56 protein-coding genes and 1 pseudogene (2 of these 57 only partly in view) are annotated in these 57,671 nt (G+C 37.1%); 6 read left to right on the top strand and 51 right to left on the bottom strand.

From position 1 onward, the window contains the following. From tsf to G9F74_RS01030, 32 genes are all read right to left on the bottom strand, one after another. Positions 1 to 362 carry the beginning of a translation elongation factor Ts gene (gene tsf, locus G9F74_RS00875; RefSeq protein ID WP_001018579.1) on the bottom strand. 526 nt of this gene lie to the left of the window's left edge, so the window shows 362 of its 888 coding nt (coding positions 1-362); its start codon is at positions 360 to 362; its stop codon lies off the left edge, out of view. 103 nt (positions 363 to 465) lie between these two features. Next, entirely contained in the window at positions 466 to 1,167 is a 702-nt protein-coding gene (rpsB, locus tag G9F74_RS00880) for a 30S ribosomal protein S2 (RefSeq protein ID WP_000111485.1), read from the bottom strand. Positions 1,168 to 1,515: 348 nt separating this feature from the next. Continuing rightward, positions 1,516 to 2,295 carry a GTP-sensing pleiotropic transcriptional regulator CodY gene (gene codY / locus G9F74_RS00885; protein ID WP_000421291.1) on the bottom strand — a complete coding sequence of 260 codons (780 nt, stop codon included), beginning with the start codon at positions 2,293 to 2,295 and terminating at the stop codon, positions 1,516 to 1,518. Positions 2,296 to 2,372: 77 nt separating this feature from the next. Further along, positions 2,373 to 3,764, bottom strand: a complete 1,392-nt coding sequence (gene hslU, locus G9F74_RS00890; protein WP_000550076.1) for an ATP-dependent protease ATPase subunit HslU — start codon at positions 3,762 to 3,764, stop codon at positions 2,373 to 2,375. Between the two features lie 22 nt (positions 3,765 to 3,786). After that, positions 3,787 to 4,329 carry an ATP-dependent protease proteolytic subunit HslV gene (gene hslV, locus G9F74_RS00895; RefSeq protein ID WP_000526274.1) on the bottom strand — a complete coding sequence of 181 codons (543 nt, stop codon included), beginning with the start codon at positions 4,327 to 4,329 and terminating at the stop codon, positions 3,787 to 3,789. Positions 4,330 to 4,371: 42 nt separating this feature from the next. Then, entirely contained in the window at positions 4,372 to 5,271 is a 900-nt protein-coding gene (gene xerC, locus G9F74_RS00900) for a tyrosine recombinase XerC (protein ID WP_001101240.1), read from the bottom strand. A 65-nt stretch (positions 5,272 to 5,336) separates the two neighbouring features. After that, positions 5,337 to 6,641 (bottom strand): FADH(2)-oxidizing methylenetetrahydrofolate--tRNA-(uracil(54)-C(5))-methyltransferase TrmFO, encoded by a 1,305-nt coding sequence (gene trmFO / locus G9F74_RS00905; RefSeq protein ID WP_000212000.1) that lies wholly within the window; start codon positions 6,639 to 6,641, stop codon positions 5,337 to 5,339. Between the two features lie 50 nt (positions 6,642 to 6,691). Further along, positions 6,692 to 8,770 (bottom strand): type I DNA topoisomerase, encoded by a 2,079-nt coding sequence (gene topA, locus G9F74_RS00910; RefSeq protein WP_001286961.1) that lies wholly within the window; start codon positions 8,768 to 8,770, stop codon positions 6,692 to 6,694. Between the two features lie 144 nt (positions 8,771 to 8,914). Then, entirely contained in the window at positions 8,915 to 9,784 is an 870-nt protein-coding gene (gene dprA / locus G9F74_RS00915; RefSeq protein WP_000818051.1) for a DNA-processing protein DprA, read from the bottom strand. 88 nt (positions 9,785 to 9,872) lie between these two features. Continuing rightward, positions 9,873 to 10,775 carry a succinate--CoA ligase subunit alpha gene (sucD, locus tag G9F74_RS00920; RefSeq protein ID WP_000115185.1) on the bottom strand — a complete coding sequence of 301 codons (903 nt, stop codon included), beginning with the start codon at positions 10,773 to 10,775 and terminating at the stop codon, positions 9,873 to 9,875. Between the two features lie 19 nt (positions 10,776 to 10,794). Next, complete coding sequence (gene sucC, locus G9F74_RS00925) at positions 10,795 to 11,955, bottom strand: ADP-forming succinate--CoA ligase subunit beta (RefSeq protein ID WP_001020779.1); 1,161 nt, start codon at positions 11,953 to 11,955, stop codon at positions 10,795 to 10,797. A 194-nt stretch (positions 11,956 to 12,149) separates the two neighbouring features. Continuing rightward, on the bottom strand, positions 12,150 to 12,923 hold the full coding sequence (locus G9F74_RS00930) for a ribonuclease HII (protein ID WP_016109021.1): 774 nt from the start codon (positions 12,921 to 12,923) through the stop codon (positions 12,150 to 12,152). Positions 12,924 to 12,979: 56 nt separating this feature from the next. After that, entirely contained in the window at positions 12,980 to 13,870 is an 891-nt protein-coding gene (ylqF, locus tag G9F74_RS00935) for a ribosome biogenesis GTPase YlqF (protein ID WP_000236689.1), read from the bottom strand. 20 nt (positions 13,871 to 13,890) lie between these two features. After that, complete coding sequence (gene lepB, locus G9F74_RS00940) at positions 13,891 to 14,442, bottom strand: signal peptidase I (RefSeq protein ID WP_000712442.1); 552 nt, start codon at positions 14,440 to 14,442, stop codon at positions 13,891 to 13,893. Positions 14,443 to 14,543: 101 nt separating this feature from the next. Further along, complete coding sequence (rplS, locus tag G9F74_RS00945; protein ID WP_001186517.1) at positions 14,544 to 14,888, bottom strand: 50S ribosomal protein L19; 345 nt, start codon at positions 14,886 to 14,888, stop codon at positions 14,544 to 14,546. A gap of 146 nt (positions 14,889 to 15,034) precedes the next feature. Beyond that, positions 15,035 to 15,769, bottom strand: coding sequence for a tRNA (guanosine(37)-N1)-methyltransferase TrmD (gene trmD, locus G9F74_RS00950; protein ID WP_000686907.1), 735 nt, complete (start codon positions 15,767 to 15,769; stop codon positions 15,035 to 15,037). Beyond that, positions 15,769 to 16,284, bottom strand: coding sequence for a ribosome maturation factor RimM (gene rimM / locus G9F74_RS00955; RefSeq protein ID WP_000170280.1), 516 nt, complete (start codon positions 16,282 to 16,284; stop codon positions 15,769 to 15,771). Before rimM ends, trmD begins: the two co-directional genes overlap by 1 nt. Before the next feature lie 121 nt (positions 16,285 to 16,405). After that, positions 16,406 to 16,633: a KH domain-containing protein gene (locus G9F74_RS00960; protein WP_000737399.1), complete on the bottom strand. Its 228-nt coding sequence runs from the start codon at positions 16,631 to 16,633 to the stop codon at positions 16,406 to 16,408. A gap of 14 nt (positions 16,634 to 16,647) precedes the next feature. Continuing rightward, entirely contained in the window at positions 16,648 to 16,920 is a 273-nt protein-coding gene (gene rpsP / locus G9F74_RS00965) for a 30S ribosomal protein S16 (protein ID WP_000268750.1), read from the bottom strand. Between the two features lie 101 nt (positions 16,921 to 17,021). Beyond that, positions 17,022 to 18,371: a signal recognition particle protein gene (gene ffh / locus G9F74_RS00970; protein WP_000863463.1), complete on the bottom strand. Its 1,350-nt coding sequence runs from the start codon at positions 18,369 to 18,371 to the stop codon at positions 17,022 to 17,024. Positions 18,372 to 18,383: 12 nt separating this feature from the next. After that, the gene (locus tag G9F74_RS00975; RefSeq protein WP_000891061.1) at positions 18,384 to 18,716 is read right to left on the bottom strand and encodes a putative DNA-binding protein; all 333 of its coding nucleotides are present in this window, start codon (positions 18,714 to 18,716) and stop codon (positions 18,384 to 18,386) included. Between the two features lie 133 nt (positions 18,717 to 18,849). Then, entirely contained in the window at positions 18,850 to 19,839 is a 990-nt protein-coding gene (ftsY, locus tag G9F74_RS00980) for a signal recognition particle-docking protein FtsY (RefSeq protein ID WP_000007643.1), read from the bottom strand. 14 nt (positions 19,840 to 19,853) lie between these two features. Beyond that, positions 19,854 to 23,423: a chromosome segregation protein SMC gene (gene smc / locus G9F74_RS00985; RefSeq protein ID WP_016109022.1), complete on the bottom strand. Its 3,570-nt coding sequence runs from the start codon at positions 23,421 to 23,423 to the stop codon at positions 19,854 to 19,856. Positions 23,424 to 23,569: 146 nt separating this feature from the next. Then, positions 23,570 to 24,307 (bottom strand): ribonuclease III, encoded by a 738-nt coding sequence (gene rncS / locus G9F74_RS00990; RefSeq protein WP_001146877.1) that lies wholly within the window; start codon positions 24,305 to 24,307, stop codon positions 23,570 to 23,572. Positions 24,308 to 24,366: 59 nt separating this feature from the next. Next, positions 24,367 to 24,600: an acyl carrier protein gene (acpP, locus tag G9F74_RS00995; RefSeq protein WP_000786062.1), complete on the bottom strand. Its 234-nt coding sequence runs from the start codon at positions 24,598 to 24,600 to the stop codon at positions 24,367 to 24,369. A 69-nt stretch (positions 24,601 to 24,669) separates the two neighbouring features. After that, positions 24,670 to 25,410 carry a 3-oxoacyl-[acyl-carrier-protein] reductase gene (fabG, locus tag G9F74_RS01000; RefSeq protein ID WP_000911780.1) on the bottom strand — a complete coding sequence of 247 codons (741 nt, stop codon included), beginning with the start codon at positions 25,408 to 25,410 and terminating at the stop codon, positions 24,670 to 24,672. Next, positions 25,410 to 26,354 (bottom strand): ACP S-malonyltransferase, encoded by a 945-nt coding sequence (fabD, locus tag G9F74_RS01005; protein WP_000515915.1) that lies wholly within the window; start codon positions 26,352 to 26,354, stop codon positions 25,410 to 25,412. The genes fabG and fabD overlap by 1 nt, the downstream gene beginning before the upstream one ends. A 14-nt stretch (positions 26,355 to 26,368) precedes the next feature. Then, complete coding sequence (gene plsX / locus G9F74_RS01010) at positions 26,369 to 27,361, bottom strand: phosphate acyltransferase PlsX (RefSeq protein WP_000684090.1); 993 nt, start codon at positions 27,359 to 27,361, stop codon at positions 26,369 to 26,371. After that, complete coding sequence (gene fapR, locus G9F74_RS01015) at positions 27,358 to 27,951, bottom strand: transcription factor FapR (protein WP_000747351.1); 594 nt, start codon at positions 27,949 to 27,951, stop codon at positions 27,358 to 27,360. Before fapR ends, plsX begins: the two co-directional genes overlap by 4 nt. An 88-nt stretch (positions 27,952 to 28,039) precedes the next feature. Continuing rightward, complete coding sequence (gene recG / locus G9F74_RS01020) at positions 28,040 to 30,088, bottom strand: ATP-dependent DNA helicase RecG (RefSeq protein WP_016109023.1); 2,049 nt, start codon at positions 30,086 to 30,088, stop codon at positions 28,040 to 28,042. Positions 30,089 to 30,377: 289 nt separating this feature from the next. After that, positions 30,378 to 32,054: a DAK2 domain-containing protein gene (locus G9F74_RS01025; protein WP_000027119.1), complete on the bottom strand. Its 1,677-nt coding sequence runs from the start codon at positions 32,052 to 32,054 to the stop codon at positions 30,378 to 30,380. A 22-nt stretch (positions 32,055 to 32,076) separates the two neighbouring features. After that, positions 32,077 to 32,439: an Asp23/Gls24 family envelope stress response protein gene (locus tag G9F74_RS01030; protein WP_000021109.1), complete on the bottom strand. Its 363-nt coding sequence runs from the start codon at positions 32,437 to 32,439 to the stop codon at positions 32,077 to 32,079. Positions 32,440 to 32,815: 376 nt separating this feature from the next. On the opposite strand from G9F74_RS01030, the gene rpmB reads away from it, so the two are divergent. Continuing rightward, positions 32,816 to 33,004, top strand: coding sequence for a 50S ribosomal protein L28 (gene rpmB, locus G9F74_RS01035; protein ID WP_000124776.1), 189 nt, complete (start codon positions 32,816 to 32,818; stop codon positions 33,002 to 33,004). 73 nt (positions 33,005 to 33,077) lie between these two features. On the opposite strand, the gene spoVM is transcribed toward rpmB, so the two are convergent. From spoVM to G9F74_RS01120, 17 genes are all read right to left on the bottom strand, one after another. Continuing rightward, positions 33,078 to 33,158 carry a stage V sporulation protein SpoVM gene (gene spoVM / locus G9F74_RS01040; RefSeq protein WP_001213599.1) on the bottom strand — a complete coding sequence of 27 codons (81 nt, stop codon included), beginning with the start codon at positions 33,156 to 33,158 and terminating at the stop codon, positions 33,078 to 33,080. A 66-nt stretch (positions 33,159 to 33,224) separates the two neighbouring features. Further along, positions 33,225 to 33,905 (bottom strand): thiamine diphosphokinase, encoded by a 681-nt coding sequence (locus tag G9F74_RS01045; protein WP_016109024.1) that lies wholly within the window; start codon positions 33,903 to 33,905, stop codon positions 33,225 to 33,227. A 100-nt stretch (positions 33,906 to 34,005) separates the two neighbouring features. Beyond that, a complete protein-coding gene (rpe, locus tag G9F74_RS01050; RefSeq protein WP_000589965.1) occupies positions 34,006 to 34,650 on the bottom strand; it encodes a ribulose-phosphate 3-epimerase in 645 nt (214 codons plus the stop codon). 2 nt (positions 34,651 to 34,652) lie between these two features. Further along, the gene (gene rsgA / locus G9F74_RS01055) at positions 34,653 to 35,534 is read right to left on the bottom strand and encodes a ribosome small subunit-dependent GTPase A (RefSeq protein ID WP_001113944.1); all 882 of its coding nucleotides are present in this window, start codon (positions 35,532 to 35,534) and stop codon (positions 34,653 to 34,655) included. 269 nt (positions 35,535 to 35,803) lie between these two features. Further along, positions 35,804 to 37,777, bottom strand: coding sequence for a serine/threonine protein kinase PrkC (gene prkC, locus G9F74_RS01060; protein WP_000904738.1), 1,974 nt, complete (start codon positions 37,775 to 37,777; stop codon positions 35,804 to 35,806). Positions 37,778 to 37,785: 8 nt separating this feature from the next. After that, a complete protein-coding gene (locus tag G9F74_RS01065; RefSeq protein WP_000648690.1) occupies positions 37,786 to 38,538 on the bottom strand; it encodes a Stp1/IreP family PP2C-type Ser/Thr phosphatase in 753 nt (250 codons plus the stop codon). A 4-nt stretch (positions 38,539 to 38,542) separates the two neighbouring features. After that, complete coding sequence (gene rlmN, locus G9F74_RS01070; RefSeq protein ID WP_000450536.1) at positions 38,543 to 39,631, bottom strand: dual-specificity RNA methyltransferase RlmN; 1,089 nt, start codon at positions 39,629 to 39,631, stop codon at positions 38,543 to 38,545. A 4-nt stretch (positions 39,632 to 39,635) separates the two neighbouring features. Further along, entirely contained in the window at positions 39,636 to 40,970 is a 1,335-nt protein-coding gene (gene rsmB / locus G9F74_RS01075) for a 16S rRNA (cytosine(967)-C(5))-methyltransferase RsmB (RefSeq protein ID WP_001249657.1), read from the bottom strand. Further along, entirely contained in the window at positions 40,967 to 41,911 is a 945-nt protein-coding gene (fmt, locus tag G9F74_RS01080; RefSeq protein ID WP_000598798.1) for a methionyl-tRNA formyltransferase, read from the bottom strand. Before fmt ends, rsmB begins: the two co-directional genes overlap by 4 nt. 23 nt (positions 41,912 to 41,934) lie before the next feature. Then, positions 41,935 to 42,405, bottom strand: a complete 471-nt coding sequence (gene def, locus G9F74_RS01085; protein WP_000279472.1) for a peptide deformylase — start codon at positions 42,403 to 42,405, stop codon at positions 41,935 to 41,937. 11 nt (positions 42,406 to 42,416) lie between these two features. Beyond that, on the bottom strand, positions 42,417 to 44,822 hold the full coding sequence (priA, locus tag G9F74_RS01090; RefSeq protein ID WP_000666740.1) for a primosomal protein N': 2,406 nt from the start codon (positions 44,820 to 44,822) through the stop codon (positions 42,417 to 42,419). Then, positions 44,819 to 46,024: a bifunctional phosphopantothenoylcysteine decarboxylase/phosphopantothenate--cysteine ligase CoaBC gene (gene coaBC, locus G9F74_RS01095; protein ID WP_016109025.1), complete on the bottom strand. Its 1,206-nt coding sequence runs from the start codon at positions 46,022 to 46,024 to the stop codon at positions 44,819 to 44,821. Before coaBC ends, priA begins: the two co-directional genes overlap by 4 nt. 171 nt (positions 46,025 to 46,195) lie before the next feature. After that, a complete protein-coding gene (gene rpoZ, locus G9F74_RS01100) occupies positions 46,196 to 46,408 on the bottom strand; it encodes a DNA-directed RNA polymerase subunit omega (protein WP_000933967.1) in 213 nt (70 codons plus the stop codon). A 2-nt stretch (positions 46,409 to 46,410) separates the two neighbouring features. Next, positions 46,411 to 47,028: a guanylate kinase gene (gmk, locus tag G9F74_RS01105; RefSeq protein WP_001257739.1), complete on the bottom strand. Its 618-nt coding sequence runs from the start codon at positions 47,026 to 47,028 to the stop codon at positions 46,411 to 46,413. A gap of 13 nt (positions 47,029 to 47,041) precedes the next feature. Next, positions 47,042 to 47,305 (bottom strand): extracellular matrix/biofilm regulator RemA, encoded by a 264-nt coding sequence (gene remA / locus G9F74_RS01110; protein WP_001251456.1) that lies wholly within the window; start codon positions 47,303 to 47,305, stop codon positions 47,042 to 47,044. A gap of 67 nt (positions 47,306 to 47,372) precedes the next feature. Beyond that, a complete protein-coding gene (locus G9F74_RS01115; protein ID WP_000625871.1) occupies positions 47,373 to 48,248 on the bottom strand; it encodes a YicC/YloC family endoribonuclease in 876 nt (291 codons plus the stop codon). Between the two features lie 99 nt (positions 48,249 to 48,347). Beyond that, positions 48,348 to 51,071: a calcium-translocating P-type ATPase, SERCA-type gene (locus G9F74_RS01120; protein WP_016109026.1), complete on the bottom strand. Its 2,724-nt coding sequence runs from the start codon at positions 51,069 to 51,071 to the stop codon at positions 48,348 to 48,350. Between the two features lie 105 nt (positions 51,072 to 51,176). Here G9F74_RS01120 and G9F74_RS01125 point away from each other — a divergent pair, with 105 nt between their 5' ends. The 3 genes from G9F74_RS01125 (at position 51,177) to G9F74_RS01135 (ending at position 54,896) form a co-directional block, all read left to right on the top strand. Next, positions 51,177 to 52,886: an Rqc2 family fibronectin-binding protein gene (locus G9F74_RS01125; protein ID WP_000863274.1), complete on the top strand. Its 1,710-nt coding sequence runs from the start codon at positions 51,177 to 51,179 to the stop codon at positions 52,884 to 52,886. A gap of 330 nt (positions 52,887 to 53,216) precedes the next feature. Then, positions 53,217 to 54,287, top strand: coding sequence for a M24 family metallopeptidase (locus G9F74_RS01130; protein WP_016109027.1), 1,071 nt, complete (start codon positions 53,217 to 53,219; stop codon positions 54,285 to 54,287). A gap of 84 nt (positions 54,288 to 54,371) precedes the next feature. Next, on the top strand, positions 54,372 to 54,896 hold the full coding sequence (locus tag G9F74_RS01135; protein ID WP_001012024.1) for a DinB family protein: 525 nt from the start codon (positions 54,372 to 54,374) through the stop codon (positions 54,894 to 54,896). A 32-nt stretch (positions 54,897 to 54,928) separates the two neighbouring features. Here the strand turns inward: G9F74_RS01135 and G9F74_RS01140 are convergent, their stop codons facing one another. After that, a complete protein-coding gene (locus G9F74_RS01140) occupies positions 54,929 to 55,297 on the bottom strand; it encodes a YoqO family protein (RefSeq protein WP_001208472.1) in 369 nt (122 codons plus the stop codon). Positions 55,298 to 55,313: 16 nt separating this feature from the next. Beyond that, positions 55,314 to 55,688, bottom strand: a complete 375-nt coding sequence (locus G9F74_RS01145) for a YoqO family protein (protein ID WP_033660283.1) — start codon at positions 55,686 to 55,688, stop codon at positions 55,314 to 55,316. 297 nt (positions 55,689 to 55,985) lie between these two features. Between G9F74_RS01145 and G9F74_RS01150 the strand changes: the two are divergent. Both G9F74_RS01150 and G9F74_RS01155 read left to right on the top strand, forming a co-directional pair. Beyond that, positions 55,986 to 57,372 (top strand): annotated as a pseudogene (locus tag G9F74_RS01150) (hypothetical protein). 165 nt (positions 57,373 to 57,537) lie between these two features. Continuing rightward, positions 57,538 to 57,671, top strand: the 5' portion of a protein-coding gene (locus G9F74_RS01155) for a YbeF family protein (protein ID WP_016109029.1). 121 nt of this gene lie beyond the right edge of the window; the window shows 134 of its 255 coding nt (coding positions 1-134); it begins with the start codon at positions 57,538 to 57,540; its stop codon lies off the right edge, out of view.

The following is a 57,671-nucleotide window of genomic DNA, read 5'->3' on the forward strand; positions in this document are numbered from 1 at the left end:
ACTGTTTTACCGCCTTCAATTGTTTGAGCCATAGCTTCTTCAACGTTAGCTGGTTTGTTAGCTAATAAGTGAGCAGCTAATTCTTTAATTAAAGCTTGGAAACCTTCGTTTTTCGCAACAAAATCAGTTTCAGAGTTTAATTCTAAGATTAAACCGTCGTTACCGTTTGTTTCGATGAAAGTTAAACCTTCAGCAGCGATGCGGTCAGCTTTTTTAGCAGCTTTTGCAATACCTTTTTCACGTAAGAAGTCAATTGCTTTCTCCATGTCGCCGTTTGTTTCAGTTAAAGCCTTTTTGCAGTCCATCATACCTGCGCCTGTTTTTTCACGAAGTTCTTTTACCATTTGTGCAGTGATTGCCATGTTTTTCATCCTCCTAAAATATGTATTTATACCTTTTAAAAAGGTTTTTATACCTTAAAAAAGGTGATAAAAGGCCGAACCCCTTATCACCTTTCCAAATTTGTTACGCAGTAACAGTTTCTTCACCTTGTTTTGCTTCAAGGATCGCGTCTGCCATTTTAGATGTAAGAAGTTTTACAGCACGAATTGCATCATCGTTTGCTGGGATAACGTGATCGATTTCGTCTGGATCACAGTTTGTATCAACGATACCGATGATTGGAATGTGTAATTTGCGTGCTTCAGCAACTGCAATACGCTCTTTACGAGGGTCTACTACGAATAATGCACTTGGAAGACCTTTCATATCTTTAATACCGCCTAAGAATTTCTCAAGACGCTCTAACTCTTTTTTAAGTTGAACAACTTCTTTCTTAGGAAGTACTTCGAAAGTACCATCTTCTTGCATTCTTTCGATGTCTTTAAGGCGCTTGATACGCTTTTGGATTGTTTGGAAGTTTGTTAAAGTTCCACCTAACCAACGTTGGTTAACGAAGTACATACCAGCACGAGTTGCTTCTTCTTTAATAGCTTCTTGTGCTTGTTTTTTAGTACCTACGAATAAAATGTCTCCGCCTTCAGCAGCGATGTCGCGCATCGTTCTGTAAGCTTCCTCAACTTTTTTCACAGTTTTTTGTAAGTCGATGATGTAGATACCGTTACGCTCTGTGAAAATGTAACGCTTCATTTTTGGGTTCCAACGACGTGTTTGATGTCCGAAATGAACACCAGCTTCAAGCAATTGCTTCATAGAAATTACTGACATAATATAGTTCCTCCTAAATGGTTTTTGATATCCTCCGTTTACTTCATCTCTAAGCGAAACTACAACCGTAGCACCAACACTTAAATCAGTAAACGTGTGTACTTTGTACTGACACCACTGCTTACTATATCATACTGAAATATTACAATCAAGTCGAAAATGCGAACAATGTAAAACTTTCTTTATTCACACTCGAATTCTAGTATTACCAACCTGTATTTCTTTTAAGCGAAAAAATAAAATTCAATTCATAGTTTTCCAAAGAACACGATTATGGCGCTTTTCACAAACAACATCAATCTCTTATATACAAAAAAACTCTCCTCATTTGAGGAGAGTTTTTATAAATTAGTTTGTTTTTAATTTAGCAAGTTCATGTAAAAATTTGTCGTTTAATACTTTAATGTATGTTCCTTTCATACCTAAAGAACGAGACTCGATTACACCAGCACTTTCTAATTTACGTAGTGCATTTACAATCACAGAACGAGTGATTCCTACACGATCAGCAATTTTACTTGCAACAAGTAGACCTTCTGTTCCGTTTAACTCTTCGAAAATGTGCTCAATTGCTTCTAACTCACTGTAAGATAATGAGCTAATCGCCATTTGAACAACAGCTTTACTACGTGCTTCCTCTTCGATTTCTTCTGCTTTTTCACGTAAGATTTCCATACCTACTACAGTTGAACTGTATTCAGCAAGGATTAAATCATCATCTAAGAACTCTTGACCAAGACGAGCTAACACTAATGTACCTAGACGCTCACCGCCACCAACGATTGGTACGATTGTAGTTAAACCTTGACCGAATAATTCTCTATTTTCTACTGGGAATGCTGTGTAAGCACTGTTTACATCTAAGTTTGAAGATGTTTCCGTTACATTGAATAAGCTTTGCGTATATTCTTCTGGGAATTGACGCTCTGCAAGCATTTGTTTCATACGCTCGTTCTCGATTTGTTGGTGAATTGCATAACCTAGTAATTTACCACGACGACTTACTACGAATACGTTCGCTTCGATTACTTCACACATTGTGTCAGACATTTCTCTAAAGTTTACAGGCTTTCCTGCTGCGCTCTGTAATAACGCATTTAATTTTCTTGTTTTTGCTAATAATTCCATTTCAAAAGTTCCTCCTACATGTTACTCACATATTTTTTCATCACTTGGAAACTAGGGCGAGTCACCTGATGACACTATTACAAAATAAACTGGCTCACATCTTTATTTTTAGCAATTGTTGCTAATTTCTCCTCAACGTATTGAGGTGTTATCGTTATTTTCTCTAACGTAATTTCAGATGCTTCAAACGATAAATCTTCAAGGAGCTTCTCCATAATCGTATGGAGTCTTCTTGCTCCAATATTATCTGTATCCTGATTAACTTGATAAGCAATCTCAGCAATCTTACGAATAGCTTCGTCTGAAAATTCAATTTCTATACCTTCAGTCGCTAATAATGCCATATACTGTTTAATTAACGCATTGTCAGGCTCGATTAATATTTTAACAAAATCATCTGTCGATAATTTCGTTAATTCTACTCGAATCGGAAATCTCCCTTGCAATTCCGGAATTAAATCCGACGGTTTAGACATATGAAACGCTCCAGCTGCAACGAATAAAATATAATCCGTTTTTACTGATCCGTATTTTGTCGCAACATTCGATCCTTCTACAATTGGTAAAATGTCACGTTGCACACCTTCACGTGATACATCTACGCTATTCGACTGCTTACCAGCAATTTTGTCAATTTCATCGATAAAAATAATCCCGAGCTGTTCAGCACGATAAACAGCCTCTTGTGTAACTTCATCCATATCAATTAAGCGCTGTGCTTCCTCATTTGTCAAGAGTTTTCTTGCTTCTTTTACAGAAAGTTTACGTTTTTTCGTTTTTTTCGGCATAAAACTTCCTAATGCATCTTGGAAATTCATTCCCATTTGTTCCATACCAGTTCCTTGTAACATATCAAACATTGAAGACTGTTGCTCAGTCACTTCAATCGATACAATTTCATCTTCAAGAAGTCCTGCAGCAAGCTTTCTTTCCACGTCTTGACGTTTCTTTTCGATTTCAACATCTTCTTGCTCATCGGATGTTTGATTCGAATTTTGAGCACCACCAAAAAGCATTTCTAATGGATTTTTAAATCCAGATTGCTTCTCCGGACTTGGCACTAAAATTTCAACAAGACGTTGGTTCGCTTGCTCTTCTGCTTTATCTTGAACTTTAACTACCATTTCTTCTTTCACGATGCGTACTGACGTTTCTACAAGGTCACGTACCATCGACTCTACATCTCTCCCTACATATCCAACTTCTGTGAATTTAGTAGCTTCAACCTTAATAAAAGGTGCTCCAACGAGTTTCGCCATTCGTCGTGCTACCTCTGTTTTACCAACACCTGTCGGTCCAATCATTAAAATATTTTTAGGTGCAATTTCATCACGTAAATTTTCAGCTAGTTTACTGCGACGATATCGATTTCTCAAAGCTACAGCAACCGCTTTCTTTGCATCTTTTTGACCGATGATGTATTGATCTAATTTTTCCACAATTTGGCGCGGAGTAAAATGTAAATGCATATAAAATGCCTCCCTTACGATTCTACAATTCTTCAACAATTATGTTGTGGTTCGTATAAACACAAATATCGCCTGCAATTTCTAGACTCGCTTTCGCAATCTGCTTCGCAGTTAAATGTTCACTTGCATATTGTTTTAAAGCACGACCTGCAGAAAGTGCATAATTTCCACCAGATCCAATTGCTAAAATACCATCATCCGGTTCAATTACTTCTCCTGTGCCCGAAACAAGGAGCATAGTTGTTTTATCCATGACAATGAGCATCGCTTCTAACTGACGCAGCATTTTATCCCCACGCCATTGTTTCGCCATTTCAACTGCAGCACGCTGCAAGTTCCCGTTATACTCTTCTAATTTCCCTTCAAACATTTCAAAAAGAGTAAATGCGTCCGCAACTGAACCTGCAAAACCAGCTAAAACTTTCCCTTGGAAAAGTCTACGAACTTTACGAGCTGTATGTTTCATTACAACAGCATTCCCCATCGTTACCTGGCCATCTCCAGCCATTGCACATTCTCCATTATGATGAACTGCAAATATCGTTGTAGCGTGGAAATTTCCCATAGAAAAAACTCCTTTATATGTTTTTATAGCTTTAAAAGCAATTTATGCCCGCGGGTGATGCTTCATGTAAACAGAACGCAATCTTTCTTTAGAGACATGCGTATAAATTTGTGTCGTCGACAAATTTTCATGACCTAACAGCTCCTGTACAGTACGTAAATCTGCCCCTTCATCTAACATGTGTGTAGCAAATGTATGCCTTAACATATGGGGACTTATCCGCATTGTCAATGAAGCCTTCTTAATGAGTTCGTTTAATACATAGCGCACACCACGACTTGTTAGCGGCGTACCTTTCGCATTTAAAAATACCATATGAGATTGTTCTTCAGTCTTGTTAGCTAACTGTTTTCTCCCGTTCTCCATATAAGTAATTAAAGCATCTTGTGCATAACTTCCGAACGGAATATACCTTTGTTTTTTTCCTTTTCCCATCACTAAAATTGTTCCCACTGCAAAGTCAATATCGGTAAGTTGTAGGTTGACACATTCACTCACACGGATCCCCGTCGCATACATCAACTCTAATAAAGCTTGATTCCTTTGACCTAGCGGCGTTTCCGTATCAGAAACTTCAAATAATTCCTCTAATTCTTCAGCATATAAAAACTTTGGGATTGACAATTCTTTTTTGGGGAGTGACGCAAGTGCAAACGGGTTATCTTTCCGATAACCTTCACGCATTAAAAAACGATATAAACTTCGTAAGCTTGACACTTTTCTTGCGACAGATTTACGGGCTAACTTTTCATCGTGCAACGTCGTTAAGTACAAACGAACATCCGCGTATGTAACATCTAAAAAAGAGGATATGCCTTCTCGCTCCATAAATTGCACAAAATGTTCTAAATCATTTTGATAACTTGCAATTGTATATTTTGAATAATTTCTTTCAATTTGTAAATATCCAACGAATAATTGTAACAATTTCTTCACATTCACATAACTCACCTCAATAAAGGCTACTAAATCGTATCACAACTTAGTAGCCTTTGCAAGAAATTTAACTAAATATTTACAAAATTTTGAATTGTTTCTAATGCGCGTGTAGCATACGCTTCATTTCGTTCTGCCTTCTTTTTGATCTTCTTCTCTAACGGTGCAAATAGACCGAAGTTTGCATTCATAGGCTGGAAGTTTTTCGCATTTGTCGCAGTAATATAATTTGCCATACTTCCCATTGCAGTTACAGGTGGTAATACAACTGGCTCTTCGCCTTTTACAAGTCGAGCAGCGTTAATACCTGCTAATAACCCTGATGCCGCCGATTCAACATATCCCTCTACTCCAGTCATTTGACCAGCAAAGAATAAATCATCACGTTGTTTATATTGATACGTCGGACGAAGTAAATTAGGTGAATTAATAAACGTATTACGATGCATTACACCGTAGCGTACAATTTCTGCGTTCTCCAGTCCTGGAATTAACTGTAACACTTCTTTTTGTGGTCCCCACTTTAAATGCGTTTGGAAACCTACGATATTGTATAACGTTCCCGCTGCATCATCTTGACGTAACTGAACAACAGCATATGGCGTTTTCCCTGTTTTCGGATCTTCTAATCCAACAGGTTTCATTGGTCCAAATACTAGCGTCTGTCTTCCTCTGCTTGCCATAACTTCCACTGGCATACAACCTTCAAAGAAAATTTCCTTTTCAAATTCTTTTAAAGGTACTGTCTCAGCAGCAATTAAAGCCTCATAAAAACGATCAAATTCTTCTTCTGTCATAGGACAGTTTAAATATGCCGCTTCTCCTTTATCATAACGAGACTTTAAATATACTTTGTTCATATCAATGCTGTCTTTTTCAACGATTGGTGCTGCTGCATCGTAGAAATAGAAATAATCTTCACCTGTTAGTTCTTTTAATTGTGCAGCAAGATCAGGAGATGTAAGTGGACCTGTTGCAATAATTGTTGGTCCTTCTGGAATTTCAGTAAGCTCTTCATTCACTACAGTTACATTCGGATGATTCTTTACGTATTCAGTCACTTTAGCTGCAAACTCATGACGGTCAACTGCTAAAGCTCCTCCAGCTGGTACAGAGCACTCATCAGCTGCACGAATAATGACAGAATCCATTAAACGCATTTCTTCTTTAATAACTCCAACGGCATTTGTTAATGTGTTTGCACGTAATGAGTTACTGCACACTAATTCAGCAAACTTATCTGTGTGATGAGCTGGCGTTTGCCTTACTGGTCTCATTTCATATAATTTTACTTGGACACCACGTTTTGCAATTTGGTAAGCTGCTTCACTTCCTGCAAGACCTGCGCCAATGACGTTTACTACTTGTGTTGTCATATATATATCACCTTTCCTTTTCTTCCCGAAAAAAATGTGAGCAGTTACGCTCACATTTGTTGTTCTTCTTCATAATCACACGAAATACATTGTACTTGCACGCCTTTTTTCAACTTCTTCTCTACAAGCATCCCTTCACACTTCGGACATTTACGGCCAATCGGCTTATCCCAAGATACAAAGTCGCATTCTGGATACGTACCGCATCCGTAGAAAAGACGTTTCTTTTTGTTACTACGACGTTCAATAATTTGTCCTTCTTCACACTTCGGACAAATTACACCGATTTCTTTCACAATCGGTTTTGTATTACGACAATCAGGGAAATTCGAGCAAGCCATAAACTTCCCATATTTACCCATTTTAAAGACCATTGGATGACCACATAATTCACAGTCTTCCCCAGCTGGTTCATCTTTAATTTCCACTTCACGCATTTCTTTTTCCGCTTTTTCTAAGCGCGGTTCAAATCCTACGTAGAAATCATCAACAATTTTCACCCAATTCGCATTTCCTTCTTCCACTTCATCAAGGCTTTGCTCCATGTTAGCTGTGAATTCAATGTTAATAATTTCTGGGAAAAACTCTAAAATAAGTTCGATTACTATTCCACCCAATTCAGTTGGAACGAAACGTTTATTATCTAAAGCAACATAACCGCGTTTTTGAATTGTTTCAAGTGTCGGCACATAAGTGGATGGTCTTCCAATCCCAAGTTCTTCAAGTGTTCTTACTAAACGAGCCTCTGTATAACGTGGCGGTGGCTGGGTATAGTGTTGTTTCGGCTCTATATCTTTTGAAAATACCGTTTCTCCCACTTCTAACGGTGGCAACATCTTATCCTTTTCTTCCGCACCATCATCTTTTGACTCAACATACACTTTCATAAACCCCGGGAACTTTACAACCGAGCCACTTGCACGGAACTGAACATTGTTATTAATGAGTTTCGCTGTAACAGTATCCATTATAGCAGACGCCATTTGACTTGCAACAAATCGCTCCCAAATCAATTTATACAACCGAAGTTGGTCACGACCTAAGAAACTTTTTAGTTCCTCTGGCTTTCTCATTACCGAAGTAGGACGAATTGCCTCATGCGCATCTTGTGCATTTGATTTTTTCGTTTCTTTCTTCTTCTCTGTTCCTATGTATTCCGCACCATACGCCTCAGTAATGTAAGTACGAGCCTCTGTTTGAGCTGTTTCTGAGATACGCGTTGAGTCAGTTCTCATATACGTTATAAGACCCACAGTCCCTTGTTTCCCAAGATCTATCCCTTCATACAGTTGCTGTGCAAGCATCATTGTTTTCTTTGCTCGCATATTTAACTTACGTGCTGCTTCTTGTTGCAAGGAAGATGTTGTAAACGGTAAAGCGGGATTACGTTTTCGCTCTTTTCTCGTTACATTTTCAACTGAAAACGCATTATCTTTCATCTGTTCAATTATTTCATTCACTTGCGTTTCATTCGTTAATTGAACCTTTTCACCATCTACACCGTAAAAGCTTGCTTCAAATGTATCTTTCCCTTTTACAAACTCTGTTTTAATTGTCCAGAATTCTTCAGGCTCAAAGTTTTGAATCTCCCTTTCACGTTCGATAATTAAACGAACTGCTACAGATTGTACACGACCTGCACTTAATCCTTTTTTTACTTTCTTCCATAATAAAGGACTAATATTGTAACCAACTAGACGATCAAGTATACGTCTTGCTTGTTGTGCATCTACTAAATCCATATTAATTGCACGAGGATGTTTAAATGATTCTTTTATTGCATCTTTTGTAATTTCATTGAAGACAACTCGACAATCTGATTCAACATCCACATTTAACGTATTCGCTAAATGCCAAGCAATTGCTTCTCCTTCACGGTCTGGATCGGCCGCGAGATAGACTTTCTTTGCTTTTTTTGCCGCTGATTTTAAATCTTTTAAAACGGGACCTTTACCACGAATGGTAATATACTTCGGGGTGAAGTTGTTCTTTACTTCTATCCCCATTTGGCTTTTAGGTAAATCGCGAACATGTCCCATGGACGCAACGACTTTGTATTTTTTCCCTAAATATTTCTCAATGGTCTTCGCCTTAGAAGGCGACTCCACGATTACGAGGTAATCTGACATGCTAGTGCCTCCTTAAGAGGTGGATTCAAGTCTTCATTAATCTTATTGATTTCTCTTGTTTTTGTCAATCAAGAATGAATATACCATACAGTGCCAATCTACCATTTGTCAATAATTGTTTAATAAAAACATAAAAATATAAGGTTAATTTATTATTTCTTCAAAGATATCCTCTGCATTTCGTACTAGTTTTGCACCTTGTTGAATAAGCTGATTCGTTCCCGATGCACTATCAATAAATATTGGTCCAGGAAGCGCAAATACCTCTCTATTTTGCTCTAATGCAAGGTCTGCCGTAATAAGTGACCCACTTCTTGATTTTGCTTCTACAACTAAAACCCCTTTACTTATCCCGCTAATAATTCGATTTCTTTTTGGAAAATACCATTTTTTCGGTGCATAGTGCGGAGGATACTCTGTTAATAGCAATATATATTCCTCCCACTTTTCATATAAACGTCTATTCTCTTTCGGATACATATAAGATAATCCGTGTCCCAATATCGCAATAGTCGGACGATGTTTCTTTACTGTAACTTCATGAGATATTGTATCTATCCCTTTTGCAAATCCGCTCACAATAAGCCATTCTCTTTCTAATAAAGGATGTAAAATAAACTCCATACTCTCACGACTGTATAACGACGGTTCTCTCGTTCCAACAACCGCTAATTTATTTACTTTATTTAGAAAATTCTTCTCTCCTTTTCCATATAAAACAAAAGGAGGGTCTTGTATTTCACGTAATAATTGCGGGTAATTTTCATCCCATATAGTCACATAAAAGATTTGATTTCTCTCTAAATAAGATATATATTGCAAAAGGTTTGAATTTTGGAGGAAATGTACTAGTTCTGCAGATTTTTTCGGGGATATTCCAGTGTAGTTTTCTATTTGTTTTTGGTTAAAATTGTATATTACCTTCAATTCTGGATCGACATATAGCAGCCTCTCCATCGCCTTCCAATGATCCGCTAACACGTAATGCAGATGTAATAATCGCTCTCTTTTCATCCTAATTCTCCTTACCCATAATTTTTATTATGTAAACAGAAAAATTGTAAAAAGACACCCTCAAATAAGAAGGTGCCTTTCAAAAAGATTAATAGTTTTTACAAGTTTCAAATAATCCCTTTTCTTTTAAAACAGAGATTAACGTTTCACCCATAACAGCTGGTGTTTCAGCCACTTTAATACCACAAGCTTCCATTGTTTTAATCTTTTCAGCAGCAGTTCCTTTGCCGCCAGAAATGATTGCCCCCGCATGACCCATACGTTTGCCTTCAGGCGCTGTTTGGCCACCAATGAAGCCTACAACTGGTTTTGTCATATTAGCTTTTACCCATTCAGCTGCTTCTTCTTCTGCTGTACCTCCGATTTCACCAATCATAATTACAGCATGTGTTTCTTCATCTTCATTAAATGCTTTTAACGCATCAATAAAGTCTGTACCGTTAACAGGGTCCCCACCGATACCTACAGCAGTAGATTGGCCAATACCTTCTTGTGTTAACTGGTGTACAGCTTCATATGTTAATGTACCAGAACGAGATACGATACCTACATGACCTTTTTTGTGAATGTATCCTGGCATAATACCGATTTTACATTCATCAGGTGTAATGACACCTGGGCAGTTTGGTCCAAGTAAACGTGTATGTTTACCAGCCATATATCTCTTTACGTTAACCATATCTAATACAGGAATTCCTTCAGTAATACATACTACTAAATCAATCTTCGCATCAACTGCTTCCATAATTGCATCAGCAGCAAAAGCGGGTGGAACGTATACAACTGAAGCGTTTGCGCCTGTTGCTTTCACAGCATCTTCTACTGTATCAAATACTGGTACACCTTCAATATCAGTGCCGCCTTTACCAGGTGTTACACCACCGACAATTTTCGTACCGTATTCAATCATTTGTTTTGTATGGAATAATCCTTGAGAACCAGTAATACCTTGAACAATAACTTTTGTATCTTTATTAACTAATACGCTCATTTTTCTCCCCCGCTTTCTATTAGCCCACTAGTGAAACAATTTTCTGTGCACCGTCTGCCATAGATTCTGCTGCAACAATATTTAAGCCAGACTCATTTAAAATTTTCTTACCTAATTCTACGTTTGTACCTTCAAGACGTACAACTAAAGGTAATTCAAGACCTACTTGCTTCGTTGCTTCAATAACACCTTCTGCGATAACATCACACTTCATAATGCCACCAAAAATGTTAACGAAGATACCTTTTACATTTTTGTCAGAAAGGATAATTTTGAATGCTTCTGTTACTTTTTCAGCCGTTGCACCGCCACCAACATCTAAGAAGTTAGCTGGGTCACCATGGTAATGTTTAATGATATCCATTGTAGCCATCGCTAAACCTGCACCATTTACCATACAACCGATATTTCCATCTAAAGGAATGTAGTTTAAGTCATATTTAGATGCTTCAACTTCTTTTGAATCTTCTTCATCAAGATCACGCAGCTCTAAAATGTCTTTATGACGATATAATGCATTAGAATCAAAGTTTAATTTTGCATCTAACGCCATTACTTTACCGTCACCTGTTGTAACAAGTGGATTAATTTCAGCGATAGAGCAATCTTTTTCAATAAACGCACGATATAAGCCCATCATAAACTTCACAGCTTGTCCTACAAGCTCTTTTGGAATATTGATGTTAAATGCGATTCGACGCGCTTGGAAACCTTGTAAACCTACTGCTGGATCAATATATTCTTTAAAGATTTTTTCAGGTGTTTTTTCTGCTACTTCTTCAATTTCTGTTCCACCTTCTTCAGATGCCATTAAAACAACTTGAGAAGTTGCACGATCTAACACTAGACCTACATAATATTCTTTCTTAATATCGCAACCTTCTTCGATAAGTAAGCGTTTTACTTCCTTACCTTCAGGACCTGTTTGATGCGTTACAAGTGTAGTTCCTAAAATGCTTTCTGCATATGTACGAACTTCTTCTAAATTTTTCGCAACTTTTACACCGCCAGCTTTGCCGCGTCCACCAGCGTGAATTTGCGCTTTAACTACACATACATCCGTTCCTAATTCTTTCGCTGCTTCTACAGCTTCTTCTACTGTAAATGCAACTTTCCCGTTCGGAACGCTAACCCCATAGCTTTTAAGGACTGCCTTACCTTGGTACTCATGGATATTCATGGTCCCATCCTCCCCTGTTTTCCTGTTTTACTCGAAAAGTTTTTTAATGTTTAAAAAACATTACATTGCCATTGTATAAGATGATTGGCACGCTGTCTACAATAAAGTGTCAGAAAACTGAAATCGCTTTATTCTTTTTCGAAAATAATAATGTTCATATACCAAAATAAAAAAATAAGCTGTATATTCACAGCTTATTTTTGAATCATATCTTTAATTGGCGCAAATGATTTCCGGTGTTCCTCTAATACTCCATGCGCTTCAATCGCTTCTAAATGCTGTTTCGTTCCATACCCCATATGTTGTCCAAATCCATATGCAGGATACTTTTCCCCAAGCTCTTTCATCATACGATCTCTCGTCACCTTCGCAATAATAGATGCAGCTGAAATAGAAACACTTTTCGCATCACCTTTAATAATGGATGTTTGTGGAATTGATGTAGGAAGCTTCATCGCATCAATTAATAAATATTGTGGTGTACAAGATAAATTCGCAACAGCATCTAACATCGCTTGTTTCGTCGCTTGATAAATATTTATCTCATCTATGACTTGCGGTGATACAATTCCAACTCCAATCGCAATTGCTTGTGCTTTTATTTCATCATAAAAACGCTCTCGCTTCGCTTCACTCAGCTTTTTTGAGTCATCTAACCCTGGAATATAAAAATCATCTGGAAGAACGACAGCTGCCGTCACAACGGGCCCAGCTAATGGTCCACGCCCTACTTCATCAATGCCAGCAATATATGTGATTCCTTTTTCACGTAACGCATTTTCATACTTAGACATTTCTAGAAATTTTTCTTTTTCCTTTTGTGCTAACTCTTTTTGTTTGTACCACTTCAAAATAAGTTTTTGAATGCCCTTTCGTTCATCTTTTATTAACATTTGAAAGCGATCATCTTCTTCACTCATAATTTCTTGCAGTAAATTCTCCGCTTCTTGTATTGTCATTTTTTGCATATAAGTACACTCCTTTATAAACGTATACAAAAAGAAAAGACGCACAAACGCACGTCTTATACTTCTTCTATTTTCTCTACCTCTTCTACTTGCTCCACAAACTCTTCTGGTGTTTCAAACGTCATTTTACCAAGTTTTCCACCGCGAAGTTCACGAAGTACCAGTTCAGATGTTTTATCATAATCAATCATTCCGCCGCCCATTAAACAGCCTCTGTATTTTCCAATTGCATCAAATAACTCTACAATATCTTCTGGAATTTCATCTAAATTATATCGCTCTTTTAAACGTTCTGGATAGTGTTTCTCCATAAAACGTAATGCATAAACAGCTACATCTTGTAAATTTAAAATTGAATCTTTAATTGCACCCGTTGTCGCTAAACGAAGACCCACTAATTGATCTTCAAATTTAGGCCACAGAATACCTGGTGTATCTAACAGTTCCATTTCTTTCCCAACTTTAATCCATTGTTGAGCTGTTGTCACACCTGGACGATCTCCTGTTTTAGCAATGTTTTTCTTCGCCAATTTATTAATTAACGTAGATTTACCAACATTCGGTATACCGACAATTAAAGCACGAATTGCTCTCGGTCTAATCCCTTTCGCAACCATCTTATCAAACTTCTCTTTAACAAGCACTTTACAAGCCGCAGTAATTTCCTTCATACCTTGTCCAGCTTGCGCATTAATTGAAATTGCCATATGCCCTTTTTCTTTAAAATATGCAATCCATTCTTTCGTTAGACGATCATCTGCCATATCCGCTTTATTTAAAACAACAAGCCTTGGCTTATGTGTAATAATCTCATCAATCATCGGGTTTCTAGATGATAATGGTAATCGAGCATCTACAAGTTCAATTACAACATCAATTAATTTTAATTTTTCTGTTACTTGGCGTCTAGCCTTAGCCATATGCCCTGGAAACCATTGAATTACCATGTTGCCACCTTCTTTTTCATTTATTTCACAATACGTGCATCTTTTAACGGCCAATATAGCATATTGGCTTTACCAAGTACTTGATCCATTGAAATCGTACCAATCGAACGGCTATCTTTACTAAAACGACGATTATCCCCTAAAACAAATAATTGATCTTTTGGAACAGTTTTCTTTCCCGTCATTTCTTCAAGAGTAAAATCATATGTAAGCGGTCCATCAGCAAGCTGTTTTTTCTGCTTATCTAAATACGGCTCCTCATAAACCTTTCCGTTAACATATAGTTTGTCATTCCGATACTCTATTTCATCGCCTGGCAGGCCAATAATACGCTTTATATAATCTTTATCTTCCGTTGCACGGAATACGATAATATCGAAGCGTTTTGGGTCTCCTATGTGATAACCAATTTTATTTACAATCATTCGATCTCGATCATGTAAAGTTGGCGCCATTGATACCCCATCTACGAGAATTGGTGCAAAGAAAAACTGTCTAATAACACCAGCTAATACAACAGCAATCAAAATTGCTTTGATCCATTCCCAAAGTGAACTCGTCTCTTTTTTCATGTATTTCCCCTCCACGGTTATGTAAGCTGCTCGTATTATACCAAAATTTTATATAGATTGGAAAAAGGGAGCTTGCGCATTTACAAGCTCCCATACATGTCTTATCGAATTTCTTTAATACGTGCTTTTTTACCGCGAAGGTTACGTAAGTAGTATAACTTAGCACGACGTACTTTACCACGGCGAAGTACTTCGATGTTCGCGATTCTTGGCGTGTGAACTGGGAATGTACGCTCAACACCTACACCGTAAGAAATCTTACGAACTGTGAATGTTTCACTGATTCCGCCACCACGACGTTTGATTACAACACCTTCGAAAAGCTGAATTCTTTCACGAGTTCCCTCAACTACTTTTACGTGTACACGTAAAGTGTCTCCAGGACGGAATGAAGGAAGGTCAGTTTTTAATTGGCCTTTTGTAATTTCTGCGATTAATTGTTGCATATTAAATTCTCTCCTTTAAACAGATGCTCTTATAAAGTCTTATTAAATTACAGCGGAACATCGTTAATACGGCTACTGATTTCAGTAGCACAAATGTTATAATAGCATATTGCTAGGACTGTTGCAATAGAAAATATATGAAGCCCTTATTGTTCTTCTTTAATCTGTTCCAACCATTTCTTTTCTTGCTTAGATAATTCTCTTTCTTCCAATAAATCCGGTCTACGTGTGTACGTACGACGCAAAGATTCTTTATGGCGCCATTCATCAATATTTTTATGATTTCCTGACATTAAAACATCTGGTACCTTCATACCACGAAAATCAGCAGGACGTGTATAATGTGGATGTTCCAATAACCCTGTACTAAACGAATCTTCCACTTGTGAAGCATGATTTCCTAGTACTCCTGGCAGGAGACGTACTACACTATCAGTAATAACCATAGAGGCTAATTCTCCACCTGTTAATACGTAGTCACCAATAGAAATCTCATCAGTTACGAGATGCTCACGAATCCGTTCATCATACCCTTCATAATGCCCACATACAAAGATTAAATGTTCTTCCTCTGCAAGCTCTTCCGCTTTCTTCTGAGTAAATCTTTCCCCTTGCGGACACATTAAGACAACTCTCGGCTTACGCTCTGTTTCTTTCGTTAAATCTTCCACCGCATCAAAAATAGGCTGAGGAGTAAGCACCATACCAGCACCTCCGCCGTAAGGATAATCGTCTACACTATTATGCTTACTCGTTGTATAATCACGAAAGTTAACAACACGAAGGCTTACCGCTTCTTTTTCTTGCGCCTTCTTTAAGATGGAAGACCCAAATACACCGGTAAACATGTCTGGAAACAACGTTAAAATATCAATTTTCATTATAGTAGCCCTTCCATTACATGAATGGTTACTAATTTATTTTCAATATTAACTTGAAGTACAACATCATCAATGTAAGGAATTAAAAGATCTTGGCCCTTTGGACGTTTAATTACCCAAACATCATTTGCACCAGGAGATAGAATCTCTTTAATCGTTCCTAACGCTTCTCCTTCTTCCGTAACAACACTGCAACCAATAATTTCATGATAGTAGTATTCACCTTCAGCAAGTTCGCCTAACTGCTCTTCTGGTACTTTTATTAAAGAACCTTTAAACTTTTCTGCTTCATCTACATTGTTGTATCCTTCAAATGTTAATAAATCAAATGTCTTATGTTGACGATGAGAAGTTACCTTCACCGGAAGGAAGTCTGTACTTTTCTCATTCGATATGTATAGAGTGTTTCCTACTTTATATCGCTCTTCCGGAAAATCAGTACGAGAAATAACACGAATTTCTCCTCTTACGCCATGAGTATTTACAATTTTCCCTACATTAAACCATTTTGTCATAAATAGTATGTCACCCCTGGTTTCTATATAAATTAAGCATCTCCATTTCACATATGGAACATGCAACTTCTCTTTAAATGTTAAAAAAGGGAGAGGATGTAACTCCTCGCCCTTTTTACGTTTATTGAATTTCCAGTGTTACTTTTTCATCATTATGATGTCCCACTGAATACAAGAGCATTCGAATCGCTTTCGCAACTCTCCCTTGCTTACCAATGACTTTTCCAACATCCTCAGGATGTACAGTTAATCGATACTTTATCTCTCCGTTGTAAAGTTCCTGTGTAACTTTTACATCTTCAGGATGATCGACAAGAGGCTTGACAATCGTCTCGACTAACTTCTTCATAGTCATTGCCTCAATTACTTACCTTGTTTAGATAAGTGGAATTTCTCCATGATACCTTGGTTAGAGAATAAGTTACGAACTGTATCAGATGGTTTAGCACCGTTTCCTAACCATTTTAATGCTGCTTCTTCGTTGATCTTAACTTCAGCTGGTTGAGCAACCGGATTATAAGTACCGATTTCCTCAATGAAACGTCCGTCACGAGGAGAACGAGAATCTGCAACAACTACACGATAGAAAGGAGTTTTTTTAGCTCCCATACGTTTTAAACGAATTTTAACTGCCATTTTATAAAGCACCTCCGAATTTATTTCACACAGATAATTATATTAGCAAAAAGACTATTGCTTTGTAAAGTATTTTTTCTTAACAGAGCCATCTTTTTTTCTTACATGAATGGAAACTTCATTCCACCTAGTCCTTTTTTCTTACCTTTTTGCATTCCAGTCATCGTTTTCATCATTTTCTTCATATCATCGAATTGCTTGATTAGACGATTGATTTCTTGTACGGTTGTACCGCTACCTTTGGCAATGCGTTTTTTTCGACTAGCGTTAATTATTTCCGGTTGTTCACGTTCTAATTTAGTCATAGAACGAATAATTGCCTCAATATGCCCAATTTGCTTTTCATCAACTTGCGCATTTTTCAGCCCTTTAATTTTATTTGCACCAGGAAGCATCCCTAACAATTCGTCAAGTGGTCCAAGTTGACGCACTTGTCCAAGTTGTTCTAGGAAATCGTCAAGTGTAAACGAAAGCGTACGCATTTTTTGCTCAAGTTCTTTTGCTTTCTCTTCATCAACTGTAGCTTGCGCTTTTTCAATTAATGTTAAGACGTCGCCCATCCCTAAAATGCGGGATGCCATACGTTCTGGATGGAACGCTTCAATCGCATCTAGTTTTTCACCCATACCAGCAAATTTAATTGGTGTATTTGTTACAGCCTTAATAGATAATGCCGCACCACCGCGCGTATCACCATCTAGTTTCGTTAATACAACACCCGTTAACCCTAACTGATCATGGAAACTTTGTGCAACATTTACCGCGTCTTGTCCTGTCATCGCATCGACAACAAGGAAAATTTCATCCGGATTCGCAACTTCTTTCACTTTCGCTAATTCATCCATTAGTTCTTCATCAATATGCAGGCGACCTGCTGTATCGATTAAAACATAATCGTGATGATCTTCTTTTGCCTTTGCAATCGCTTGTTTCGCAATTTCAACAGGACTTACTTGATCTCCTAAAGAGAAAACAGGCATGTCCAATTGCTTCCCTAATGTTTCAAGCTGTTTAATCGCTGCTGGACGGTAAATATCCGCTGCAACAAGCATCGGTTTACGATTATGCTTTTTACGAAGCAAATTCGCAAGCTTACCTGTTGTCGTCGTTTTACCCGCACCTTGCAGACCAACCATCATTATAACAGTCGGTGGCTTATTAGCAACAGCAATTTTGCTTTGCTCTCCGCCCATAAGTTCTGTAAGTTCTTCCTGTACAACTTTAATTACTTGTTGTCCAGGTGTCAAACTTTTCATTACATCTTGTCCGACAGCACGCTCAGACACACGCTTTACAAAATCTTTTACTACTTTAAAGTTAACATCCGCTTCTAAAAGAGCTAGACGAACTTCTCTCATCATTTCTTTCACATCGGCTTCAGAAACTTTTCCTTTGCCGCGGATTTTTTGCATTGTCTGTTGAAGTCGGTCGGCTAATCCTTCAAATGCCATATTGCCGCCCTCCTAATCTAATTTTTCGATAGCTTCAACAACTTGTTTCATTTCTTCATTCACATGCTCTTCTTCGCTGATTAGCTGTTTTAGCTTTGCAACAAGTCGCTGTCGCTCTTGAAACTTTTGAAGTAATACTAATTTATCTTCATATTCTTCAAGCATCGCTTCAGTCCGTTTAATGTTATCATACACGGCTTGGCGACTTACATCAAATTCTTCCGCAATTTCACCAAGAGATAAATCATCTAGATAATAAAGCGACATATAACTTCTTTGTTTTTGCGTTAACAACGATTGATAAAAATCAAATAAATAGTTCATTCTCGTTGTTTTCTCGAGCATGTTGGATCATCCTTTGTTAAGTGATTTCCCTTTACATCAATTAGTTTACATGGAGTATAAAAGAGTGTCAAGTTTTTTTCTTAACATCACTTATTTTTTATAGAAAAAGAAGCGGTAATACCGCTTCTTTCATTTATACTTCTTCTGTTTCCACTAAATTTGCAAATAAACCATACACATATTGTTCTGGATCAAACTGCTGCAGATCATCCATTTGCTCTCCTAAGCCAACAAATTTCACCGGTACATCCATTTCGTTACGAATTGCTAATACGATACCACCTTTAGCAGTTCCATCTAACTTCGTTAAAACAATACCAGTAACATTCGTTGCTTCACGGAATGTTTTCGCTTGACTTAAACCGTTTTGACCTGTTGTTGCATCAATAACTAGTAACACTTCATGAGGAGCTCCTGGTACTTCACGCTCAATTACACGCTTCACTTTCTCTAACTCTTTCATTAAGTTCACCTTATTTTGCAAACGTCCTGCTGTATCACATAGTAATACATCTACTTTACGCGCTTTTGCAGCTTGTACAGCGTCATACATTACCGCTGCAGGGTCAGAACCAGACCCTTGTTTAATGACTTCTACACCAACGCGATCGCCCCATACTTCTAATTGTTCAATCGCGCCAGCACGGAACGTATCTCCTGCTGCCAATAGGACTGACTTACCTTCTGATTTAAATCTATGTGCCAGTTTACCAATTGTCGTCGTTTTCCCTACACCGTTAACACCTACAAATAAAACAACTGTTAATTGATCTTCTTGCATATTGATTTCATTACTAAAGTCGCTGTCACCTTTATAAATGCCAACTAACTTTTCCGAAATAACAGCTTGTACTTCTTTTGGGTCCTGAATATTTCGGCGCTGCACTTCTTCTTTCAACTGATCAATTAATTCCATTACAGTCGAAACCCCTACGTCTGCGCCGATTAAAATCTCTTCTAACTCTTCAAAGAAATCTTCATCCACTTTACGGTAACGATAGACTAAATCATTTACTTTATCCGCAAATGAATTTCTCGTTTTTTCCAATCCGTGTTTAAATTTCTCTGTTACTGTATCCGTTTGTTTTGAAATTTTTTCTTTAAGTTTTTTAAAAAAGCTCATGCTTCCCATCCTTCCTATTTACTCGCCACAAGTTCTTCCCCGTCATCTAAACGAACAGAAACAAGCTTAGATACACCTGATTCTTGCATCGTTACACCATACAATACATCAGACTCTTCCATTGTACCTTTCCTGTGTGTAATTACAATAAACTGCGTCTCATCACTAAATTTCTTTAAATATTGCGCAAAACGAGCAACATTCGCTTCGTCTAGAGCCGCTTCTACTTCGTCTAGTACACAGAATGGTACTGGGCGTACTTTTAAAATACCAAATAAAAGCGCTATTGCCGTTAAAGCACGTTCTCCACCTGACAGTAAACCTAAGTTCTGCAATTTCTTTCCTGGTGGTTGTGCAACAATATCAATACCAGTATTTAATATGTCTCCAGGATCCGTCATTACTAAATCCGCTCTACCGCCTCCGAATAATTCAGTAAATACAGATTGAAACTCCGTTCGAATCCCTTCAAAAGTAGTGGAAAAACGTTTTTTCATTTCTTCATCCATCTCAGTAATAAGTTGGTGCAATGTCGCTTTCGCTTCTTCTAAATCATCTCGTTGCTCTAGTAAGAACGTATGACGTTCCGCTACTCGCTCGTATTCATCAATTGCACCCAAGTTTACTGTACCTAACTCTTCTATGGATAGTTTTATTAATTTCACCTTTTTACGCGCATCTTCTGCAGGCATCATCATTGTATACTTCAGTTTTGCTGCTTCAAATGAAATCGTATATGTTTCACGTAAATGTTGCAATCTATTTTCCAACTCAACATCAAGTCGGTTAATTTTCACTTCTTGATCTTTCAACAACTCAAGAATATATTTATGCTTGCCTAACGTTTCCTTCACATTGCGTTCTAAATGCTCCACTCTCTCTTGTAATGATACACGTTGTTCACGGCGAGAGCGAATTAATTCTGAAGTTTGATTACGATCATATGCTTTTTTCTCAATCATATTCGTAATTTGTTCTTCACCACTTGAATTAGATGTCATTTCTTGCTTTAAGAATGCTAAATCTTCTTTTGTTTTTACAAGTGTTGTATCAGTTTCTTCTTTTTCCTTCGTTAATCGCTCAACTTTTTCTTTTTGATTAGACAAACGTTGTTGTTGTTCAGCCGCTTGTACTTTCAGCTCAGTCATTTCCTTCTGAACTTTTTCTTTTGAAGAATGTTGCTCGCTTTTTTGTTTCGTTAACGCGACGATTTTGCTCTCTAATTCCGAAATCTCTGCTTGAAGAGTTGCTAAAATCTTTTCTAACTCTCCTTTACGTCCTTGCATTTTCACTTGATCTTGTAAAAATCCTTCTATCTCTAAGTCGTATATAGATAAGCGATCATTAATTCGATGTTCTTCTAATTCTAATTGATTAATTTCTTCTCTTAATTTTTGTTCATCTACACGCTCAGTTTCTACACCTTGGCGTAGTTCGCGTATTTGTACTTCTTTTTCTTGAATCTCTTGCTTTACTGCTTTAACAAAGTTTTCTAGCTTCGTTGTTTTTTCTTCCATATCAGTGAGCTTTTTAGTCCATTCTTCAAGTTCACGCTGACGTCCTAATAAAGAAGATTTCGCCTGTTTTACAGCTCCACCAGTCATTGAACCCCCAGGATTCACTACGTCACCTTCAAGTGTTACAATACGATAGCGATATTGTAATTGTTTCGCTAATTCATTTGCACCGCGTAAATCTTTCGCAACAACAACTGTACCTAATAGGCTCGAAACGACATTCTCGTATTTATTATTGTACTGCACAAGTTCTGCCGCTACTCCTACAAACGATGGATGTTGATTCACAACACGTAACTGTTCAAATGATAACGATCTACTTTTAATAACAGCTTGCGGTAAAAACGTTGCACGTCCATGTTTATTCTGCTTTAAAAATGCAATTGCATTACGAGCATGTTCCTCTGTTTGTACAACGATATGCTGCATTGCTGCACCTAGAGCGATTTCCATTGCCACTTCATATTCTTTCGGTACCGTTAACAGTTCCGCAACAGCACCCTCGATACCTTGCAACCTATTTTCTCTAGCTTTCAATACTTCACGTACACCTTGGTAGAAACCAGAATAGTCCTCTTGCATCTCTTCTAGCATTTCTTTTCGTGAGCGCGCCTGTTGTACAAATTGATATGCTTGATACAGTTTTGTTTCATTTTCACTATACTGCGCCTTACATTTCCCAAGCGCCGCTTCTGTTTTCTGTATGTTCGAAATGATACCAGCTATTTTTTCTTTCACTTGTTCATAACTTTCAACAAGTTTCGTCTTTTTCGCTGTGATTTCCATACGCATTTCTACATATTTCGCATTCTCTTCATCAAGACGTTCATTTTTAGAGTTTTGCTGTTTAGACTGTTCTTCAATCATAGATAATTCATTACGCTGACTAGCTTGTTGATTTAAAAGTTCAATATAATCCCCTTTTAAATTCTCAATCTGTTCCTCTAAATTATCCGCTAAAGTTGCAAGCAGTTGTTCATTATCAAGCAAATTTCTCTCCAATTCTTTTACTTGATCTACAAATTGCATTAACACTTCTGTACTTGATTCAATTTCACCATCATAACTTTTAGCTTTTTCTGTCAATTCAACAATTAACTGTTCAAGTTGTGCACAATGCGTCGTAGCATTTTGCTTCCTCTCTTTTAACAGCTCACGTTGTCCTTCTAATTTTTCTAGCTCTTTGCTAGAAAGAAGAAGAACTTCTTGCAAGGAATCTACAGACTCATCTACCGCTTGTAATTGTCCACGTAATTCCTCAAGCTCTTCTTCACTTTTTTGTAAATGCGTTGACATTTTAGCTTCTTCGTTTTTATTATGCCCAAACTGACTTCGAAGCGCTTCCCATTTCTCATGCAATTCTTCAATTTCATGTACAATAAGCGCAGCTTCTACTTTCTCTAACTCTTCTTTTTTCTCGAGATAATCTTTCGCAATAGAAGCTTGTCTCTCTAACGGTTCTACTTGAATACTCAATTCATGAATAATATCTTGTACACGATTTAAGTTTTCTTGTGTATCCGCTAATTTCCCTTCAGCTTTCTTTTTACGAAGTTTGTATTTCAGCACACCTGCCGCTTCTTCAAATACACCGCGACGTTCTTCTGATTTACTACTTAAAATCTCTTCCACTTTCCCCTGACTAATAATTGAAAAGGCTTCTCTTCCCATGCCAGAGTCCATAAATAAATCGATAATGTCTTTCAATCTACAAGATTGTTTATTTATATAAAAGTCACTATCACCTGAACGAGATACACGGCGCGTTACACTCACCTCGTTATATTCAATCGGTAAACGTTGATCTTCATTATTTAAAGTTAATGTTACTTCAGCTACATTAACCGCTCTCCTCGTTTCACTACCGGCAAAAATAACATCCTCCATCTTTGCACCACGTAATGATTTTGCAGATTGTTCACCAAGTACCCAGCGAATTGCATCAGTAATATTACTTTTCCCGCTCCCATTAGGCCCTACTACAGACGTAACACCTGGAACAAAATCGACAGATACACGCTCAGCAAAAGATTTAAATCCTGCTATTTCTAATCTTTTTAAAAACACGAAAGGTCTTCCTCCTATTCTCCGTTGTTATATACGTTGTCTGTACGAAACCAAGCTATAATACAGATTTACTTTCCTTTCATTTATCTACAAAAGAAAAGTTTCATTCTATGCATAAGGAATCCCCCTATTCAAAGGGGGATTCCTTATAATTGTTCTTTTAATTTTTTCAATGCTTCTGCAGCAGCTTGTTGCTCTGCTTCTTTTTTCGACTTACCACTACCAAGACCTAACGCTACATTATTTAATGTAACACGTGACACAAATTCTCGATTATGGGCTGGTCCTTTTTCTTGCAAAATTTGATACTCAATGTTGCCACTACCATCACGCTGGATCAATTCTTGCAATTGACTCTTATAATCCATCACATGAGAAAAAGCACCTTCATTAATTTTCGGATACACAATTTCTTTTAAGAATCCCCAAACTGTTTCTAGCCCTTGATCAAGATAAAGGGCACCAATAAACGCTTCAAAGACATCCGCTAATAAAGCTGGTCGTTCACGTCCACCTGTCATTTCTTCACCTTTCCCTAATAAAACAAGGCTTCCAAATGACAGCTCATTTGCAAAACGAACAAGAGATGGCTCACATACAATAGCTGCACGTAGTTTTGTTAACTCTCCTTCGCTCATTGTCGGATATTTTTGAAACAGATACTGCGATACAGTAAGTTCCAATACTGCATCTCCAAGAAATTCGAGACGCTCATTGTCTTCATGCGGTTTTTTTCGATGCTCATTCACATACGATGAATGCGTAAATGCTTGAGTCAATAATTTTTCATCTGTAAACGTAATACCTATCTTTTCTTGAAACACTTTAAACGCTTCACGATATTTTGTTTCGTATTTTTTTTCTCTATATTTTCGGTACGGCATAGGTCCCTCCAGATATAAGCCGAGAAAGCCCCGCTAAATAACGGGACTTCACTTAAGCATTATAGATGACTCTCTATGTAAGTCACAGCATCGCCAACAGTAGCAATCTTTTCAGCATCTTCATCAGAAATTTCCATTTCGAATTCATCTTCTAATTGCATTACAAGTTCTACTACATCTAGGGAGTCTGCGCCTAAATCTTCTTTAAAGCTTGCAGCTGGTACTACTTCAGTTTCTTCTACACCTAAACGATCAACGATGATTTTTGTTACACGCTCTAAAACATCTGCCATTCCATTCACCTCCCCTCAAATATTATATTAAATATTGTCCAAAAAAACTAGATGAAATCGATTCTTTTATTACATTACCATTCCGCCATCAACATTTAACGTTTGTCCTGTAACATATTTGCTTTGATCCGAAGCAAAAAACGTTACAGCATTCGCGATATCTTGCGCTTCACCAAACTGTGCAGCCGGAATAACTTTTAACATTTCACCTTTTATATTTTCATCTAATACGTCCGTCATATCAGTTGCAATAAATCCAGGAGCAATTGCATTTACAGTTATATTTCGACTTGCTAATTCTTTTGCTGATGTTTTTGTTAATCCAATTACACCAGCTTTAGCAGCAACATAATTAGCCTGCCCTGGATTTCCTACAACACCAACAACAGAAGCAATATTTATTATTCTACCATGACGTTGGCGCATCATATAACGAGATACTGCTTTTGTACATAAGAATACACCTTTTAAGTTTGTATTAATAACTGTATCCCATTCTTCTTCTTTCATACGCATTAATAAATTATCTTTTGTTACGCCAGCGTTATTTACAAGAATATCGACTTGTCCAAATGTATCTACTGTTTGTTTCACCATATTTGTAACATCTTCAGCATTTGCAACATCTGCTCTTACCGCAATTGCATCTGAACCTAATTTCTTGATTTCATCTACTACTTCATTCGCCTTTTGTTCATTACCAGCATAATTTACTACTACATTTGCCCCTTGTTTCGCTAAATCGATTGCAATCGCGCGACCAATTCCACGTGAAGCACCAGTTACTAATGCTACTTTCCCTTTTAACATCAGTTTTCTCCTCTCAAATTTGAAATGGTATCTTTTAATGTCGCTTCATCATATATGGCATATGCTTTCACTGATGAATCAATCGACTTCATAAGCCCAGCAAGTACTTTTCCAGGTCCAATTTCAATAAATATATCCACACCTTGTTTCACCATAGTTTCAATAGATGGGTACCATAACACAGGTGAATACAGTTGTTCAATTAGCTTCTCTTGAATATCTGCACCACGTGTAATAACATCTGCTGTAACATTTGCTATAACAGGAATATTCGTATCCTGAATTGTAATTTCATTTAACACACTTTGAAACTTCTCAGCAGCTGGCTTCATAAGAGAGGAATGAAATGGTCCACTTACTTTAAGCGGAATTGCTCTTTTAGCACCATTTTCTTTCGCTCTTTGAGAAGCAAGTTCTACCCCTTGATTTGTTCCAGAAATTACAATTTGCTTCGTACTATTCATGTTTGCAATCTGTACTGCATACCCTTCACTTGTTACTTCTTCTGTAACTCGTTTCAGCATATCTGGATCAGCACCTAAAATAGCTGCCATTGCCCCTTCCCCACCAGGAACGGCTTCTTCCATATATTCGCCACGTTTTCTTACAGCATATACAGCATCTTCAAAAGTTATAGCACCAGCTGCCACAAGAGCGCTATATTCACCTAAACTATGTCCTGCTACAAAATCAGGTGTAATGTCATACTCTTTCAAAGCTGTCAAAATAGCAAAACTCGTTGTTAATAATGCAGGTTGTGCATTTGTCGTTAATGTAAGCTTTTCCTGCGGCCCTTCAAAAATCACCTCTGAAAGTGAATCGTGTAACACCTCATCTGCTTTCGCAAACACTTTCGCAACCTCGTTATTATTCTCCGCTAACTGTCTACCCATTCCAACTGCCTGTGAACCTTGGCCCGGAAAAAGAAATGCTATTTTTCCCATTTCAAATCCTCCTCTTATTGAAGCGGCTCCTTCTCCATTACACTTGAAATTGTAGGAATTACTTCTTTCGCTACCATTTCTCTCGTTTGACGAATCGCACTAAATATCGATTGGTCATTTGAAGAACCGTGAGCCTTAATGACAGGAGCTTTCAATCCAAACAATGCCGCTCCTCCATACTCCGAATAATCCATTTTATCTTTTAATACCATAAGTTTTGGTTTTAATACCGCTGCTGCTAATTTGCTCGTAAACGAACTCATTAATTGCTCTTTTAACATAGAGAATAGCGCAAGTGCTGTTCCTTCTAGTGATTTTAGAGCTACGTTCCCTGTAAAACCATCACACACAACAACATCTGCTACACCTTGCAATAAATCTCTTGATTCAACGTTTCCAACAAAATTAATTGGTGCATCTTTGAGCATAGCAAAGACCTGTTTTGAAAGCTCGTTTCCTTTTCCATCCTCTGTTCCAACATTTAAAAGTCCAACACGAGGGTTTTTAATTCCTCTTACCTTCTCTGCGTAAACAGAACCCATCACTGCATATTGATATAAATGAACTGGTTTTGCATCAACGTTTGCTCCAACATCTAACATAACAAAACCTTCTCCATCAACAGTTGGCATTGTCGGTGATAAAGCTGGTCGTTCAATTCCTTCCATACGACCGACAACAAATAATCCTGCTGCCATTAAAGCCCCTGTACTACCTGCTGATATACAAGCATCTGCAATACCATCTTTCACTTGCTGCGCTGCTAGTACCATTGAAGCTTGTTTTTTTCGACGAACCGCCCTTACTGGCTCATCTGTCGATTCAATTTTTTCGTCTGTATGAAGGATAGTAATTCGCTCTTCACTCGTTAAGTATTGACGGATTTCTGCTTCTTTCCCTACTAACGTAATATGTAAATCTGAATATTCCTTAATAGCTTTCATTGCTCCTAATACTACAGCCTTTGGAGCGTGATCTCCGCCCATTGCATCTATTGCGATTTTCATAAGTTGTTACCTTCCTCACTATTATTACTAGATCGATACATTTCAAAAGTGCCTGTAAAAACAAGTTCTTCTCCAACAAAGCTACGCACTTTGACAACCGTCCGTCCTTTATCATTCTCTACATCTTCAACGCGCGCTTTTGCAACTACACGTTCTCCTAATTTTACAGGACGAATGTATCGAATGGTAGACTTTGCAGTTAAAGCTAATTCTTCATCAATAACTGCAACAGCTAGTGAGTTTGCTTGCGCAAACAAATGATGCCCACGAGCAATTTGATTTCTTTTAAATACATGTTCTACCTTTACTTCAAAGATAGATATCGCATGTCTATCTAATTCTATATCGATAATTTCTCCGACAACCTCTTCTAACGGTAAAGATTTCACATCTTCTTCATGTTGTTTTGTAGCCACATGCTTAATTCGTTCTCTCAATTCAGGAATAGATAACTCCATACGATCCAGACGAACAGTCTGTATGCTCACTTGAAATTTTTCTGCTAAATCTTCATCCGTTATAAAAGGATTCGTTTCTATTGTTTGTTGTAATAATTCTTGTCTTTCTTTTTTACTTCTTCTCTTTTTCATACCGCACCATCCATTTTTATGACTAGGTACTAACAGTAGTATATAATCATTAAAAGTAGAATGCAACAAAAACTTTTGCAGACTACTTTTAATCGAGCTTCTCTCCCTGGAACACACCTGTTCCGTCAAGATAAGTACGCAACGAAGCATACTGATCATTATGCCAAAACGCTTCTGAATCAACTAGTATCGCCGCATCTTGTCTCGCTGTTTCTAACGCCCGATAATCATGTACCATATCAGCAACCTTAAATTCTGGTAGACCACTTTGCTTACTTCCAAAGAAATCCCCAGGACCTCGTAACTCTAAATCTTTTTCTGACAATACAAATCCATCATTTGTTTCAGTCATAATACGCATTCTTTCTTTTCCAGTTTCTGATTTCGGGTCTGCAATTAATAAGCAATATGATTGTTCACTACCACGCCCAACACGCCCCCTGAGCTGATGAAGCTGCGATAAACCGAAACGCTCCGCGTCATAAATAACCATAACAGTCGCATTTGGTACATTCACACCTACTTCAACAACTGTTGTCGAAACAAGAATTTGCACTTTATTTTCACTAAACTGTCCCATTATCTCTTCTTTTTCTTGAGATGATAGTCTCCCATGCATTAATCCAACTTGGCACTTACCTTGATAATGATGAGTCAGCATACTATGTAAATCGATAGCATTTTGTACATCAAGTTTCTCAGACTCTTCAATAAGAGGACAAATAACATATGCCTGTCTTCCTTTTTTTATCTCTTTCTCCACAAAGCCGAGAACACGGTCTAACATATCATGTTTTGCCCAATACGTTTCGATTACCTTTCTACCAGCTGGCATTTCATCGATAATAGAAACGTCCATCTCTCCAAATGCCGTAATAGCTAACGTTCGCGGAATTGGGGTTGCCGTCATAAACAATACATCTGGACTTTCACCTTTCTCACGTAAAACCCGGCGCTGCGCTACACCAAATCGATGCTGTTCATCGGTAATAACGAGACCTAACCTATGAAATATAACTTCATCTTGAATTAAAGCGTGCGTCCCAACAAGGATATCTACTTCTCCCTGCTCTAATCTCGCCAAAATTTCCCGACGTCTCGCACCCTTAACAGAACTCGTTAACAGTTCAACCGTCATACCGAAATGAGAAAACGTCTCCGCAAGCGACTGATAATGTTGTTCGGCTAAAATTTCTGTAGGAACCATTAAAGCACCTTGATAATGAGCTAATTTTGCGGCATAGAGACCAATCGCAGCAACAACTGTTTTCCCAGAACCAACGTCACCTTGCAACAGCCTGTTCATCCGATAAGGAGATGTCATATCCTTTAAAATTTCATCTACAACCCGGCGCTGCGCACCAGTTAACGGAAACGGAAGTGCATCGATAAATTCTTGTAATTCTGTTGACGAGATTTCCTTCTTCGTACCTTTTGAATTTTCTCTCTCCATTTTCCTTAGTGTTTGCATTTTTAGCTGAAATAAGAAAAACTCCTCATATACAAAACGGCGACGAGCTTGCTTTAAATCTTCTTGCCCTACCGGAAAATGCAACGCCCTGAGTGCTTCATAACGTGGTAATAATTTATACCGATTTAACAAACCATCTGGTAGCACTTCGACTATAGAATCTCCATACTCCTTTAGCGCTTGTGCAATAAAACGGCGCATCTGTTTTACTGTAAGCTTTCCTTTCACTGAATATACAGGCTCTACTTCTTGTTGTCGAACAACCGGTCCAAAATGAAGCTCTGATACAGCAATTGTTTGACGATGTTGATCCCATTTACCAGTAATCGTTACCGTTTCATCCAAATTTAACTTTTGCTTATAGTAAGGTCTATTAAAACATACAGCCGTAATTAAATAACGACCGACGAGAACACGAACTGTAAGACGTGATTTTTTCTTACCATAGTATTGTAGTAACGGAGCACTATGAACTTTCCCTTCAACTGTTACACGCTCATCATGCTTTACTTCAGCAAGATCTTTCATCGCATAATCTTCATAACGGTACGGAAAATGCTCTAATAGATGAGAAACTGTATAAATTCCCATCTCGTGTAGTAATTCAGATGTTTCTCCTCCGATTCCCTTTACATCTGTAACAGGAACTTGTACAACTTCATTCAAGATTCTCACACTCCGTCACATTATTTTCTTTGTTACACTCTATTTGAGTATCAATTAACATCTGCAATCGCTATCTTTCACCTTATATATTCTATCATAGGCATTCTAAGAGAAACTACTCAAATCCCTTATACACAACAAGTAAAAAAGAGCCTCACTATTAGCAGCAAGGCTCTTTTCTTTATTCCATATGCTAGCCTTTTGAATAAAAACTAGTAATAACGTTCACATTACTACTTCTGATCCATTAGCAAGTAAGTGATCCATTTATTTTCAAAACGAATCTTTTTTATTCTACAGAGAAGATGAAAGAATACACCGGTTGATTCCCAGCATGCACTTCTACTTCAGCATCTTCAAATTTCTCTTCTACAAATGCAACTAACTCAGCTACTTCTTCATCAGTTGCATCTTCACCTTGTAGAATCGTTACGATTTCAGACTCTTCATCAATCAATGCTTCTAATAATTGCTTTGCAGCTCCTACTTTTTCAGCATTTGTTGATACGATTTTTCCATCTGCAATGCACATGAAATCGTCTTTTTGAATTGCTACACCGTCAATTTCCGTATCACGAACAGCATACGTAATTTGACCCGTTTTCACATGAGATAAAGCTTCTTTCATGTTTTCTTCATTTTCTTCTAACGTTCCAACTGGATTAAATGCTAACATTGCAGCCATACCTTGAGGAACTGTTTTTGAACGAATAACAATAACTTCTTGATCAACAACTGACGCTGCTTGTTCTGCTGCCATCACGATGTTTCCGTTATTTGGTAAGATGATGATTTTTTCAGCATTCGCCTCTTCAATCGCCTTCACAATATCCTCCGTACTCGGATTCATCGTTTGGCCACCTTCGATTACTTTCGTTGCACCAATGCTCTCAAATAAAGTTTTAATACCAGATCCCATAGCTACAGTTACGATACCATATGGTTGTTTTTCTTTCGATTGAGTTGTTTGCTCAGGAACCATAGTAGGTTCATCTAATAAAGCGGTATGCTGTTCACGCATATTTTCTACTTTAATCTTAATTAAACTACCATAGCGTTGCCCATAATTCATAGGATCTCCAGGATGTTCCGCATGAATATGAACCTTAACAACCTCATCATCTGATACAACAAGTAGTGAATCTCCGTATACACTAATATCTTCACGGAATTTTTGTTCAGAGAAATTATGTTCCTTCATTTTTTCAGGCTCTAATTTCACCATGAATTCCGTGCAATATCCATACTTTATATCTTCTGTACTCAATTGGCTTTGTACACTACGGTGATGTTCTGCGCGTACCATGTCATTCATAGATGGTTGGGCAGACACATCAGAAGAAATTGTTTCTCCTTTTAAGTCAGCTAAAAATCCTTCATATACAACAACAAGACCTTTACCACCGCTATCTACAACGCCAACTTGTTTTAATACAGGTAATAAATCTGGCGTACGATTTAACGATGCATTGGCTTCTTTCACAACGTCTTCCATAAACAAAACAAAGTCGCGCTGTTTTTTCGCAACTGTCACTGCATATTTACCCGTTTCTCTTGCAACCGTTAAAATCGTTCCTTCAATCGGTTTCATAACCGCTTTGTAAGCCGCTTCTACCCCAGCATCTAAAGCTGCAGCAAAATCAACTGTTGTTAATTCTTCTTTTTGTTCAATGGATTTTGAAAAACCACGGAATAACTGAGATAAAATAACGCCAGAGTTACCACGAGCTCCCATTAATAATCCTTTGGCTAAACTTACACCGACTTTACCAGCGTGCTGTGAAGGATTTGCTTTCACTTCACGTGCGCCTGAAGTCATTGATAAGTTCATGTTTGTACCGGTATCGCCATCTGGAACTGGAAATACGTTTAATGCATCAACAAGCTGAACATTATTTGTTAAATTATTCGCTCCTTGCATGATCATTTGTGATAAACGTTTCCCATCAATTTTTTGAATTGACACAGATTTTCCTCCTTAATGCACATTACAAGTTTATTACTTTAACTCCTTGTACGTAGATGTTTACAGAATCTACTGCTAGTCCTACAGTTTGATCTAATGTATATTTCACTTTCGTCTGCACGTTATGTGCTACTTCTGAAATTTTCGTACCATAGCTCACAATAATATACATATCAATATGTACTTCATCTTCATCTTTACGAACAATAACACCTCTAGTGAAGTTTTCTTTTCGTAAAATGTCTGTTAATCCATCTTTTAACTGATTTTTTGATGCCATACCTACGATACCGTAGCAATCTACCGCGGCACCTCCAGCAATTGTTGCAATTACATCTGTACTAATATCAATTTGACCGTACTTCGTTTTAATTTCAATTGACATCTCGTTTCCCCCTTCATAAATGGTGAAAGTGAGCTAGACTACTTTAGTTACTATCATATAATCTTTTCAAAGAAAATTCCATCGTTCTTTCTTTTCACTCTCATATTTTATGTTTTATACTACACTTTTCTATGATGAGCAAAATAGTCCATTGTTATTATACAACATGTACCACTATAATATGTCAAGCAAATTTTCTTGATTTCAACTTTTCTTCACTTACATATAGTGTCAAGTAATTTTTCTTGATTTCTTTTTTCTACAGTGTTGCATTCTCTTTTTAGTTGTGTTAAATTATAGTAGTGTTTTTAGCATCGCAAAAAAGACTAACATTGAAAAATTACGTATGGTAAGGTGTCAAGGGAGGGAAATATAAATGGCTCGTGTTTGTGCTATCACTGGAAGAAAAGCTCGTTCTGGTAACTCTCGTTCTCACGCAATGAACGCTACAAAACGTAAATGGGGCGCTAACCTTCAAAAAGTTCGCGTACGCATCGACGGTAAAGTTCAACGTGTTTACGTTTCTGCTAGAGCATTAAAATCTGGCAAAATCGAACGTGTTTAATAATAAAAAAAAGAGCCGCTAGGCTCTTTTTTTACTATACCAATGGAAAAAGCACCTATTATCGGTGCTTTTTTTAGTCTTTTTTGAAGGTGTTTAACATCGCACGAACAATTCCACCAAGAAATTTAGGTAACTTAATTGTATAAAATCTCATGGTTTCCCTCCTAATCCCCTTTACTCCACTTGCCCACTATATGATGCAAGGAGCAAAATTGTTTCTTCAATCAGTGCTTCTTATCATCATTAATATGCCAGATGCGAATGAAAAAGTACCTTTTTCCTCAATGAGTTCATTACTAATACAAAGTGTCGATCCCCACTCTATCGTTTTATTAGTAAGAGGGTACTTAAATCCTTGTAGTGTAATACCTTCTACACTTTCAGTAACTGGCACAAATGATACATAGGGGAAATTTTTATTTATTCCAATTGTATATGTACCAACTTTTTTCACCATTATTTCATTTTTATTATCCACAATACACATTTCCACTTTTGCTTCTAAACCCTTTAAAAGCATCTGTATATTTGCTAAACCATGATCCAACCGCCCACCAGTTGCACCAAAAATACGAATTAATTTGGGGTTCTGTTCTAAAGCCCAACTAATTGCAATCTCTAAATCCGTTTGATCTTTTTCTCGTGGAACAATATGTAATTCATCTGTTTGCTGTCCCATCCATACTAATTCTTCTTCAGTTACTGAATCGTAATCTCCGAACGCAACAGATGGAGTAATCCCTCTTTTTAGTAAATGGTACACTCCTCTATCAACCGCCGCCCACACTACTTCTTCATTTTCATATCGAGAAAAATCTGCGCAATATTCTGCAGGGCCTCCTGCTAAAATATGAATAATCATTTTTCCTTCCCCTTCTATTGTAAAAAGGCAATCTGCCATTCGGTAGATTGCCTTTTTACATATTTTTCGCTCTATCCTGTCTAAATAGTGAAGTCTTACTAAACCCGAAACTTCACTAGGATAGGGATCTGTTCATTCATTATCCACGAATGATACGGATCGCTTCACCGCGGTCTTTTTGATTGTATACCGCTGATCCAGCTACAAGTACATTCGCTCCTGCTTCAACACAAAGTCTTGCCGTTTCAGCGTTGACACCACCATCAACTTCAATTTCGACTTCTAGATTTCGCTCTTTAACCATTTCTGCAACTTGTTTAATTTTCGGTAATACAGAATGGATAAATTTCTGTCCACCAAATCCAGGATTCACCGTCATAAGTAATACCATATCTATATCTTCTAACACATGCTCAATCACCGAAACTGGCGTATGTGGATTTAATACAACCCCTGCTTTAATGCCATGAGATTTAATTAACTGAATTGTACGATGTAAATGAGGACACGCCTCTACATGAACAGTAATAATATCCGCTCCCGCTTTCGCGAAAGTTGGGATATAGTTATCAGGATTTTCAATCATTAAATGCACATCTAACGGTAATGATGTAATCGGACGGATCGCTTCTACAATTAATGGCCCAATCGTAATATTCGGTACAAAATGCCCGTCCATTACATCGACATGAATGTAATCAGCTCCGCCTTTTTCTACATCTTTAATTTCTTCCCCTAATTTTGAAAAATCTGCTGATAAGATCGATGGTGCAATTTTAATCATAACTAATACCTCGGCTTTCTCTCTCTAATTTCTTCTACGAATTGTTGGTAATTCTTATAACGATATTCTGTAATCTTTCCTTCTTCAACCGCAGCTTTCACCGCACATTTCGGTTCAGAAAGATGTGTACACCCTCTAAATTTACAGTATTGGCTCGCTTCTTTCAACTCAGGAAAACAATATGTAAGATCTTCTACCTCTATATCTATGAAATCAAGTGAACTAAAACCAGGTGTATCCGCAACAAGTCCACTTCCAACTGCAATTAATTCCACGTGTCTTGTCGTATGTTTTCCGCGTCCTAAATGTGAGGAAATATCATTTGTTTTTAGTTCTAAATCCGGACGTAATACGTTAAGCATCGAAGATTTCCCAACACCTGATTGGCCAGCAACGACAGAAACACAACCTTCTAAAAATGGTTTTAAAATAGCAATACTTTCCGATGTATTTATAGAAGTAAATAATACATCATAACCCATTTCACGATAATCATTTGCATAAGCTTCAACGGTTTCTCGCATCTTTTCATCAACTAAATCCATCTTACTAATACAAATAATCGGCTTAATGTTATGATATTCAATCAGCACTAAAAATCGATCTAACAGTCCAGGATTAAAATCTGGTTCTACTGCAGAGAAAACAAGGATTGCTTGATCCACATTAGCAATAGGAGGCCTAACAAGTTCATTTTTTCGATCAAATACTTCAAGCACGTAGCCTTCCGTTGGGTTATCTGCTTGAAAAACGACTTGGTCTCCTACAAGTGGTGTAATTTTATTTTTTCTAAATACACCACGCCCACGACATTGTGTAATCCCTTCTTCATGTTGTACATAATAAAATCCACTTAAAGCTTTTACAATTTTTCCTTCTGGCATATAATTCTCCTTTATTTTGTATAAAGTGAAGCTGTAATTAAAACGAATAGACTAGAGTTCTTTAAACAATTATTTTAAAACCCACCAATATATAACCAGGTTCATATATTTAATCTCTACCATCAATTCGAAATATTTTTTACAACAATATCACTTGTATAGCTTTTTGAATCATATATTTTTGCCTGTTATACAGTCCACCTTGTAGACAGCATAACAGGCGAGGGTAATGCATTCCATTCTCTATAAAAAGAAAATGGAATTCACTATTATTGAGTTGGATATGGTACTTCCTTATCGATAATCGTTACTCCATCCCGTACGATTTTATAGTGACCCTTTGAGCCTTCTTGAATTACAAATTCTAAAGAAATTGTTGCCGACTCTGAAATCGTTCTAGTTTCAATTGGTCTATCCATCTTTTGTTGCATATCTTCTTTATAAATTTCTATTGTTTGCGGTTTTTTCTCACCTATTATAGAAGACTCATATGGGATAGAAATGTTATCCACCTTCACTGTTTTTGTTACTTTCGGCTTAGGGCCATTCGAGATGATAAGTGTCACTTTATCTCCTTCTTTTAACGGAGTTCCTGGTTTTGGCGATTGCGAAATTACAAGACCTTTATCAACCGTATCTGAATACTCTCGTTTTATATCTGGAGTTAATTTTCTCTCATTCAAATCACCAGTTGCACTATTTTCAGTCCATCTTGAAAAATCACCTGGTCTATTTTGATAAGGACCTTTACTTATCCAAACTTTCAGTTCTTGCTCCGCCTCTACAACCATTTGATCAGGTGTCGGTATTTGTTCTACAATTTCACCTTTTGGTTTATCATTTTCAATATAATTTTCAGTAACCTGTTTATATCTTTCTTCTAACTCGGGTTTTACACTCTCAAAGTTTTGACCTGTAAAATCCTTCATCTTACTTTTCTTTTTTCCACCTGATTGATAGATAGTAATTTTAGAACTTTCCTTCACTACCCTTCCTGCTACAGGATCAGTTTTTATTACATCTCCAGCTTCCACATCATCTGTATATACAATATTAGGTTCTGTCACTTCAAAACCTTTTTCTACCAATTTATTTACAGCTGTCGTATATTTCATACCAGCCACATCAGGAACTTTTACATCTTTCGGAATAAAGAATCCCGGAATAACAGTAAGAGCTAATGTTATTCCAATTGCTAAAAGTAAAAATGTCGTAATTAAAACCTTAATCCATTTATTACTTCGTTTTTTCTTCTTATCTAATTCAGTATGTTCTTTTCTTTTTGGTTCATCCACTTTACTTCCACTTAAAACAATCGTTTCATCAGTTACATTTTCAAATAATTGTTCTTGTTGGATAATTGGAATCGCTTTCGTCGCTTCCATATCTTCTGGTATGTAAAATGGCTGTTCATTAATTCGTTCTGGATATAAAGCCGTTTCAATATCTCGTTTCATCGCATTAGCAGATTGGTATCGATGGAACGGATCTTTAGCAGTTGCCTTTAATATAATATTCTCAACACTTTGCGGAATATTTTCATTCCATCTTCTTGGAGACGGTATTTCACTTTGTAAATGTTTTAAAGCTATTGCAACAGCAGATTCACCAGAAAACGGTTGTCTTCCTGTTAACAATTCGAACATAACAATACCAAGCGAATAAATATCTGATTGTTTATTTGCTATCCCGCCGCGCGCTTGTTCTGGTGATAAATAATGCACCGAACCAAGTACTGAATTTGTATGTGTAATAGTTGTTGCACTTGTAGCTGTCGCAATTCCAAAATCTGTTACTTTTACTACTCCATCAGCTCGAATTAAAATATTGTGCGGTTTTATATCACGATGCACAATTTCAAAATGATGAGCGTGTGCCATGGCGGATGTTAATTGCTCCATAATATCAAGAGCTTCCCCTATAGGTAACATCCCTTGCTCAATTATGTATTGCTTTAATGTTTGTCCAGGTACATACTCCATTACAAGATAATATATACCATCTTCTTCTCCAACATCATACATATTCACAATATTTGGATGCGACAACGTTGTAACAGATTGCGCTTCTCGATGGAAACGTTTAATAAACTCTTCGTTATTGGAATAGTCGAGTCTTAATATTTTCACCGCTACATCTCGGCCGAGTATGTCATCATGAGCTAAATATACATTGGCCATCCCTCCACCGCCAATCATTTTTAGCAGCTTATAACGGTCATTTAAGCGTTTTCCAATCAGCACGTTGCACTTCACCTACTTTCGTTTGTCGAATCCGCATAATCAATAAGAACAAGAGTAATATTATCCTCTCCACCACGATCATTCGCCAATTGAATGAGACTTTGCACCTTAGCTTCGAGCTGTTCATTTAACTGTAAAATTTGTTGCATATCAGTCATAGGGACTTTATTAGACAATCCATCAGAGCAAAGAAGCAATTGATCATCTTCTTCAAGTACCAATGTTTTAACATCTAATCCGACTTTTTCTTCTGTTCCTAGCGCTCTTAACAAAACATTTTTTTTCGGGTGGTATTCTGCATCTTCCTTTGAAATTTCACCATGTCTCACAAGTTCATTTACAAGTGAATGATCTTCCGTTACGAGCGACATTACTCCCTCTGATACCATATAACAACGACTATCTCCTATATGACCTATTGTTACAAAATTAGGCGTACAAATTGCTATGATAATCGTTGTTCCCATACCATCACACTCTACGTGTTGTTTAGAATATTCAAAAATGCGTTCATTAATAATTCCAACACTAGTATGTAACCACTCTTCTACTTTTTTAGGCTCATTCATATTATGCGTTTGCTTCCAATAATCATGGAATAATTGAATGGCCATCGAACTAGCTACATCGCCAGCTCGATGACCTCCCATTCCATCTGCTACTACCGCTAAAATATTTCCATCTAAATTGTGAAAAACTCCTGCACTATCTTCATTATGTTGACGAACTTTCCCTTTATCCGATAGAAACACGGCTTTCATCTCGTCACCTCGTCTCTTCTTTGCGCTCCTTCGCACGCAACTGACCGCAGGCAGCATCAATATCGTGACCTTGTTCACGGCGAATTGTTACATTCACTCCACGATCTTTAAGCGTTTTTTCAAATAAGAAAATTTGCTCACGTGGTGTTCGTACGTAATCACGTTCTGGTACGTAGTTAACCGGAATTAAGTTCACATGACACTTTACACCTTTTAAGAGCGCAGCAAGTTCTTCAGCGTGCTCAACTTGGTCATTTTCTCCTCCAAATAGTCCATATTCAAATGTAATACGACGCCCTGTTCTATTTACATAGTATTTAATAGCTTCCATTAAATCAGGTAGCTTATAAGCACGGTTAATCGGCATTAATTTTGAACGTAATTCTGAATTTGGAGCATGCAATGAAATCGCAAAATTAATTTGTAACTCTTCTTCAGCAAACTTGTAAATTTTCGGAATAATACCACTCGTCGAAACTGTCATATGTCTTGCACCAATATGAAGTCCTTTTTCATGGTTAGTGATGCGTAAAAATCCCATTAAATTATCATAGTTATCAAATGGTTCTCCAATTCCCATAACAACAAGAGAACTTACACGTTCTTCCGTTTCATCAAGCGCGCGTTGCACTTCTACTACTTGCGCTACAATTTCTCCAGCTTCTAGGTTTCGTTTTAACCCGCCAAGTGTAGAAGCACAGAACGTACAGCCAATACGACAACCAACTTGTGTTGTTACACAAATAGAATTTCCGTATTCATGTCGCATTAATACCGTTTCAATAGAATATCCATCATATAACTGGAATAAGAATTTAATCGTTCCATCCGAAGACGTTTGTTTTACTAACGTGTTTAAAGTAGTAATATCAAAGGAATTCGACAATTTATCACGCAATCCTTTAGAAAGGTTTGACATATCCTCATAATTTTTTACACGTTTTTTATATAGCCAGTCAAAAATTTGTCCAGCACGGAACTTCGGTTCTCCTTGTTCCTTTAACCAATCTTGCATTTCATGAAGTTGTAAAGAGTAAATTGATGGTTTTTTCGTTTCTACATTTTTCTTTTGTTTTTTTACAGTCGTTTCCATGATGCTACACCTTCTTCCTTAAACAAGCAATATAAAAGCCATCCGTTGCAAAATAATGCGGTAAAATTTGTACTTGACCTTCATTAATATACGGACTTAATTTTTCTGGCATACGTTCTTTTATCGTAGTATCCCATTCAAATTCAGGATGTTCTTTTAAAAATTTATCTATTACTTGTTCATTTTCTATTTTCTCAATTGTGCACGTACTATAAACAAGACGACCGCCTTGTTTTAATAATGGTGCTATCTTTTCTAATATCGCAAGTTGAATCGTCGATAATCTTTCACTATCGCCTTTATCTTTTCCTAACTTAATATCAGGTTTACGTCTAATTACCCCAAATCCAGAACATGGTGCATCTACTAATATTTTATCAAAAGTTTCATTTGCAAAGTGCTCTTGCACTTTTCTAGCATCTAACGCTTTTGTTTCTATATTTTCTAGACCAAGTCGCTCTGCTTGTTGTTTAATTAAACGCACTTTATGCGCGTGTAAATCAAGAGACATTACTTTACCAGTTCCCTTTAAACGCTCAGCTATATGCGTAGTTTTACCACCAGGAGCAGCACAACTATCAAGAACTGTCTCTCCCTCATTCGGTTCTAAAGCACGTGCAACAAGCATAGAGCTTTCATCTTGAATAGAAAGGAACCCTTTTTTAAACGCTTCTGTATGCGCTACATTCCCTCTTTCAATTTGAATTGCATCATCTGACAAATCGCCAGACTTTGCTTCTATTCCTTCACTTGCCAACAACTCAATTGCTTCTTCTACCGTTACTTTATCAACGTTCACACGTGCTGTAGGTACTGGTGGTAACATGTTTACTTCACACATTTTCTCTGCTGTCTCTAAACCATATTCAGATGCCCAATCTTGTACTAACCAAACTGGGTGACTCGTTGCAATTGCAAGACGTTCCACTGGATCTTTGATTTCATCTAATGAAGGTACACCTTCTCGCTGAATTGAACGCAATACTCCGTTCACCATGCCTGAAATCCCTTTATGCCCACGACGCTTTGCTATTTCAACCGCTTCATGAATAGCGGCTCTTTCTGGCACTCGGTCCAAATATATCATTTGATATAAAGATAAGCGAAGCAACACTCTTACCCACGCCTCAACCTTCTTTTTTAAAAAGGGCTGTAAATAATAATCTAATGTGTCACGACGTTGAATCGTTCCATATACAATTTCAGTTAATAAACCAATATCTTTTCTATCAATTGCATTTTTTTCAATTAGATTATTTAAAAGTAAGTTACTATATGCACCACTTTTTTCTACTTGAATTAAACCATCAAGAGCTAATTCACGAACATTTTGTCTCATGCATTTTCTCCTAACTTCGTGCCAATTTCAGGTTTTGTCCCACGTAAAAATTGTGAACAACTCATACGCTTTTTACCCGACGGTTGCAATTCAGTAATTTTAACACCTGTTTCATTCCCTGTTGCAACAACAAATCCATCTTCTTCAAGACCAACTATTGTACCTGGTTCAGCTTTCGCTTCTAGAGAAACTTTCTCTCCCCACCATACTTTAACAACTTGTTCTGCTAAAGTCGTATATGCAACTGGCCATGGGTTCAATCCGCGAATGTGATTGTATACTTCTTCACCTGTTTTTGTCCAATCAATTTTCTCTTGCTCACGTTTTATATTATATGCGAATGTCACTTCATCTTCATTTTGTTTAATCGGTTCTAACTTACCTTGAATTAATAAAGGTACTGTTTTAGATAGAAGATGTGCACCGGCTTCACTTAACTTATCAAATAACGAGCCCGTCGTTTCACGCTCTTCAATTTCCACTTCTACTTGCGTTAAAATATCACCAGCGTCTAATTTTTCTACCATATACATAATTGTAATTCCTGTTTTTTCTTTACCTTCCATAATTGCATAATGAATCGGTGCACCACCGCGTAGTTCTGGAAGTAAAGAGGCATGGACATTAATACATCCGTACTTTGGCGCTTCTAAAATTTCGTTTGGTACAATCTGACCGAACGCAGCTGTTACAATTAAATCCGCCTCTAATGCTAATACTTTTTCATATTCGTCTTTTTCACGAATTTTCAGTGGTTGTAACACCGGAATACCATGTTTCTCCGCTTCAACTTTAACAGGTGTAGGTGTTAATACTTTTTTTCTACCTACCGGACGATCTGGTTGCGTCACAACACCTACTACATCATAGCCATCTTCGATAAGACGACGAAGCACCGGCACTGAAAAGTCCGGTGTTCCCATAAATACTACTTTAATCATTTAAAAACCGCTCCTTTTAACACCTATTCTAATTCGTTTTCTTCATAATATCTTGTCACTTTCGATGTAAATAGAACACCGTGTAAATGATCGATTTCATGTTGAATTGCACGCGCTAAAAATCCTTCCGCTTCTAATAAAAACACTTTACCTCGGCGATTCTGTGCTCTAACTTTAATATAATCTGCACGTTCCACTTCACCATAAAGTCCCGGGAAGCTTAAACAGCCTTCGGGACCTACTTGTTCACCACGTTTTTCTAATATTGATGGATTGATTAACTCGATTTTCCCAGTATCATCATCGACATCAACAACTGCTACTTGCAAGCTTACCCCTACTTGAGGTGCAGCTAAACCGACTCCGTCCGCCATTAACATTGTTTCATGCATATCTTTCAACAATTTCACTAACTTTTTATCAAAGTTAATTACTCTTTCACATGGTGTTTCTAACACTTCATTTGGATGCTTTACTATTTCTAAAACTGCCATATTTCCCTCCGCTACATTAACATTGTTGGATTAAAATCAATTGAGATTTGTAGCTCTTTTTGCATTTCTGCTTGATAATGTTCATTTACCATTTTGAGCACGTTCTTTAAGTTTGGTTCCCGTTTGTATTTTATCATGCATTGGTAACGATATCTATCTTTTATCCTTGGAATTGCTGAAGCAACTGGCCCTAAAACCATCGTTTGCTGCGAACAATGCATTCGTAAATGACCGACAATTTTTTCCGTCACTTGCACTGCCTTTAATAATTCTGGATGAGATACCGTTACAAGTACAACATAGTAATAAGGTGGATATTGTCTTGTTCGTCTCATTTGCATTTCTTGGTCAAAAAACACATCATATTGCTGGTTCTTTGCTAACTCTATACTATAATGTTCTGGCGTATACGTTTGAATTACAACTTCCCCTGGCAATTCATGTCTACCTGCCCGTCCACTTACTTGCGTCAATAATTGATATGTTTTTTCACTCGCCCGAAAATCAGGTAAGTGAAGCATCGTATCTGCAGTTAAAACACCAACGAGCGTTACTTTCGGAAAATCAAGTCCTTTGGCGATCATTTGTGTCCCGAGTAATATATCTGCTTTCTCTTCACCAAATGCCTTTAATAACTTCTCATGCATTCCTTTGCGACTTGTCGTATCTACGTCCATTCGAATGACTCGCGCTTCTGGAAATAGTTTTGTAATTTCTTCTTCTACTTTTTGTGTGCCTGTACCAAAGAAACGAATATATGTACTTTGACAAGCTGGACACGCAGTTGGCATATTCTCCTCATAACTGCAATAATGACATTTTAAACGATGGTTCATTTTATGATACGTCAGCGAAATATCACAATGTGGACATTGTACAACATACCCGCAATCACGACACATCACAAATGTTGAATGACCTCTCCTATTTAAAAAGAGAACCATTTGTTCTTTCTTTTCTAGTCGATCTGCTATTTTTTCATGCAACGCCTTCGAAAACATTGATCGATTCCCGTCGCGAAGTTCTTCACGCATGTCAACAATTTCTACTGTTGGTAAAGCTTGTTCGTTCATACGTTTTTCCATCGTTAATAGTTCATAAACACCTTTTGTCGCTCTTGCAAACGATTCAAGTGTAGGCGTTGCACTTCCAAGAACGATTGGACATTTATGATATTGCCCTCTCCACACCGCTACATCTCTTGCATGATACTTCGGGTTATCTTCTTGCTTATAACTCGATTCATGCTCTTCATCAATAATAATAATCCCTAAATTTTCAAAAGGAGCAAAAATAGCTGAACGGGCACCAACTACCACTTTCACTTCTTTTCTTAAAATCTTACGCCATTCATCATATTTTTCACCAACAGACAGTGCACTATGAAGAACCGCTACTTGCGAGCCAAATCTACCTTTAAAACGATCTACCATTTGAGGCGTTAGCGCAATTTCAGGAACGAGTACAATAGCTTCTTTTTCCTTCTTCAGCACCGCTGCTATAGATTGTAAATATACTTCTGTCTTTCCGCTTCCTGTAACACCATATAGTAAAAATGGATTGTAAGTTTCATTTGTAATTGATGATAAAATAGGTGTAATAACTTGCTTTTGTTCCTCTGTAAGTGGAAATGGTTTCGTTTGTTCAAAATCATCATCGTCATACGGATTCCGGTATACTTCCACATATTTTTCTGAGATTAGCCCCTTTTTAACAAGTGATTTTATTGGAGCATCTGTTATTTGTAGCTCTTCTGTTAACAATTTCAACGGTACACTTTTATAATTTTCCACAAAATAATAAAGTACATCTTGTTGTTTTTTACTTTTCAATTCAAATGCAGCTAATTCTAATTTATCTTCCGGCAACTCTGGCTGAACGACTCTTTGTTTCTTCTTCTGCACTTTATCTTTCACTTGATATACGACTTCCATCGTACCATTTTTAATTTCTTGTTGAATAGCGCGGTATAAATGTGGCTGCGCCTCAATAACTTCCCAATCGATTGCTTCCTTATCCTGAAATAAATACAGTATTGCAGGTGCTACTTCTTCTTGTTTACGAAGTTGTAGACGCTTTTTATACGTTGCTTTTATCGCTGTCGGAAGCATGACTTGAAATGCTGAAATCATATAACATAACGTTTCACTTGTAAGCCAATATCCAAGCTTTAATAATTCATCATTTAAAACCGGTGTTACATCTAATATTTCATGGATTGTCTTTAATTTCTTACTTTCCACGTCAACCGAATCTTTAATCTCAATAATAAAACCTTGCAATTTTCTTGGACCAAATGGAACTACTACACGCATTCCTGTCTGTACAATATCTTCCCATTTTCTAGGGATAATGTAATCAAACGGTCTATCTGTCTGACGGGCAGGTACATCAACAATTACACTTGCAAATTTCATAAACGATCATCTTCTAACATCATTTCAATTTGCTTTAATATTTCGCGAGCTACCTCTTTCTTCGTTAAAAGTGGCAACTCAATAACTTTTCCATCTTTTCTATACATTGTTACAATGTTCGTATCTGTGCCAAATCCAGCTCCTTGCGCTTTTACATCATTCGCAACAATCATATTCGCATTTTTCTCACGTAACTTTTTCGTTGCGTATTCCTCTACGTTTGTCGTTTCAGCAGCAAAACCGATAAGTAACTGTTTACCCTTCTTCTCACCTAGCGTTTTTAAAATATCTACCGTTCTCTCTAATTCAATTACAGCATCACCATTCTGCTTTTTCATTTTATTATCAAGAACATATTTCGGGCGATAATCTGCAACAGCTGCTGTTTTGATGACAACATCTACATTTTGATAATGTTGAAGGACTGCTTCTAACATATCCTGCGCTGAATCCACTTGTATCGTTGTTACATGTAGTGGCGGATTTAATGCCGTCGGCCCCGAAACAAGTATGACATCAGCCCCTAAGTTCGCTGCTACTTCTGCAATCGCATACCCCATTTTTCCAGAAGAAAAATTCGTCATAAAACGAACTGGATCAATCTTTTCACGCGTCGGGCCAGCAGTTATTAACATTTTCTTACCTTGTAGTGGTTTTTGTTCCGTGAATGCTTCTTCTAACCGCGCAATAATTGCTTCAGGTTCCTCTAGTCTTCCCTTCGCTACATAACCACACGCTAAAAAGCCTTCCCCAGGCTCAATAAATGTATATCCTAACGTTTTTAACGTCATCATATTTTTTTGAACAATTTTATTTTCGTACATATGCACATTCATAGCAGGTGCAATCCATACTGGAGCTGTAGTAGCTAACAAAGTAGTTGTAATCATATCATCCGCAATACCACCAGCTAACTTCCCGATACAATTGGCTGTAGCAGGTGCAACAAGTACTACATCTGCCCAATCTGCTAAATCGATATGAGCAATAACAGCTGAGTCTTTCTCATCGAATGTATCTGTATATACATCATGACGAGAAAGTGCTTGGAATGTAAGAGGCGTAACAAACTTTATTGCCGACTCACTCATGATCACCTTTACAATAGCACCAGCTTGTGTCAATTTACTAGTTAACGCAGCCGCTTTAAAGACCGCAATGCCTCCTGTTACACATAGGAGTATCTTTTTCCCTTTTAGCATATGGCTCGTCCTCTTTCTTTTTCAAACTTATAATACTGAAACAGGTTTCTCAGCTCTTCAGTACCAATATTTCATCCTATCGTAAAAAAATAACAACCTACTTGTAAATAGGTTGTTACCGTTACATAGAAAATTATAAAGTCTATGTTTTAATTTGTCGAAAATAATATCTTAATCAATTATTTTGCCTTCGCTTGGTACATATTTTAACACTTCTACATCGATTTCTTCTAATGCTTTACCTACACATTTATGAGAAACAGGTTGTTCAATAACACAGTTGTTAGCAAGTTGCATTTCACGTGCACGCTTTGCAGCTACTGTTACAAGTGTATATTTAGAATCGATTTTTGTTAATAATGAATCAATTGATGGATTTAACATAATTATAGACCCTCCGTCATTTCTTTATAATATTTTGCTACTCTTTCGCGGCGGCAATGTTCACCAACCACAATTGCTTTAATTCTATCACAAGCTAATTCAACTTGATCATTTTCTACAACATAGTCGTAAGCGTCCATCATTTCGATTTCTTCTTTCGCTACAGTTAAGCGATTTTCAATAACATCTTCAGTTTCTGTACCACGGCCGACAATTCGGTTTTTTAGCTCAGATAAACTTGGGGGTGCTAAGAAAATAAATACACCTTCTGGGAAAGCTTTCTTAACTTGAATTGCTCCTTGCACTTCAATTTCTAAGAATACATCTTTTCCTTCTTGTAATGTTTTTTCAACATAGTCAATCGGTGTTCCGTAATAATTACCTACGAACTCAGCCCACTCAAGTAATTTTTCATTACGAATCATTTCCTCAAATTCTTCTCTCTCTTTAAAGAAATAATCCACACCATCTACTTCACCTTCACGCGGCTTACGTGTCGTTACTGAAATAGAGTATTGAAAACGTGTATCCTCATGGCTAAACAGCTCTTTTCGAACCGTTCCTTTACCAACCCCAGAAGGTCCTGAAAGAACGATGAGCAATCCTCTTCTACTTCTCATAAATATGTAAAACCTACCCTTCCTCACTTAAATCTTCTTTATTATTCAAACGATGTGCAATCGTCTCTGGCTGAATTGGACTTAATACAACATGCCCATCATCCATAACAATAACCGCCCTTGTTTTTCTCCCATACGTAGCATCTAGTAAAGCATTATGTTCACGTGCTTCCTGTACTGTTCGTTTAATAGGAGCTGACTCCGGACTTACAATAGCAATAATTCGATGAGCAGATACAATATTTCCGTATCCAATATTTAAAAACCGCATGGCCATAGTTTGCGCCTCCTAGTAAGTCTATCCGATTTCTCCACCACGTATAACTTTATATATTTTTTGAAAGCTACTCAATATTTTGTACTTGTTCACGAATTTTTTCAAGGTTATTTTTCATTTCTACAACATATTTTGAAATTGTTAAGTCATTTGCCTTCGAACCAATCGTATTAATTTCTCGATGCATCTCTTGCACGATGAAGTCCATTTTTCTTCCAACAGGCTCTTCAATCTGCAGTGTTTCACGAAATTGTTCTAAATGACTTTGTAAACGAACTAACTCTTCATGAATATCACAACGCTCTGCAAACATCGCGACTTCTGTTAGCAATCTTTGTTCGTCTAGATCTTGATTATGTAATTCCTTTAAGCGATTTTCTAATCGTTCACGATATTTTTGTGTAACAATCGGTGCATGTGGAATAATTGCATTTACACAATTGTGAATCTCTTGTAAACGATACGCCATATCTTTATGTAATCGTTCTCCTTCGCCATCTCTCATCGTTTTCAACATTTGAGCAGCTTGGCGAACAGCCTCATATAAACTATTCTCAAATTGTTCATTTACGTTTTCTATTTCTTCAATTGCCGTTACTTCTGGCATTGCCATTAATTGCCCAAGTGTAATAGAATCTTGCAATTGAAATTTTCCTTTTATATCTTCCATCATCGATTGGTACTGCTTGAGAAGCGACCAATTCACACTTAATTTTCTTTCAACAAGCCCTTCACCCGTTATACTAATAGACACTTCAATGCGCCCACGTCGAACTTGCTGTGCGATTATTTTACGAATTTTGTCTTCAAATACCATCATTTGCTTCGGAAGTCGAATACTCATCTCAAGAAAACGGTGGTTCACCGATTTCATTTCTACTGTAATCTGAAAAGTATCACTTTCTACTTTCGACCTTCCAAACCCTGTCATACTAGAAATCATTTTTATCACATCCAAGCCATGAAATAACTCAATGAAAAAGGTAATAGAGACAAGGCCCTACTACCTTCTGTAAATTATATCACATTTTCATATCATTGACTATTTCAAGTTTAATCCCTTCTTATATAAAAGTGGCTTTTTCTCCTTACCTTTTTTCCTTGTTAATAAAGAACCTACTAATAAGAAAGTCGGAATTGATGACAAACCTCCAATTAACAACCAATCTCTTGCTTGTATTGGCATTGTACTAAAAATTGGTTGTAACGGTGGATAATAAATAACAACGAGCATTAACAACAATGAAATGATAACAGCCCCTACTAAATACACGTTCCCAAATGGATTGCGATGAAAGACAGAATGTTCACTTCGGCAATCAAACACATGAATAAGTTGCGCAAGTACCAAAGTCGCAAATGCTACTGTCTGTGCATATTTCAGTTCATTCGGATGTTGATTATATGCGATAATAAACGCTACTAACGTCACTGCTCCAATGAGGAACCCTCGACTTATAATTTTCCAGGCAAGCCCTCTGGCGAATACTCCCTCTTTCGGATGCCGCGGCGTTCTCTTCATCACATCTCCTTCCGCCTTATCCAAACCTAATGCCATCGCTGGTAAACCGTCGGTAACTAAGTTCACCCATAATATTTGAATTGGAACCATCGGCAATGGCAGTGCCAGTAACATCGCAAATAACATAACTAAAATTTCGCCGACGTTTGATGCTAACAAATATCGAATAAACTTTCGAATATTTTCGTATATGTTTCTACCTTCTTTAATCGCTGATTTAATCGTCGCAAAGTTATCATCTAACAATACAAGCGAAGAAGCTTCTTTCGCAACGTCTGTTCCTGTAATACCCATCGCTATCCCAATATCCGCTGTTTTTATAGCTGGTGCATCGTTTACTCCATCTCCTGTCATCGCTACTATATGCCCATTATTTTGCAATGATTTAACAATTTTTAATTTATGTTCTGGTGATACACGAGCAAATACGTAAGTATCTTCTACAACATTTTCTAGTTCCTCTATATCCATATTTGCTAGCTCAACACCTTCCACCACACGACCTCCTGGTGGTAAAACCCCTAATTGTTCCGCAATCGCCATCGCTGTTACTTTATGATCTCCTGTAATCATCACTGTTCGAATACCAGCTTCTTTACACTCTTTTACCGCCTGCGCTACCTCTGGTCTTGGCGGATCGATCATACCTTGTATCCCGATTAACATAAAATCTTTTTCAACATCTCTCTCATGTTCAGTGGAATCTGTTACTTTTAATGGCTTAAATGCAACCGCAATTGTTCGAAGCGCTTGGCTACCTAAACTATGAATAGCCGCCTGTACTTCTTTTCTATATAACTCACTCATCGGTTGCTGCTTATCACCCCATAAGATTGTTTGGCTCATTTGCAGGAGGACGTCTGGAGCTCCTTTCGTAACAACAAACTTTTTCCCATCTCGATCACGGATAATAACACTCATCATCTTTCGAGTCGAATCAAATGGGAACTCACGAATAATCTCGAACTTCCCTTTCAGTGCATCACGTGTTATTCCCGCTTTCATTGCTGCAGCTACAAGTGCTCCCTCTGTTGGATCCCCATCTAATACATACGCCTTTTTCTTTTGAATAATATTCGCATTGTTACATAGTGAACCGAATGTAAGTAGCTGATAAAGCGCTTTTGTCTCAGCTGGATTAACTTCTATTTCACCTTTCATAAAAGATCCATTAGGTTCATATCCTTGACCAGTCACTTTCCACAACTCTCCACCTGACCACATATGTGTTACCATCATTTTGTTTTGTGTCATTGTTCCTGTTTTATCAGAACAAATTACAGAAGCACAACCTAATGTTTCTACAGCTGGTAACTTTCTTACAATTGCTCTCTTTTTTATCATACGCTGTACACCAAGTGATAAAGCTACTGTAACGATTGCGGGCAATCCTTCTGGAATAGCAGCAACAGCTAAGGATACACCTGCTAAAAACATATGGTATACTTCATTCCCTTGATACACACCTGCTAATACAACGAGTGCTGTCAAAATAAGAGCTACAATAATTAATATTTTCCCGAGTTGCTCTAATCTTCTTTGCAGTGGTGTTTCCATTTGCTCTGCATTTTGCAACATATTTGCAATTTGGCCCATTGCGGTATTCATACCAGTCGCTACAACGACTCCTGTTCCAGATCCTCGCGTAATCATCGTACCCATAAAAGCCATATTTTTTTGATCACCAATTGAAACATCTTGCCCTTGCAATGCTTCTATCTTCTTTTGTACAGGTACTGACTCTCCTGTCAGGGCAGACTCTTCGATATATAAACTCGATGCCTCAACGAGACGGACGTCAGCCCCAATACGATCACCACTGGAAAATTTAATAACATCACCTAAAACAAGTGCTTTAGATGGTGCCTTTACCCACTTTCCATTCCTCATTACCGTAACTTGCGGGGCGGCTAGTTCTTTTAAAGCTTCCAATGATTTTTCAGCCTTTCTTTCTTGAAAAAAACCTAGAATACCATTGATAATGACAATGGCAACAATAGCTATAGAATCAATATATTCACCTAAAAATGCAGAAACAATTGTTGCTCCAAATAAAACAAGTACCATAAAATCTTTAAATTGTGCTAAAAATACCATTAGTGCAGAAGGCCTTTTTGCTTCTTCTAATTCATTTGTACCAAATTTCTTAATTCGCCCTTCTGCTTCTTTCTCTGTAAGTCCAACCTTTACATTCGTATTCGTTCTTTCTTCCACTTCATGTGCCCGCATTCCATACCAGTTCATCCTGCCATCGACCTCCTGATTCCAGACATACTCTATTGAAAGCTTATTCAGCCTCGTCCAAAAAAATGCTATAATTAACTTTTAGTTAGAAAGGAGTGTTCATTTATGGCATTCGATGGATTATTTACAAGAGCAATTACACATGAAATTGCAAATTCTCTTTACACAGGAAGAATTTCCAAAATATATCAACCTTCAAAATACGAGATTTTATTACATATTCGAGCAAACGGAAAGAACCAAAAACTAATTCTTTCGTCTCACCCTACATATGCGCGTATGCACTTAACGAATCAAAACTACGATTCACCAGCAATACCGCCGATGTTTTGTATGCTTCTTCGTAAACATTTAGAAGGCGGATTTATTGAAAAAATTGAACAAATTGACTTAGAACGTATTATTCAAATTACAGTTCGCAGTCGGAATGAAATCGGAGACGAATCATTAAAAACATTAGTAATCGAAATAATGGGACGACACAGTAACATTATCTTAGTAGATACGAAAACAAATGTTATTTTAGATAGCTTAAAACACATATCTTTAGCGGTAAACCGCCATCGTACTGTATATGCTGGAGCTGAATATGTTGCCCCTCCAGCACAACATAAGGTTAATCCGCTTCTTATCGAAACAGCAGCTGATTTTATTAGACCGCTAGACTTTTTATCCGGAAACATGGACAAACAACTTGTCGGAGCATTTATGGGAATTTCCCCATTATTCGCAAAAGAAGTTGTAAAAAAAGCAGGTATGGCAAATGAAAAAGCATTATCTGAAGCGTTTTTCTCCATACAAAAACCATTACTAACTCATACATATTCACCAACAATGATTACTGCAAACGGAAAAGAATTCTTTTATCTTTTCCCTCTTACACACTTGCAAGGAGAAGAAAAAACATTCTCATCTGTTAGTGAATTGTTAGACCGTTTCTTTTTCGGAAAAGCGGAGCGAGACCGTGTAAAACAACAAGCTCATGATTTAGAACGCTTTATGCAAAACGAAAAAAACAAAAATGAGAAAAAACTTATTAAACTTGAAAAAACATTACAAGATGCTGGAAAAGCAGATAAATATCAACTATTTGGAGAGCTACTTACAGCCAATATGTACGCTTTGAAAAAAGGCGATAAAGATATTGAGGTCGTTAATTATTACGATGAAAATGGCGGTACTGTAAAAATCACATTAGATCCTTTAAAAACACCGTCTGACAATGCACAACGCTATTTCCAAAAATACCAAAAAGCAAAAAATTCAGTTGTTGTGGTAGAAGAACAAATCGAAAAAACCAATGAAGAAATTCTTTATTTTGATAGCTTACTTCAACAAATGGAAGCTGCTTCTTCAAAAGATATTGAAGAAATTCGTGAGGAATTAGCCGAAGAAGGATATGTGCGTAATCGTAAGACGAAAAATGCAAAGAAAAAGCCTACAAAACCAGTATTAGATAAATATGTAGCTAGTGACGGTACAGAGATTTTCGTTGGTAAAAACAATAAGCAAAATGATTATTTAACAACGAAATTTGCCCGTCGGGATGAAATTTGGTTACATACGAAAGACATACCTGGTTCTCACGTTGTCATTCGTTCTTTAGAACCTGCTGAAGAAACTTTACTAGAAGCTGCAAAAATTGCCGCTTATTACAGTAAAGCAAAAGAGTCTAGCTCTGTACCTGTTGATTTTACAAAAATACGCCATGTGAAAAAACCGAGTGGTGCAAAGCTTGGATTCGTTACGTACGATAACCAACAAACAGTATATGTAACACCAGATGCTGACATCGTAATGAAATTAAAAGCGTAAATATAAAAAATGCGTTGCTAGATAGCAACGCATTTTTTATATTCATTCACATTCGTTCCTATATCCGTTAACTAATTCACACTATCTTTCTTTTGTCATTTTATATATTGTCAAAAAGATTGACAGTGTCATTACGCATTTGTATAAATTTTTTTACAGTATGTATATAATGTTCAACTCAAGTCAATGTTTTTATCCCCTACTAATTGCAATCTGAATTTTATTAACGGCACGCCTCCCACAAAATAGCTGGATAATCGTTTATTTTCCCTAGTATATATTTTGGCACGCTATTTGCTTTATTCAATACTGTGAAAAGGAGGAATTAACATGACTTTAAAAATTGATAAAATCCAAAATCAACTACATCATTATGGACTTGACGGATTACTTATTACAAAAAAAGAAAATCGCCAATATGCAACAGGCTTTACAGGTAGTGCTGGTGTCGTCTTACTCTCTGCAGATCAAGCTGTTTTCATAACTGATTTTCGCTATGTAGATCAAGCCAAAGTACAAATAAAAGACGCGGAAATCATTATGCATAAAGGGAATTTGGAAGAAGAAGTTGCCAATCAAGTATCCAGATTAAACATTCAAAAACTTGGAATTGAAGAAAATAACATAACATTGCAACAATATAAAAACTTACAAAAATACGTACATGCGGAAATGATTCAAGTGTGCGAAATCATCGAAAATATTCGTATTATTAAAGACACGCCTGAAATAGAAACAATGAAAATTGCAGCTACTATTGCTGACGAAGCATTTCACCACATCCTTACCTTTCTAAAACCAGGAATAAGTGAAACTGATGTACGAGATGAGTTAGAATTTTTCATGCGAAAAAAAGGAGCTACATCTTCATCATTCCAAATCATTGTAGCTTCTGGCGTTCGTTCTTCTCTTCCTCATGGCGTTGCATCAAATAAAATAATCGAACGAGGCGATATCGTTACATTAGACTTCGGTGCACTTTACGACGGATATTGTTCCGATATAACACGTACTGTAGCGATCGGAGAACCGTCAGAAGAATTCAAAAAAATATACAATGTTGTACGAGAAGCATTAAAACGTGGAACTGAAGCAATTAAGCCTGGAGAAACTGCGAAAAGTATCGATGATGTAACGAGAGATTACATTACAGAACATGGATACGGTCAATACTTTGGCCACTCTACCGGGCACGGTCTTGGGTTAGAAATACATGAACCGCTTCGCCTATCCCAAGAAAGTAAGGCAACTTTACAAGAAGGTATGGTTGTTACAGTTGAGCCGGGCATTTACATACCAAACTGGGGCGGTTGTAGAATTGAAGACGATATCGTCATTACAAAAGAAGGCTATGAAGTTATTACAAAATCAAATAGAGAACTAATTGTTATCCCTTGTTAAAATCATGGCCCTTTTTAAAAGGAGTTTTTCTCTACACATAGAATTCCTTCTCTGGAGTATTCGTTTAAAGAGGGGGAATTTAAATTGAATTTTGTAATCGATAAGATAGATGGTTTACAGCTTGAATTTTCAAAACTTGTTTCCATGATGAATTACGCCCGTTACACAACGATGCAAGCAGTGGAAGGTTTAACAATTGATGAACTTGATTATTTATATGACGAAGAAGCAAATTCAATTGGCATGCTATTATATCACATGGCTGCTATTGAATTTTATTACCAAATTCATACCTTTGAGGATCGTGAACCGACAGATGCCGAATTAGAACGTTGGTTACCTGCTGTAGAGTTAGGGGCTATTGGACGAGAAAAAATAAAAGGAAACTCCATCGAATTTTACATCCATACATTACAAGAAGTACGCTCTAAAACAATTGAAACTTTTCAATCCTTACCTGAGGAATGGTTATTTAAAACGACAGACTTTTGGCATGACAAACCAGCAAATAACTACTTTAAATGGTTCCACGTATTTGAAGATGAAATTAACCATCGTGGACAAATTCGTTTAATAAAAAAGATGCAAAAAGCTCATTCAGTAAAATAAGAAAGTGCCACCTTATCCGGTGGCACTTTCTTTTATTCATTTACAAATATTTTCCTGTTTGCTTTTTTAGCAATAGCTGTTACCACTATTAAAATGAATAGTAAGTATAACCATTTTGCAACAAGTAACCACCCTTGAAAAATTGCTATGTCATTCATTTGTTCATAACCTTTTTTTAGCAAGAACGGAATTGTACTAATTATAATAACAAACTCAATGCTATAAATAATTTTCTTTTTCCGACTATACGTTTTCCACTCTTTCCAGCGGTACAAGGGAGCAAAAATGAATATGCCTATACATAATATAAATGGTGTCCATTCACTTTTTAAAAATTGTGCTGAAATGATAGATACTATTAAACAACCGAGCACACCATAATACCCTACTTTCTCTCTCATTCGTACTACCCCCATTCTATTCGCTCTTTACTATATAACTCCCTATTCTTATCATGACTCTTAGGAAAATAACGACTACAATTACAAAATAAAGACCTTTCGCAGACGACATCCATTGTTGAAAAATAGACATTTGCTCCATTTGCTTCTGACCTTCTATTAAAATAAAACCTACTACAAATGAACTAACAACAATGATATCTATCATAATTCCAATACTTTTCTTACTATGCTGTTTCATGTCATCCCAGCGAGATAAAAGCAAAAACACAAACCCGAGAACAGGCATAATACTTATCCATTCGTTGTTTGTAAATAGATCTAAAATGATTAATAGACTACAAGAAATGATAAAGTGAAACTTTAATCCATGGGGGTGTCCCCCACGGATTATTAGTTGAACCAATCGGGCTTTTACGGGCAGTTGATTTCCTACCTAACTCCCTCGCATTCGCCAACTTTTAAAGTGGGAATCTTACTGCCCGTTAATGCGGGATAAATCCCCAAAAACCAACTTTTTTTGCGCATACGCCCTCCTCTAATTCCATTTTTAGGATTAATTGTATTGTAACATCCATTTTATACCCTTACCATTACAGTACATGAAATTTTATTTTTTCCCTATACTCACATACATTCACCGCTTTCATACAATGAACTACACGAACGCCTAAAGGATGTGAATGTTGTGGGAGTTGAATTAACGCTTTTACATGCTCTCTATATTCTTTGTTTACTCACTATTATTACCTTTTTTATTTTTAGAAAAGATACAACGATTATTTGTATCATTTTCATCTTTTTATTAGCATTAACCGCTACAAGTTCTATCCCTCTTGCCGTTAGCAGTATTTTTCAAAGTTTTATTTATGCCATAACTGAACTATTACCAACTATATTGATCATCTCCATTATCGTATCGATGAGTAACCTACTCGTTCATACTGGCATAAATGATACGATGATTTCACCATTTACAAAGATGATTCGTACACCTACACTTGCCTACTGGATTATCGTCCTTTTAATGATGACAATTTCTTTCTTCTTTTGGCCTTCCCCAGCTGTCGCGTTAATGGGGGCTATTTTATTACCCGTCGCTGTACGCGTCGGCCTGCCACCAATTGGGGTTTCAATTGCTATGAACTTATTTGGACACGGAATTGCTTTATCCGGCGACTTCGTTATTCAAGGTGCCCCGAAATTAACAGCGGATGCAGCTGGTTTACCAGTTTCTAGCGTCGTATCCGCAAGTGTCCCCCTCGTTATCGTTATGGGCGTTGTTACAACTTCTGTTGCTTTTTTCTTCTTACGAAAAGAATTTCATACAGGCTTATCGTTGCAAGACTCTTCTTCAGCAACTGAACCATCCAAAACTATCATTTTATTATCTCCTCACATAAAGAAATGGCCCGCCATATGTATCCCTATCGTATATATCATTGATATCCTTTGCATGATTCAATTTAAACTACAAGGAAGCGATGCAACAGCACTTATTGGCGGGACGACTGTTATTATGATTATCATTATTGCTCTCATCGCCTACAAAGGAAATGGCCTGAATAAAACGACCGATTATTTTATAGAAGGGCTCCAATTTGGATTTAAAATCTTTGGTCCAGTTATCCCAATTGCTGCACTTTTTTATTTAGGGGATAGCGGATTTGTAAAAATTATCGGGGACTATTTACCGAAAGGTTCACACGGAATCATTAACGACTTAGGAATCGCCTTATCTCAAACTGTTCCTTTAAACCAATATGTATCAGCGGGAACACTAACTATCGTTGGTGTCATAACAGGGTTAGATGGATCTGGCTTTTCCGGTATATCACTTGCTGGTTCGATTGCCAATCTTTTCGGCACAGCACTGGGGAATGGAACAGCTACATTAACAAGCACTTGGGCAAATTGCTGCAATCTGGACCGGAGGCGGGACTTTAATTCCTTGGGCGCTTATTCCTGCCGCTGCCATTTGTAAAGTAGATCCATTTGAACTTGCACGCCGAAACTTTTTACCAGTTATAATTGGCTTAATTGTCACCACAATCGTTGCGATGTTTATTCTATAAAGTAAGCAGGTGTTCTCTTGCTTACTTTTTTATTGTGAAATCAATCATTTATTACGGACTTTCAAAAGGGATTATGTATATGTTAGCGAAGTTATATTAGGAGAGTATTTATTTCAAAACGTTTACGAGAAACAGATTACTTCCATTCGAAAAGGGGACATAACTATGAATGAATTGATTCTCGTCTTATTAATTTGTCCATTACTTATCTTTATCGTTTCTGTTATTGGAACCCGCAAGACGCAAACATATTACGTAATGCCGATTGTAACGTTTGCTAGTTTTTTAATACTAGGTGT

The sequence above is a fragment of the Bacillus sp. EKM202B genome, assembly GCF_011066025.1.
Lineage (GTDB): Bacteria > Bacillota > Bacilli > Bacillales > Bacillaceae_G > Bacillus_A > Bacillus_A toyonensis.

Excerpts from the sequence above, each read along its gene's own strand:
- rpsB (WP_000111485.1), bottom strand. The coding sequence starts at position 1,167 with ATGTCAGTAATTTCTATGAAGCAATTGCTTGAAGCTGGTGTTCATTTC.
- codY (WP_000421291.1), bottom strand. The coding sequence starts at position 2,295 with ATGGAATTATTAGCAAAAACAAGAAAATTAAATGCGTTATTACAGAGC.
- hslU (WP_000550076.1), bottom strand. The coding sequence starts at position 3,764 with ATGCATTTACATTTTACTCCGCGCCAAATTGTGGAAAAATTAGATCAA.
- hslV (WP_000526274.1), bottom strand. The coding sequence starts at position 4,329 with ATGGGAAATTTCCACGCTACAACGATATTTGCAGTTCATCATAATGGA.
- trmFO (WP_000212000.1), bottom strand. The coding sequence starts at position 6,641 with ATGACAACACAAGTAGTAAACGTCATTGGCGCAGGTCTTGCAGGAAGT.
- topA (WP_001286961.1), bottom strand. The coding sequence starts at position 8,770 with ATGTCAGATTACCTCGTAATCGTGGAGTCGCCTTCTAAGGCGAAGACC.
- dprA (WP_000818051.1), bottom strand. The coding sequence starts at position 9,784 with ATGAAAAGAGAGCGATTATTACATCTGCATTACGTGTTAGCGGATCAT.
- sucD (WP_000115185.1), bottom strand. The coding sequence starts at position 10,775 with ATGAGCGTATTAGTTAATAAAGATACAAAAGTTATTGTTCAAGGTATT.
- sucC (WP_001020779.1), bottom strand. The coding sequence starts at position 11,955 with ATGAATATCCATGAGTACCAAGGTAAGGCAGTCCTTAAAAGCTATGGG.
- G9F74_RS00930 (WP_016109021.1), bottom strand. The coding sequence starts at position 12,923 with ATGCAAAAAATGACAATACAAGAAGCGGAGAATTTACTGCAAGAAATT.
- ylqF (WP_000236689.1), bottom strand. The coding sequence starts at position 13,870 with ATGGTAATTCAATGGTTTCCAGGGCATATGGCTAAGGCTAGACGCCAA.
- lepB (WP_000712442.1), bottom strand. The coding sequence starts at position 14,442 with ATGAAAAAAGAGACGAGTTCACTTTGGGAATGGATCAAAGCAATTTTG.
- rplS (WP_001186517.1), bottom strand. The coding sequence starts at position 14,888 with ATGCAACAATTAATCGCAGAAATTACAAAAGGCCAATTAAAAACTGAC.
- trmD (WP_000686907.1), bottom strand. The coding sequence starts at position 15,769 with ATGAAAATTGATATTTTAACGTTGTTTCCAGACATGTTTACCGGTGTA.
- rimM (WP_000170280.1), bottom strand. The coding sequence starts at position 16,284 with ATGACAAAATGGTTTAATGTAGGGAAAATTGTAAATACTCATGGCGTA.
- G9F74_RS00960 (WP_000737399.1), bottom strand. The coding sequence starts at position 16,633 with ATGAAGAAGTTAGTCGAGACGATTGTCAAGCCTCTTGTCGATCATCCT.
- rpsP (WP_000268750.1), bottom strand. The coding sequence starts at position 16,920 with ATGGCAGTTAAAATTCGTTTAAAACGTATGGGAGCTAAAAAAACTCCT.
- ffh (WP_000863463.1), bottom strand. The coding sequence starts at position 18,371 with ATGGCATTTGAAGGATTAGCCGACCGACTTCAACAGACAATGCAAAAA.
- G9F74_RS00975 (WP_000891061.1), bottom strand. The coding sequence starts at position 18,716 with ATGCTCGAGAAAACAACGAGAATGAACTATTTATTTGATTTTTATCAA.
- ftsY (WP_000007643.1), bottom strand. The coding sequence starts at position 19,839 with ATGAGCTTTTTTAAAAAACTTAAAGAAAAAATTTCAAAACAAACGGAT.
- rncS (WP_001146877.1), bottom strand. The coding sequence starts at position 24,307 with ATGCCGTACCGAAAATATAGAGAAAAAAAATACGAAACAAAATATCGT.
- acpP (WP_000786062.1), bottom strand. The coding sequence starts at position 24,600 with ATGGCAGATGTTTTAGAGCGTGTAACAAAAATCATCGTTGATCGTTTA.
- fabG (WP_000911780.1), bottom strand. The coding sequence starts at position 25,410 with ATGTTAAAAGGGAAAGTAGCATTAGTAACTGGTGCTTCACGTGGAATT.
- fabD (WP_000515915.1), bottom strand. The coding sequence starts at position 26,354 with ATGGGAAAAATAGCATTTCTTTTTCCGGGCCAAGGTTCACAGGCAGTT.
- plsX (WP_000684090.1), bottom strand. The coding sequence starts at position 27,361 with ATGAAAATCGCAATAGATGCAATGGGCGGAGATCACGCTCCAAAGGCT.
- fapR (WP_000747351.1), bottom strand. The coding sequence starts at position 27,951 with ATGAAAAAGAGAAGAAGTAAAAAAGAAAGACAAGAATTATTACAACAA.
- G9F74_RS01030 (WP_000021109.1), bottom strand. The coding sequence starts at position 32,439 with ATGTCAATTGAAATTAAAACGAAGTACGGTCAAATTGATATTAGTACA.
- rpmB (WP_000124776.1), top strand. The coding sequence starts at position 32,816 with ATGGCTCGTGTTTGTGCTATCACTGGAAGAAAAGCTCGTTCTGGTAAC.
- spoVM (WP_001213599.1), bottom strand. The coding sequence starts at position 33,158 with ATGAGATTTTATACAATTAAGTTACCTAAATTTCTTGGTGGAATTGTT.
- G9F74_RS01045 (WP_016109024.1), bottom strand. The coding sequence starts at position 33,905 with ATGGCAGATTGCCTTTTTACAATAGAAGGGGAAGGAAAAATGATTATT.
- rpe (WP_000589965.1), bottom strand. The coding sequence starts at position 34,650 with ATGATTAAAATTGCACCATCGATCTTATCAGCAGATTTTTCAAAATTA.
- rsgA (WP_001113944.1), bottom strand. The coding sequence starts at position 35,534 with ATGCCAGAAGGAAAAATTGTAAAAGCTTTAAGTGGATTTTATTATGTA.
- G9F74_RS01065 (WP_000648690.1), bottom strand. The coding sequence starts at position 38,538 with ATGAAAGCCGTGTTTCTATCGGATAAAGGGAAAGTTCGTCAACATAAT.
- rlmN (WP_000450536.1), bottom strand. The coding sequence starts at position 39,631 with ATGGAAACGACTGTAAAAAAACAAAAGAAAAATGTAGAAACGAAAAAA.
- rsmB (WP_001249657.1), bottom strand. The coding sequence starts at position 40,970 with ATGAGACAAAATGTTCGTGAATTAGCTCTTGATGGTTTAATTCAAGTA.
- fmt (WP_000598798.1), bottom strand. The coding sequence starts at position 41,911 with ATGATTAAAGTAGTATTTATGGGAACACCGGACTTTTCAGTGCCGGTG.
- def (WP_000279472.1), bottom strand. The coding sequence starts at position 42,405 with ATGGCAGTTTTAGAAATAGTAAAGCATCCAAATGAAGTGTTAGAAACA.
- priA (WP_000666740.1), bottom strand. The coding sequence starts at position 44,822 with ATGAAATTTGCAAGTGTAATTGTTGATGTACCTGCCCGTCAGACAGAT.
- coaBC (WP_016109025.1), bottom strand. The coding sequence starts at position 46,024 with ATGCTAAAAGGGAAAAAGATACTCCTATGTGTAACAGGAGGCATTGCG.
- rpoZ (WP_000933967.1), bottom strand. The coding sequence starts at position 46,408 with ATGTTAAATCCATCAATTGATTCATTATTAACAAAAATCGATTCTAAA.
- gmk (WP_001257739.1), bottom strand. The coding sequence starts at position 47,028 with ATGAGAAGTAGAAGAGGATTGCTCATCGTTCTTTCAGGACCTTCTGGG.
- remA (WP_001251456.1), bottom strand. The coding sequence starts at position 47,305 with ATGGCCATGCGGTTTTTAAATATTGGATACGGAAATATTGTATCTGCT.
- G9F74_RS01115 (WP_000625871.1), bottom strand. The coding sequence starts at position 48,248 with ATGATTTCTAGTATGACAGGGTTTGGAAGGTCGAAAGTAGAAAGTGAT.
- G9F74_RS01120 (WP_016109026.1), bottom strand. The coding sequence starts at position 51,071 with ATGAACTGGTATGGAATGCGGGCACATGAAGTGGAAGAAAGAACGAAT.
- G9F74_RS01125 (WP_000863274.1), top strand. The coding sequence starts at position 51,177 with ATGGCATTCGATGGATTATTTACAAGAGCAATTACACATGAAATTGCA.
- G9F74_RS01130 (WP_016109027.1), top strand. The coding sequence starts at position 53,217 with ATGACTTTAAAAATTGATAAAATCCAAAATCAACTACATCATTATGGA.
- G9F74_RS01140 (WP_001208472.1), bottom strand. The coding sequence starts at position 55,297 with ATGAGAGAGAAAGTAGGGTATTATGGTGTGCTCGGTTGTTTAATAGTA.